At 73.7% G+C, this 55,219-nt stretch carries 58 protein-coding genes (2 of these 58 only partly in view); 31 read left to right on the forward strand and 27 right to left on the reverse strand.

Translation table 11 applies throughout. The features are described 5' to 3' along the window. From HC251_RS15910 to HC251_RS15930, 5 genes are all read left to right on the forward strand, one after another. A protein-coding gene (locus HC251_RS15910; protein ID WP_219941575.1) for an ABC transporter substrate-binding protein crosses the window boundary here: on the forward strand, positions 1-206 show its 3' portion. Its footprint begins 832 nt before the window's first position; only the last 206 of its 1,038 coding nucleotides appear in the window; its start codon lies beyond the left edge, outside the window; the stop codon is at positions 204-206. Between the two features lie 4 nt (positions 207-210). Continuing rightward, complete coding sequence (locus tag HC251_RS15915; protein ID WP_219941576.1) at positions 211-1,317, forward strand: iron ABC transporter permease; 1,107 nt, start codon at positions 211-213, stop codon at positions 1,315-1,317. Beyond that, entirely contained in the window at positions 1,314-2,411 is a 1,098-nt protein-coding gene (locus HC251_RS15920; protein WP_219941577.1) for an iron chelate uptake ABC transporter family permease subunit, read from the forward strand. The genes HC251_RS15915 and HC251_RS15920 overlap by 4 nt, the downstream gene beginning before the upstream one ends. After that, positions 2,408-3,334, forward strand: coding sequence for an ABC transporter ATP-binding protein (locus HC251_RS15925; RefSeq protein WP_219941578.1), 927 nt, complete (start codon positions 2,408-2,410; stop codon positions 3,332-3,334). The genes HC251_RS15920 and HC251_RS15925 overlap by 4 nt, the downstream gene beginning before the upstream one ends. A gap of 154 nt (positions 3,335-3,488) precedes the next feature. Further along, entirely contained in the window at positions 3,489-4,127 is a 639-nt protein-coding gene (locus HC251_RS15930) for a hypothetical protein (RefSeq protein WP_219941579.1), read from the forward strand. Positions 4,128-4,167: 40 nt separating this feature from the next. Here HC251_RS15930 and HC251_RS15935 read toward each other — a convergent pair whose 3' ends face one another. From HC251_RS15935 to HC251_RS15945, 3 genes are read right to left on the reverse strand one after another with little or no spacing between them, the layout of a single operon-like run. After that, on the reverse strand, positions 4,168-4,578 hold the full coding sequence (locus tag HC251_RS15935; RefSeq protein ID WP_219941580.1) for a hypothetical protein: 411 nt from the start codon (positions 4,576-4,578) through the stop codon (positions 4,168-4,170). Further along, positions 4,575-5,366: an SDR family oxidoreductase gene (locus tag HC251_RS15940; RefSeq protein WP_219941581.1), complete on the reverse strand. Its 792-nt coding sequence runs from the start codon at positions 5,364-5,366 to the stop codon at positions 4,575-4,577. Before HC251_RS15940 ends, HC251_RS15935 begins: the two co-directional genes overlap by 4 nt. Continuing rightward, the gene (locus HC251_RS15945) at positions 5,363-6,604 is read right to left on the reverse strand and encodes an acyl-CoA dehydrogenase family protein (RefSeq protein WP_219941582.1); all 1,242 of its coding nucleotides are present in this window, start codon (positions 6,602-6,604) and stop codon (positions 5,363-5,365) included. Before HC251_RS15945 ends, HC251_RS15940 begins: the two co-directional genes overlap by 4 nt. Before the next feature lie 136 nt (positions 6,605-6,740). On the opposite strand from HC251_RS15945, the gene HC251_RS15950 reads away from it, so the two are divergent. Together HC251_RS15950 and HC251_RS15955 are read left to right on the forward strand one after the other, a co-directional pair. Continuing rightward, positions 6,741-8,114 carry a cystathionine beta-synthase gene (locus tag HC251_RS15950; protein WP_219941583.1) on the forward strand — a complete coding sequence of 458 codons (1,374 nt, stop codon included), beginning with the start codon at positions 6,741-6,743 and terminating at the stop codon, positions 8,112-8,114. An 86-nt stretch (positions 8,115-8,200) separates the two neighbouring features. Then, positions 8,201-9,361, forward strand: coding sequence for a cystathionine gamma-synthase (locus tag HC251_RS15955; protein WP_219945731.1), 1,161 nt, complete (start codon positions 8,201-8,203; stop codon positions 9,359-9,361). On the opposite strand, the gene HC251_RS15960 is transcribed toward HC251_RS15955, so the two are convergent. The 3 genes from HC251_RS15960 to HC251_RS15970 are packed head-to-tail and all read right to left on the reverse strand — an operon-like array spanning position 9,358 to position 11,805. Beyond that, on the reverse strand, positions 9,358-10,068 hold the full coding sequence (locus HC251_RS15960) for a hypothetical protein (protein WP_219941584.1): 711 nt from the start codon (positions 10,066-10,068) through the stop codon (positions 9,358-9,360). The genes HC251_RS15955 and HC251_RS15960 overlap by 4 nt on opposite strands. Then, a complete protein-coding gene (locus tag HC251_RS15965; protein WP_219941585.1) occupies positions 10,058-11,248 on the reverse strand; it encodes a M91 family zinc metallopeptidase in 1,191 nt (396 codons plus the stop codon). The genes HC251_RS15960 and HC251_RS15965 overlap by 11 nt, the downstream gene beginning before the upstream one ends. Beyond that, positions 11,245-11,805, reverse strand: coding sequence for a hypothetical protein (locus HC251_RS15970; RefSeq protein ID WP_219941586.1), 561 nt, complete (start codon positions 11,803-11,805; stop codon positions 11,245-11,247). Before HC251_RS15970 ends, HC251_RS15965 begins: the two co-directional genes overlap by 4 nt. 148 nt (positions 11,806-11,953) lie before the next feature. Between HC251_RS15970 and HC251_RS15975 the strand changes: the two genes are divergently transcribed. Beyond that, a complete protein-coding gene (locus tag HC251_RS15975; RefSeq protein WP_219941587.1) occupies positions 11,954-12,307 on the forward strand; it encodes a hypothetical protein in 354 nt (117 codons plus the stop codon). 1 nt (position 12,308) lies between these two features. Here the strand turns inward: HC251_RS15975 and HC251_RS15980 are convergent, their stop codons facing one another. The 4 genes from HC251_RS15980 to HC251_RS15995 are packed head-to-tail and all read right to left on the reverse strand — an operon-like array spanning position 12,309 to position 19,729. Continuing rightward, on the reverse strand, positions 12,309-15,821 hold the full coding sequence (locus HC251_RS15980) for a DEAD/DEAH box helicase family protein (RefSeq protein WP_219941588.1): 3,513 nt from the start codon (positions 15,819-15,821) through the stop codon (positions 12,309-12,311). Between the two features lie 42 nt (positions 15,822-15,863). Beyond that, positions 15,864-16,790 carry a hypothetical protein gene (locus HC251_RS15985; RefSeq protein WP_219941589.1) on the reverse strand — a complete coding sequence of 309 codons (927 nt, stop codon included), beginning with the start codon at positions 16,788-16,790 and terminating at the stop codon, positions 15,864-15,866. A 42-nt stretch (positions 16,791-16,832) separates the two neighbouring features. After that, positions 16,833-17,924, reverse strand: coding sequence for an HNH endonuclease signature motif containing protein (locus tag HC251_RS15990; RefSeq protein WP_219941590.1), 1,092 nt, complete (start codon positions 17,922-17,924; stop codon positions 16,833-16,835). Next, the gene (locus tag HC251_RS15995) at positions 17,921-19,729 is read right to left on the reverse strand and encodes a class I SAM-dependent DNA methyltransferase (RefSeq protein ID WP_219941591.1); all 1,809 of its coding nucleotides are present in this window, start codon (positions 19,727-19,729) and stop codon (positions 17,921-17,923) included. The genes HC251_RS15990 and HC251_RS15995 overlap by 4 nt, the downstream gene beginning before the upstream one ends. Before the next feature lie 71 nt (positions 19,730-19,800). Between HC251_RS15995 and HC251_RS16000 the strand changes: the two genes are divergently transcribed. From HC251_RS16000 to HC251_RS16025, 6 genes are read left to right on the forward strand one after another with little or no spacing between them, the layout of a single operon-like run. Continuing rightward, positions 19,801-20,487, forward strand: coding sequence for a hypothetical protein (locus HC251_RS16000; protein ID WP_219941592.1), 687 nt, complete (start codon positions 19,801-19,803; stop codon positions 20,485-20,487). 10 nt (positions 20,488-20,497) lie between these two features. After that, complete coding sequence (locus HC251_RS16005) at positions 20,498-21,238, forward strand: EcsC family protein (RefSeq protein WP_219941593.1); 741 nt, start codon at positions 20,498-20,500, stop codon at positions 21,236-21,238. A gap of 38 nt (positions 21,239-21,276) precedes the next feature. Beyond that, positions 21,277-21,696: a DUF3237 family protein gene (locus HC251_RS16010; protein WP_219941594.1), complete on the forward strand. Its 420-nt coding sequence runs from the start codon at positions 21,277-21,279 to the stop codon at positions 21,694-21,696. Further along, positions 21,696-22,166: an SRPBCC family protein gene (locus tag HC251_RS16015; protein WP_219941595.1), complete on the forward strand. Its 471-nt coding sequence runs from the start codon at positions 21,696-21,698 to the stop codon at positions 22,164-22,166. The genes HC251_RS16010 and HC251_RS16015 overlap by 1 nt, the downstream gene beginning before the upstream one ends. A gap of 42 nt (positions 22,167-22,208) precedes the next feature. Then, positions 22,209-23,066, forward strand: coding sequence for a hypothetical protein (locus HC251_RS16020; RefSeq protein ID WP_219941596.1), 858 nt, complete (start codon positions 22,209-22,211; stop codon positions 23,064-23,066). Then, positions 23,063-23,599, forward strand: a complete 537-nt coding sequence (locus tag HC251_RS16025; protein WP_219941597.1) for a GNAT family N-acetyltransferase — start codon at positions 23,063-23,065, stop codon at positions 23,597-23,599. The genes HC251_RS16020 and HC251_RS16025 overlap by 4 nt, the downstream gene beginning before the upstream one ends. Before the next feature lie 3 nt (positions 23,600-23,602). Here HC251_RS16025 and HC251_RS16030 read toward each other — a convergent pair whose 3' ends face one another. The 3 genes from HC251_RS16030 to HC251_RS16040 are packed head-to-tail and all read right to left on the reverse strand — an operon-like array spanning position 23,603 to position 26,189. Then, complete coding sequence (locus HC251_RS16030) at positions 23,603-25,135, reverse strand: SDR family NAD(P)-dependent oxidoreductase (protein WP_219941598.1); 1,533 nt, start codon at positions 25,133-25,135, stop codon at positions 23,603-23,605. Between the two features lie 29 nt (positions 25,136-25,164). Beyond that, complete coding sequence (locus tag HC251_RS16035) at positions 25,165-25,692, reverse strand: GNAT family N-acetyltransferase (protein WP_219941599.1); 528 nt, start codon at positions 25,690-25,692, stop codon at positions 25,165-25,167. Beyond that, on the reverse strand, positions 25,689-26,189 hold the full coding sequence (locus HC251_RS16040; protein ID WP_219941600.1) for a helix-turn-helix domain-containing protein: 501 nt from the start codon (positions 26,187-26,189) through the stop codon (positions 25,689-25,691). Before HC251_RS16040 ends, HC251_RS16035 begins: the two co-directional genes overlap by 4 nt. 84 nt (positions 26,190-26,273) lie before the next feature. Between HC251_RS16040 and gmd the strand changes: the two genes are divergently transcribed. After that, complete coding sequence (gene gmd / locus HC251_RS16045; RefSeq protein WP_219941601.1) at positions 26,274-27,251, forward strand: GDP-mannose 4,6-dehydratase; 978 nt, start codon at positions 26,274-26,276, stop codon at positions 27,249-27,251. A 39-nt stretch (positions 27,252-27,290) separates the two neighbouring features. On the opposite strand, the gene HC251_RS16050 is transcribed toward gmd, so the two are convergent. Both HC251_RS16050 and HC251_RS16055 read right to left on the reverse strand, forming a co-directional pair. After that, positions 27,291-28,166, reverse strand: coding sequence for a crotonase/enoyl-CoA hydratase family protein (locus HC251_RS16050; RefSeq protein WP_219941602.1), 876 nt, complete (start codon positions 28,164-28,166; stop codon positions 27,291-27,293). A gap of 65 nt (positions 28,167-28,231) precedes the next feature. Beyond that, positions 28,232-29,452 carry a class I SAM-dependent methyltransferase gene (locus tag HC251_RS16055; RefSeq protein ID WP_219941603.1) on the reverse strand — a complete coding sequence of 407 codons (1,221 nt, stop codon included), beginning with the start codon at positions 29,450-29,452 and terminating at the stop codon, positions 28,232-28,234. 53 nt (positions 29,453-29,505) lie between these two features. On the opposite strand from HC251_RS16055, the gene cofD reads away from it, so the two are divergent. After that, positions 29,506-30,462 carry a 2-phospho-L-lactate transferase gene (gene cofD / locus HC251_RS16060; RefSeq protein ID WP_219941604.1) on the forward strand — a complete coding sequence of 319 codons (957 nt, stop codon included), beginning with the start codon at positions 29,506-29,508 and terminating at the stop codon, positions 30,460-30,462. Next, positions 30,459-31,184, forward strand: coding sequence for a coenzyme F420-0:L-glutamate ligase (gene cofE / locus HC251_RS16065; protein WP_219941605.1), 726 nt, complete (start codon positions 30,459-30,461; stop codon positions 31,182-31,184). The genes cofD and cofE overlap by 4 nt, the downstream gene beginning before the upstream one ends. A gap of 29 nt (positions 31,185-31,213) precedes the next feature. On the opposite strand, the gene HC251_RS16070 is transcribed toward cofE, so the two are convergent. Together HC251_RS16070 and HC251_RS16075 are read right to left on the reverse strand one after the other, a co-directional pair. Further along, positions 31,214-31,654, reverse strand: coding sequence for a hypothetical protein (locus tag HC251_RS16070; RefSeq protein ID WP_219941606.1), 441 nt, complete (start codon positions 31,652-31,654; stop codon positions 31,214-31,216). A 56-nt stretch (positions 31,655-31,710) separates the two neighbouring features. Further along, entirely contained in the window at positions 31,711-32,562 is an 852-nt protein-coding gene (locus HC251_RS16075) for a phenylalanine 4-monooxygenase (protein WP_219941607.1), read from the reverse strand. 121 nt (positions 32,563-32,683) lie between these two features. Here HC251_RS16075 and HC251_RS16080 point away from each other — a divergent pair, with 121 nt between their 5' ends. Next, positions 32,684-33,142 carry an Lrp/AsnC family transcriptional regulator gene (locus HC251_RS16080; RefSeq protein ID WP_219941608.1) on the forward strand — a complete coding sequence of 153 codons (459 nt, stop codon included), beginning with the start codon at positions 32,684-32,686 and terminating at the stop codon, positions 33,140-33,142. 23 nt (positions 33,143-33,165) lie between these two features. Here HC251_RS16080 and HC251_RS16085 read toward each other — a convergent pair whose 3' ends face one another. From HC251_RS16085 to hppD, 6 genes are all read right to left on the reverse strand, one after another. Further along, entirely contained in the window at positions 33,166-33,831 is a 666-nt protein-coding gene (locus HC251_RS16085) for a response regulator transcription factor (RefSeq protein WP_219941609.1), read from the reverse strand. Further along, the gene (locus HC251_RS16090) at positions 33,824-35,230 is read right to left on the reverse strand and encodes a sensor histidine kinase (protein ID WP_219941610.1); all 1,407 of its coding nucleotides are present in this window, start codon (positions 35,228-35,230) and stop codon (positions 33,824-33,826) included. Before HC251_RS16090 ends, HC251_RS16085 begins: the two co-directional genes overlap by 8 nt. An 83-nt stretch (positions 35,231-35,313) precedes the next feature. Beyond that, positions 35,314-35,946, reverse strand: a complete 633-nt coding sequence (locus HC251_RS16095) for a hypothetical protein (protein WP_219941611.1) — start codon at positions 35,944-35,946, stop codon at positions 35,314-35,316. A gap of 67 nt (positions 35,947-36,013) precedes the next feature. After that, the gene (locus HC251_RS16100; RefSeq protein ID WP_219941612.1) at positions 36,014-36,943 is read right to left on the reverse strand and encodes a fumarylacetoacetate hydrolase family protein; all 930 of its coding nucleotides are present in this window, start codon (positions 36,941-36,943) and stop codon (positions 36,014-36,016) included. Then, complete coding sequence (locus HC251_RS16105; protein ID WP_219941613.1) at positions 36,913-38,052, reverse strand: homogentisate 1,2-dioxygenase; 1,140 nt, start codon at positions 38,050-38,052, stop codon at positions 36,913-36,915. The genes HC251_RS16100 and HC251_RS16105 overlap by 31 nt, the downstream gene beginning before the upstream one ends. Positions 38,053-38,054: 2 nt before the next feature. Further along, positions 38,055-39,176, reverse strand: a complete 1,122-nt coding sequence (hppD, locus tag HC251_RS16110) for a 4-hydroxyphenylpyruvate dioxygenase (RefSeq protein ID WP_219941614.1) — start codon at positions 39,174-39,176, stop codon at positions 38,055-38,057. 98 nt (positions 39,177-39,274) lie between these two features. Between hppD and HC251_RS16115 the strand changes: the two genes are divergently transcribed. From HC251_RS16115 to HC251_RS16150, 8 genes are all read left to right on the forward strand, one after another. Beyond that, positions 39,275-39,751, forward strand: coding sequence for an Lrp/AsnC family transcriptional regulator (locus HC251_RS16115; protein WP_219941615.1), 477 nt, complete (start codon positions 39,275-39,277; stop codon positions 39,749-39,751). Between the two features lie 191 nt (positions 39,752-39,942). After that, a complete protein-coding gene (sufC, locus tag HC251_RS16120; RefSeq protein WP_219941616.1) occupies positions 39,943-40,728 on the forward strand; it encodes a Fe-S cluster assembly ATPase SufC in 786 nt (261 codons plus the stop codon). Continuing rightward, positions 40,725-42,062, forward strand: a complete 1,338-nt coding sequence (locus tag HC251_RS16125) for a SufS family cysteine desulfurase (RefSeq protein WP_219941617.1) — start codon at positions 40,725-40,727, stop codon at positions 42,060-42,062. Before sufC (HC251_RS16120) ends, HC251_RS16125 begins: the two co-directional genes overlap by 4 nt. Before the next feature lie 52 nt (positions 42,063-42,114). Next, positions 42,115-42,612, forward strand: coding sequence for a Fe-S cluster assembly sulfur transfer protein SufU (sufU, locus tag HC251_RS16130; RefSeq protein ID WP_219941618.1), 498 nt, complete (start codon positions 42,115-42,117; stop codon positions 42,610-42,612). A 209-nt stretch (positions 42,613-42,821) separates the two neighbouring features. Beyond that, on the forward strand, positions 42,822-43,565 hold the full coding sequence (locus HC251_RS16135; RefSeq protein ID WP_219941619.1) for an HAD family phosphatase: 744 nt from the start codon (positions 42,822-42,824) through the stop codon (positions 43,563-43,565). A gap of 26 nt (positions 43,566-43,591) precedes the next feature. Beyond that, positions 43,592-44,242: a GNAT family N-acetyltransferase gene (locus HC251_RS16140; protein WP_219941620.1), complete on the forward strand. Its 651-nt coding sequence runs from the start codon at positions 43,592-43,594 to the stop codon at positions 44,240-44,242. A gap of 87 nt (positions 44,243-44,329) precedes the next feature. After that, a complete protein-coding gene (locus tag HC251_RS16145; protein WP_219941621.1) occupies positions 44,330-46,798 on the forward strand; it encodes a glycoside hydrolase family 65 protein in 2,469 nt (822 codons plus the stop codon). Between the two features lie 51 nt (positions 46,799-46,849). Next, the gene (locus tag HC251_RS16150; protein WP_219941622.1) at positions 46,850-46,999 is read left to right on the forward strand and encodes a hypothetical protein; all 150 of its coding nucleotides are present in this window, start codon (positions 46,850-46,852) and stop codon (positions 46,997-46,999) included. A gap of 60 nt (positions 47,000-47,059) precedes the next feature. Here the strand turns inward: HC251_RS16150 and HC251_RS16155 are convergent, their stop codons facing one another. Continuing rightward, the gene (locus HC251_RS16155; protein WP_219941623.1) at positions 47,060-47,317 is read right to left on the reverse strand and encodes a 4a-hydroxytetrahydrobiopterin dehydratase; all 258 of its coding nucleotides are present in this window, start codon (positions 47,315-47,317) and stop codon (positions 47,060-47,062) included. Between the two features lie 71 nt (positions 47,318-47,388). Here HC251_RS16155 and HC251_RS26055 point away from each other — a divergent pair, with 71 nt between their 5' ends. From HC251_RS26055 to HC251_RS16180, 5 genes are read left to right on the forward strand one after another with little or no spacing between them, the layout of a single operon-like run. Beyond that, complete coding sequence (locus HC251_RS26055) at positions 47,389-49,485, forward strand: ATP-binding protein (RefSeq protein WP_219941624.1); 2,097 nt, start codon at positions 47,389-47,391, stop codon at positions 49,483-49,485. Then, positions 49,482-49,874, forward strand: a complete 393-nt coding sequence (locus tag HC251_RS16165; RefSeq protein WP_219941625.1) for a response regulator — start codon at positions 49,482-49,484, stop codon at positions 49,872-49,874. Before HC251_RS26055 ends, HC251_RS16165 begins: the two co-directional genes overlap by 4 nt. Further along, positions 49,871-50,245: a response regulator transcription factor gene (locus HC251_RS16170; protein WP_219941626.1), complete on the forward strand. Its 375-nt coding sequence runs from the start codon at positions 49,871-49,873 to the stop codon at positions 50,243-50,245. The genes HC251_RS16165 and HC251_RS16170 overlap by 4 nt, the downstream gene beginning before the upstream one ends. Next, entirely contained in the window at positions 50,242-51,321 is a 1,080-nt protein-coding gene (locus HC251_RS16175; RefSeq protein ID WP_219941627.1) for a HEAT repeat domain-containing protein, read from the forward strand. The genes HC251_RS16170 and HC251_RS16175 overlap by 4 nt, the downstream gene beginning before the upstream one ends. After that, complete coding sequence (locus tag HC251_RS16180) at positions 51,318-52,775, forward strand: glycosyltransferase family 2 protein (protein WP_219941628.1); 1,458 nt, start codon at positions 51,318-51,320, stop codon at positions 52,773-52,775. Before HC251_RS16175 ends, HC251_RS16180 begins: the two co-directional genes overlap by 4 nt. Before the next feature lie 24 nt (positions 52,776-52,799). Here HC251_RS16180 and sufC (HC251_RS16185) read toward each other — a convergent pair whose 3' ends face one another. The 3 genes in view from sufC (HC251_RS16185) to HC251_RS16195 are tightly spaced (each overlapping or abutting the next) and all read right to left on the reverse strand, a layout consistent with a single transcriptional unit that may run on beyond the window. Beyond that, positions 52,800-53,645, reverse strand: coding sequence for a Fe-S cluster assembly ATPase SufC (gene sufC, locus HC251_RS16185; protein ID WP_219941629.1), 846 nt, complete (start codon positions 53,643-53,645; stop codon positions 52,800-52,802). Then, positions 53,645-53,959 carry a non-heme iron oxygenase ferredoxin subunit gene (locus tag HC251_RS16190; protein ID WP_255566445.1) on the reverse strand — a complete coding sequence of 105 codons (315 nt, stop codon included), beginning with the start codon at positions 53,957-53,959 and terminating at the stop codon, positions 53,645-53,647. Before HC251_RS16190 ends, sufC (HC251_RS16185) begins: the two co-directional genes overlap by 1 nt. Next, positions 53,956-55,219: the 3' portion of a SufD family Fe-S cluster assembly protein gene (locus tag HC251_RS16195; protein WP_219941630.1), read on the reverse strand. The gene runs 29 nt beyond the window's last position; only the last 1,264 of its 1,293 coding nucleotides appear in the window; the start codon falls outside the window, past its right edge; it ends in the stop codon at positions 53,956-53,958. Before HC251_RS16195 ends, HC251_RS16190 begins: the two co-directional genes overlap by 4 nt.

A 55,219-nucleotide genomic window follows, 5' to 3' on the forward strand; every position in this document is an offset into this window, starting at 1 on the left:
CCGACGTCCTCCTCGCCGACTCCCGCGTCGGCTCGGTCGACCAGATCGTCGAGCAGATCCCCGAGGCGGCCCGCTCGATCCCGCCCATCGAGGCCGACCAGGTCGCCCGGTGGGAGGTCACCCTCGCCCCCGGCTACGCCAACCTGGCCCGGATCCTCACCGACCTCACCGAGGTGGTCGAGGCCGCCGACCCCGACGTCGTCTGAAGCCGTGACGTCACCCACCCTCGCCAAGCCGGCGGTCGTGGTCGCCCGCGACCCCGAGGCCCCCGCCGCCGTCCGACCGCCGCGGCGCGGGCTGCTGCGGGGCGGGTGGTCCCGCTCGCTCGGCCTGGCGGTGGCGCTCGCCGTCCTGGTGCTGGCCGTCGGCTGCTCGCTGGCGCTCGGCGCCCGCCCCGTCCCGTTCGGGCGGGTGTGGGACGCGCTCGTCGCCGCCCGACCCACCGACCCCGACGCGGCGCGCGACTGGTCGGTGGTGCGCAGCCTCCGCGGCCCCCGGACCATCCTCGGGCTCCTCGTGGGCGCCGCGCTGGGCATGACCGGGACCCTCATCCAGGGGCTCACCCGCAACCCGCTGGCCGACCCCGGCATCCTCGGCGTGCAGGCCGGTGCCTCGCTGGCGGTCGTCGTCGGCATCAACACGGTCAGCATCGAGGGCGCCATGGGCTACGTGTGGTTCGGCTTCGCCGGCGCCGCCGTGGCCGGCGCGGTCGTCTACGCCCTGGGCTCGCTGGGGCGGGGCGGGGCCTCGCCGGTGAAGCTGGCCCTCGCGGGGGCGGCGATGAGCGCCCTGCTGCTCGCCCTCACCCAGGCCGTCCTGCTGTCGAACCAGGCGACGCTCAACGAGTACCGGTTCTGGGCGGTGGGCTCGCTGGCCGGGCGGGAGAGCGACGTGGTCAGGGCCGTCGCCCCGTTCATCGTCGTCGGCATCCTCTTCGGCCTCAGCCGGGGTCGGTCGCTCAACGGCCTGGCGCTCGGCGACGACCTGGCCCGCGGGCTGGGCCTGAGCCTGGTCTGGGCCCGCATCAGCACCGCCCTGGCCATCATCGTGCTGTGCGGGGCGGCGGTGGCCGGGGCCGGGCCCATCGTCTTCGTCGGCCTCGTCATCCCCCACGTGGCCCGGTCCATCTGCGGGCCCGACTACCGCTGGATCCTGGCCTGGTCGCTGGTGCTCGCCCCCACCCTCCTGCTCGGCGCCGACACCCTGGGTCGGCTCATCGCCCGACCCGGCGAGGTCCAGGTCGGCATCATGACGGCGGTCATCGGGACCCCGGGCTTCATCGCCATCATCCGCCGCAAGGACCTGGCCGGCCTGTGATCGCCACCCCCGCCCCGCAGGAGACCGGCGCCGTCCGCCTGCCCCCCGACATGCGCCCCCGGGGGGCCCTGTGCATCCGGCTGGGTCCGGTCTCGGCCCGGGTCGACCTGCGGGCCGTGGCCATCTCCCTGGGCGCCGGGGCCCTCGCCTTCCTCGTCCTGTGCTGGTCGGTCTCGGTGGGCGACTACCCCATCGCCCTCTCCGAGGTGATCCGCACCCTGGCCGGCCAGGGCGTCGACCCCGAGCGGCTGGTCATCCACGAGCTGCGCCTCCCCCGCGCCACGCTGGCCGCGTCGGTCGGCGCCGCCTTCGGCCTCTCCGGCGCCATCTTCCAGCGCATCACCGGCAACCCCCTCGCCAGCCCCGACCTCATCGGGGTCAACAGCGGGGCGGCGGCCAGCGCCGTCGCCGTCATCGTCGTGTTCGCCGGATCCCCCACCCAGGTCGCCGCCGGGTCGCTCGTGGGCGCCGGCCTGGCCGCCCTCGCCGTCTACCTGCTGGCGTGGAAGGCCGGCGTGTCCACCTACCGGCTGATCCTGATCGGCATCGCCGTCGGCGCCTTCATGAGCGCGGTCACGTCGTGGCTGCTCACCAAGGCCGACATCTACGACGCCGCCCGGGCCGCCCTGTGGCTCGCCGGCGACGTCAGCGGGGCCGGCTGGGACGACGTCCAGCCCCTCTGGACGGCGCTGGCCGTCCTCACCCCGGCGGCGCTGGTCCTCGCCCGCCAGCTGCGGATGCTCGAGCTGGGCGACGACGCCGCCCGCGCCCTCGGCGCCCGCGTCGAGCGGGTGCGCGGCCTCCTGCTCCTCGTCGGCGTGGGCCTCGCCGCCGTCGCCGTCTCGGCCAGCGGGCCGATCGTGTTCGTCGCCCTGGCCGCCCCCCACATCGCCCGCCGCCTCACCGGCGGCCGCACCGTCGGCCTCCTCCCGGCGGCGGTCCTCGGGGCCCTCCTGCTGGGGCTCTCCGACCTGGCCGCCAAGCGGATCATCGCCCCCTCGGAGCTCCCCGTGGGCATCGTCACCGCCATCCTCGGCGCGCCGTACCTCCTCGTCCTGCTGGCCCTGTCCAACCGCATCGGGAGGGGCGCATGACCCGTCACCTGGGCCACTCGGCCGGCGCCTCGCCGGCCGCCGCCCCAGGCCGCTCGACCGGCGCGCCGGGCGGGCCTCCCGACCCCCGGGCCGCCGCCCACGTCCACGCCTCGACCCTGGCCCCGCCGCCCGAGACGTCCGCGGGCGACCTGCGGGCGGCCGGCGTCGCCCTGTCCTACGGCGGCCGGATCGTCGTCCCCGGCATCGACGTGTCGATCCCGACCGGGCAGATCACCGTGATCGTGGGGGCCAACGCCTGCGGCAAGTCGACCCTCCTGCGCGGCCTGGGCCGGCTGCTCAAGCCGGTCGCCGGGTCCGTCCTGCTCGACGGGCACGACATCCACTCGCTCCCGACCCGCGAGGTCGCCACCCGCGTCGGCCTGCTGCCCCAGACACCCACCGCGCCCGACGGCATCACCGTCTCGGACCTCGTCGGGCGGGGCCGCTTCCCCCACCAGCGCTGGTACCGCCAGTGGTCCCCGGAGGACGGGGCCGCGGTGGCCCGCGCCCTCGCCGTGACCGGCACCGCCGACCTGGCCGACCGGGCCGTCGACGAGCTGTCGGGCGGCCAGCGCCAGCGAGTGTGGATCGCCATGACCCTCGCCCAGGGCACGCCGCTGCTCCTGCTCGACGAGCCGACCACCTACCTCGACCTGGCCCACCAGGTCGAGGTGCTCGACCTCCTGGCCGACCTGAACGAGGACGAGGGCCGCACGGTCGTCCTCGTCCTCCACGACCTCAACCTGGCCGCCCGCTACGCCCACCACCTGATCGCCATGGCCGACGGGGCGATCGTGGCCGAGGGGCCACCCTCGGAGGTGGTGACGGCCGATCTCGTCGAGCGGGTCTTCGGCCTGGCCTGCCGGATCGTCCCCGACCCGCTGACCGGCACGCCGCTGGTCCTCCCCCGCCCGCGCCGCTGACCCGTGGGCCCGCGGTCCGGCGACGGAGCGGGCCGGGCCCATCGCCTCGCGCGCGTCGCTCACGTCGGAGGATTGCGCGGGGACTGCTCATGTGCCCGATCGCGCCCGGCCCCACAGTGGGCGCCACGACGCACGACGCACGAAGGGGCGAGCCATGGGGCTGTTCGACTCCATCAGGGGGTTCACAGGAGGGGTCGACAGCGACCTGGTCAGCCGGGGGATCCCGGCGCGGGGGTTGATCGTCGGGGTCGACGTCAACGGGGCCGGGGTGGCCTTCGGGCCCGACCAGTACCGGGTGTGCGACCTCGCCGTGCAGGTCTTCATGGACGGGGGCCAGCCCTACGTGACCCGGTGCCGCCAGCGGGTGCACGAGGTGGTCCTGCCCCAGCTGGGCGGGGGCGTGGCCGTGGCCGTCCGCGTCGACCCCCAGGACGGCAGCCGCATCGCCGTCGTGTTCGGCGAGGACCCGCCGGTGGTCACCATGGGCCCGTCGCCCGACGGCGGCGCCGCCGCCATCCTCGCCACCGGCACACCGGCCGAGGCCGTCGTCGTGGCCAACGCGCCCCTGGGGGTCCGCAACCACGAGGGCCACGACGTGCACGTGTTCACCCTCACGGTGATCCCGATGGACGGCCAGCCCTACCAGGTCCAGGTCGGCAACCCGTTCCCCGCCGCCGCCCTGCCCCTGGTGTTCCCCGGGGCCAAGGTCCCCGTCAAGGTCGGCGCCGCCGGCCCCCACGACGTGGCCATCGACTGGGTCGCGGCCCAGGGTCCCGACCTCACCAAGCAGTAGCGCTCACGGATCGCCTCCGAGGCGATCCGTGCAGCAGCGATCAGGCCAGCCAGCGGGAGAGGGCGTCGACGGTGAGGAGAGGGTCGGCGACGCCGTCGGCCTCGACCCGGATGCGGATCGTGGTCTGGACCCCGCCCCGGGCCTCGTCGGCGGCGGTGATCTCGCCCACGGCCCGGACCCGGGTCCCGGGGGCGACGGGCGCCTCGGCGAAGCGGACCTCTCCGGTCCCGACGTTGAGCCCGGCGCTCACCCCGGTCACCTCGACCATCTCGGGCATGAACAGGTTCGTCATCGACAGCAGCAGCCACGGCGGGGGCGCCCCGGGGCAGGCGGCGGCGAAGGCGTCCAGCCGGTCCCGGGTGATCTCCACCCACGCGGTCGGGCCCAGGGCGGTGCCGGCCGCGGCCCGCACCGCGTCGAGGCCGTCGAGCACCACGGTCGACCCGCTCACGGGTGCTGGCTCGACACGGCCACGACCTCACCGGTCATGTACGACGAGTAGCCGCTGGCGAGGAACACGATGACGTTGGCCACCTCCCACGGCTCGGCGGCCCGGCCCATGGCCTCGCGCTGGGTGAGCTCGGCCAGCAGGTCGTCGCTCGTCACCTTGGCGAGGAACGGGTGCATGGCCAGGCTGGGCGCCACCGCGTTGACCCGGACCCCGAAGGCGGCGGCCTCGACGGCGGCGCAGCGGGTCAGGGCCATGACCCCGGCCTTGGCCGCGGCGTAGTGGGCCTGGCCCTCCTGGGCCCGCCACCCCAGGACCGAGGCGTTGTTGACGATCACGCCGCCCCGCCCCCGGTCGCGCTGGTGCCGGAGGACGGCGCGGGTCACCCGGAAGGTCCCGGTGAGGGTCACGTCGAGGACCACCGACCACTGCTCGTCGGTCATGTCGACCAGGTTGGCGGTCCCACCCAGGCCGGCGTTGTTGACCAGGACGTCGATCCCGTCCAGCTCGGCCGCGGCCGCGGCGACGAGGGCATCGACCTCGTCCTGCACGGTCACGTTGCACAGCGCCGTCGCCGGCCGGGTCCCCGTCTCGGCCTCGAGCCGGTCGGCCGTCTCCCCCAGCCGCCGCTCGTGGAGGTCGGAGATCAGCACGCGAGCCCCCTCCTCCAGGGCGCGGCGGGCCACGGCGGACCCGATCCCGGTGCCGGCGGCGGCGGTGACGACGACCCCCTTGTCCGCGAGCAACCCATGAGCAGGCTCGTAGGGGGGAGCTGAGGTCAGGTCGGTCACGGGTCCTCCTGGCGGGGTTCGCGGGGCAGCCCGAGCCCGCGCTCGCCGATGATGGTGCGCTGGATCTGGTTCGAGCCGCCGTAGATCGTGTCCGAGCGGGTGAAGAGGAACAGCCGCTGGGCGTCGGTCAGCTCGTCGCCGGCCGGCGAGGCGCCAGCCGAGTGGCCAGACGGCTCGGCACCCGCGCGCTCGGCGGCCGCGGGGTCGCCGACGAGGCCCCAGGCCCCGGCGGCGTCCACGGCCAGCTCGCCGAGGGCCCGGTGCCAGGACGCCCAGTAGAGCTTGGTGATGAGGGCCTCGCGGGGCGTGTCGGCCGAGGTCGACAGGACCCGGAGGGTGTTCCACCGCATGATCTCGAGCCCGGCGTGGAGCCGCACGACCCGCTGCCGCACGACGGGATCGTCGAGCCGGCCCGACGACCGCAGCCCCTGGACCACGGCGTCGAGCTCGTTGCGGAAGGCCAGCTGCTGGCCGAGGGTCGACGCCCCCCGCTCGAAGGCGAGCAGGCCCATGGCCACCCCCCAGCCCTGGTCGACGCCGCCGATGAGGTCGGCGTCGGTGGCCCGGGCGCCGTCGAAGAACACCTCGTTGAACTCCGCCGTGCCCGTGACCTGGCGGATGGGCCGGATCTCGATGCCGGGCTGGTCCATGGGCACCATGAAGAAGGAGATCCCCCGGTGCTTGGGGGCCTGCCGGTCGGTGCGGGCGAGCACGAAGCACCACTGGGCCCACTGGGCGAGCGAGGTCCAGACCTTCTGCCCGTGGAGGACCCAGCCGTCGCCGTCGCGCTCGGCCCGGGTCGAGATGTTGGCCAGGTCGCTGCCGGCGTCGGGCTCGGAGTAGCCCTGGCACCACAGCTCGGTGCCGGCCCTGATCCCCGGGAGGAAGCGGGCCCGCTGCTCGTCGGTGCCGAAGTGGATGACGGTCGGGCCGACCAGGCCCTCGCCGATGTGCCCGAGCCGCCCCGGGCCCTGGGCCCGGGCGTACTCCTCGTACCAGATCACCTGCTGGTGGAGGCTCAGGTCCCGGCCGCCGTCGGCCGCCGGCCAGCCCACGCCGACCCAGCCGTGGGCGCCGAGGTGCTGCTCCCACGCCAGGCGTTCGTCGAACAGCGAGTGCTCGTCGCCCGGCCCGCCGCGGCCCCGGACCACGGCGAACTCACCGTCCAGCGCCTCGGTCAGCCAGGCTCGGGCCTCGGCCCGGAAGGCCTCGTCGTCGGCGCTGAAGTGCAGGTCCATGACGGCGGCGAGCGTATCTGACGCCCCGTCAGGTACCGGAACCGTCGTTCGGGTCACGGGCCGATCGGCCGGCCCGGCTCGTCCGGGGGCGAGCCGCCCGTGAGCAGGTCGGGCGCCGGGCTGGCACGCTGAGGCCATGCGCTACGCGGAGTCCGTGATCGACCTCATCGGGGGGACGCCACTGGTGCGGCTGCGGAAGGTGGTGCCGTCCGCCGGCCCCACCGTCCTGGCCAAGGTGGAGTACCTGAACCCCGGTGGATCGGTGAAGGACCGCATCGCCGTCCGGATGATCGACGCCGCCGAGGCCGACGGGTCGCTCCAGCCCGGCGGCACCATCGTCGAACCGACGAGCGGCAACACCGGTGTCGGCCTGGCCATCGTGGCCCAGCAGCGGGGCTACCGCTGCACGTTCGTCTGCCCCGACAAGGTGTCGGGCGACAAGATCGACGTGCTGCGCGCCTACGGCGCCGAGGTGGTGGTCTGTCCCACCGCGGTCGCCCCCGAGCACCCCGACTCCTACTACTCGGTGTCGGACCGGCTCGTCCGGGAGATCCCCCTGGCGTGGAAGCCCGACCAGTACTCGAACCCCAACAACCCGGCCTCGCACACCGCGACCACCGGGCCCGAGATCTGGGCCGACACCGAGGGTCGGGTGACCCACTTCGTGACCGGCATCGGGACGGGCGGCACCATCACCGGCACCGGCCGCTACCTCAAGGAGGTGAGCGATGGGCGGGTGCAGGTCATCGGCGCCGACCCCGAGGGCTCGGTGTACTCCGGGGGCAGCGGCCGGCCCTACCTCGTGGAGGGGGTGGGCGAGGACTTCTGGCCCTCCGCCTACGACCCGAGCGTGCCCGACCGCGTCATCGCCGTCAGCGACCGCGACAGCTTCACCATGACCCGGCGCCTCGCCCGCGAGGAGGGCCTCCTGGTCGGGGGGTCGTGCGGCATGGCCGTGGTGGCCGCGGCCCGGGTGGCGGCGGAGGCCGACGACGACGCCGTGGTGGTGGTGCTGCTGCCCGACGGCGGTCGGGGCTACCTGTCGAAGATCTTCGACGACGGGTGGATGGCCGACTACGGCTTCCTCGACACGAGCCACGGGGAGCCGACCGTCGGCGAGGTGTTCCGGAGCAAGGTCGGGGACCGGCCCGAGCTGGTGCACGTCCACCCGCACGAGACCGTCGGCTCGGCCATCGCCTACCTGCGCGAGTTCAGCGTGTCGCAGATGCCGGTGGTGCGGGCCGAGCCGCCGGTGAAGGCGGCCGAGGTGGCGGGCACGATCGACGAGAAGGATCTGCTCGACCTGCTGGTGAGCGGGGCCGCCACCGTCGACGACAGCATCGAGGACCACATGTCGCCGGTGCTGCCGCTGATCGGCTCGGGCGAGCCCCTCTCGGCGCTGCTCGAGGAGCTGCACAAGGCCGACGCCGTCCTCGTCGTCACCGACGGCACGCCCCGCGGGATCCTCTCCCGCCAGGACGTCCTCGGCTTCATGGCCACCAGCCGATGAGCGAGCGCAGCGAGCGACCAGGCGGCATGAGCGAGCGCAGCGAGCGACCAGGCGGCATGAGCGAGCGCAACGAGCGACCCGAGAGCATGGGCACGAGCGGCGACTGGTCGTTCGAGACCCTCGCCATCCACGCCGGCCAGGAGCCCGACCCCACCACCGGAGCCGTCGCCGTCCCCATCCACCAGACCTCGACCTACGCCCAGGACGGGGTGGGCGGGCTGCGGGGTGGCTACGAGTACTCGCGGTCGGCCAACCCCACCCGCACGGCCCTCGAGACCTGCCTCGCCGCCCTCGAGCGCGGGGCCGTCGGGCTGGCCTTCGCCTCCGGCCTCGCCGCCGAGGACACGCTGCTGCGGACGGTGTGCGCACCCGGCGACCACGTGGTGGTGCCCAGCGACGCCTACGGGGGGACCTACCGCCTGTTCGCCCAGGTGCTCGAGCGGTGGGGCGTCCAACACACCTCGGTCGACCTCACGGACCTCGACTCCGTGGCCGCCGCGTGCCGCTCCGACAAGGGCCCGACCCGCGTGGTGTGGTGCGAGACGCCGACCAACCCGCTGCTCGGCCTGGCCGATATCGCCGCCCTGGCCGAGGTCGCCCACGAGGCCGGGGCGCTCCTGGTCGTCGACAACACCTTCGCCTCGCCGTACCTCCAGCAGCCCCTCGTCCTCGGCGCCGACGTGGCCGCCCACTCGACCACCAAGTACCTCGGCGGCCACTCCGACGTCGTGGGCGGGGCCCTCGTCGCGGCCGACGCCGAGCTGGGCGAGCGGCTGCGCTACCACCAGAACGCCCTCGGCTCGGTGCCCGGGCCCTTCGACTCGTGGCTCGTCCTGCGGGGGGCCAAGACGCTCGCCGTGCGCATGGACCGGCACTGCGACAACGCCGCCGCCGTCGCCGCCTGGTTGGCCGAGCGCGCCGACGTCGCCGCGGTCCTCTACCCCGGCCTCGCCGACCACCCCGGTCACGAGGTGGCCGCCCGCCAGATGCGCCGGCCCGGTGGCATGGTGAGCGTGCGCCTGGCGGGCGGCGAGGAGGCCGCCCTGCGGATGTGCGAGCGGGCCCGGGTCTTCACCCTCGCCGAGTCGCTGGGCGGGGTCGAGAGCCTGATCGAGCACCCGGCCCGCATGACCCACGCGTCGGTGGCGGGCACCGCCCTCGAGGTGCCGGCGGACCTGGTGCGCCTGTCGGTGGGCATCGAGGCGGTCGACGACCTCCTCGCCGACCTGGACCAGGCCCTGGGCTAGCGACGGGGCACCACGTCGGTGCACACGGCGGGCGGCCCGTCGAGGCCGCGGAGGTTGCGCCAGCCGTCGGTGACGTTGACCAGGACGCAGACCCGGACGCGGGGCGCGACGCGCACGTCGCCCTCGTTCGCCACCTCGGCGTCGTCAGAACGCCGTTCGGGCCACGGCGTCACCGTCGCCCGACCGGTGACGGTGCCCCCCGGGGCGACCTCGATCGTGAAGCGTCCGCCGTGGACCTCGGCGTTCACCAGCGAGGGGGACGGGTCCTGGGCCGGGGGCCCCGGCGGCGGCGGCGGAGGGCGAGGTGGACGGGTGGTGCCGTCGTAGACCTCCGGGGGCGATCCCGCCGAGGTCGGTTCCGTCCGGCGGGCGGCGCCGACCGTGAGGACGATGCCTCCGCCCGGCGCCCACGCCCTGAGGGCGGGGACGTCCCACGCGCCCTCGCGTGCCGGCACGCTGACCCGCACCCCGGGGCGGGTCTCGTTGGTCAGCTCGAGGGCGATCCACACCGGGTCGCCGGGGCGGACGTGGACCACGGCGGACAGCTTCAGCCCCGGCACGGCGGGCGGGGGGAGCGGCGGCAGGTCCCAGCGAGGACGGTGCACGGCCCCAGCCACACCGACCGTCGCCAGCGCCACCAGCACGACGGTCAGGGGCATCCACGCCGGGTGCGACCGGCGCTCGGGCACCAGCAGCTCAGTAGGCATCGCGGCGCGGTACGCCCAGCTCGTCGCGGAGCGTGTTCTCATCCAGCCCGGTCCCGCGTCCCTCCTCGCCCGCCGGCACGTCGGGCGTGGTCGGGTCGTGGTCGTGGTCGACCGGGAGCCCGACGGTCACCCGCTCGGTGTTGAGGACCCATCCGTCGCCGGCGTCGACCTCGCCGTCGTCGTCCAGGTCGAGCTCGTCGTCGGACAGGTCACCGTCGCCGTCGTCGTCGAGCACCTCGAGCAGCTCGCCGTGGTCGACCTGCCCGTCCCGGTCCCGGTCGAGGACGACGAGGCGGCCGTCGACCGTCACCTCGGTGGGGATCTGCTCGGCGTCCTCGCCCAGGTAGGCGCCGTCGACCTCGATGCCGTGGGCGTCGTCGTAGGCGTGGACCAGCTCGTGGTGGAGGGCGACGAGCGGGGAGTACGAGAGGACGCGGCCCGGGTCGGCACCGAACCCGGCCTCGTCGTCACCCAGGCGGTAGAGCACCAGGTCGATGTCGCCGTCGAAGGCGTCGGTGGGCATGCCGGCGTCGATCGCCGGGTCGGGGTGGTGCGACGCCACCGTGACGGCGACCCCCCGCAGCCCCTCGAGGAGGCGGGCCCCGGCGACCGTCGAGGCCAGGGTGACGAGGTCGGACAGGATGCGCTGGTAGACGGGGCCCGACGGGGGCTCGACGGTGATGTCGGCCAGCAGCGTGAGGTCGACGGGAGCCTCCCGGACCTCGTCGGTGCGTCCCGCGTCGGCGACCACGTCACCGGGTTCGACGTGGAGGTCGTCGGCGCCGGCGCCGCCGTGCACGTGGTCGGCGCCGGGGCCGGCGTACACCACGTCGGCGCCCAGGCCACCGTCGACCACGTCGTCGTCCATGCCGCCGGAGAGGACGTCGGCGCCGGCGCCGCCGCGGAGGGTGTCGGCGCCGAAGCCGCCGTCGACGTGGTCGCGCCCGTCCCCACCGGCCAGGAGGTCGTCGCCGTCCTCGCCGTGGAGGAGGTCGTCACCGCCACCACCCTCGACCCAGTCGTCGCCGCCGTGACCGTCGACCACGTCGTCTCCCTCGCCGCCGTGGGCCCGGTCGTCGCCGGCGCCGCCCTCGATGCGGTCGTCGCCCTCGCCGCCGAGGAGCCGGTCGTCGCCGGCGCCGCCCCGGACGGTGTCGTTGCCCCGGCCGCCGCGGATCACGGCGGCACCCCGGTGACCACGAGCAGGTCGTCGCCGGCCCCGCCGTCGACCGCGAACCCGTCGCCGGTGGGGGGCGTCACGAACGGCACGTCGCCGACGGTGTCGTTCCCCGTCCCGGTCCGCACCAGCACCTCTCCGCTGGTGCCGGTGAAGCGGTAGCTGCGACCGTTGACGACGACCACCAGCCCGTCGGGGCCGTCGAGGACCCACACCCGGTCGTCGCCGGAGCCGGTGTCGACGACGAGCCGGCCGTCCCGCACCAGGGCCTCGACCTCCGGAGGGGCCCAGCGACCCGGCCCCACGGCCAGCACGCTGTCGTCGAGGGTGAGGGTGCCGCCGGACCCGCCGTCGGCGGCGGCGAAGGCCCGGCTGACCCCGTCGAGCCAGGTCGCCAGCCGCTCCCAGCGACGGCCCAGGAAGGTGAGGTCGAGATCGACCTCGGGGACGTCGGCCAGGAACGTCGAGCGCCCCGCCGAGGCCCGGAAGGCGTCGAGCGCGGCGCGCAGCTCGCCCGCCGCCGCCGCCAGCCGCCCGGTGCCCTCCCCGGCCGCGTCCACGTACCCGTCCAGGTGGCTCGGATCCGCGGACGTCGTCGGCATCGCCGGCGTTCGTTCCCCGCCAGCGACTGCCGGAAACACACGATGTCTGAGTGCATCTCAAGACCTTCCGTGCATCTCCAGGGGCGGGATGGGGTACGAGACCGCCATGGACCCCGCCGGACCGCGACCCCCCGACATCGCCTTCGACCACGCCGCTGCCCAGGCGGCGATCCTCGCCCTCGACCGGGCCCAGGCCGTCGCCGCCGACACCTCGTCGGCCCGGGCGACGGCCGCCCGCCGGGCGAGCGCCGAGTTCCGGGGCGCCTACGCCGACGACTTCACCGCCGCCGACACCGACCTCGGCGCCGCCACCCTCGATGCCGTCATCGCCCTCACCTCCCTCCGCCAGGCGATCGCCGGCGCCATGGCGGCGGCGCGGACCGCCCAGGACACCCGCGCCGCCGAGCAGCGGTCCTGGGACGCCGCCCACCGCCCCGGCCTCCCCCGCCGCGTCGCCTGAGTCAGGGTCGGGGCCACCGGATCCCGACGTAGCGATCGATCTCAGCCGAGTCGGTGACGGCCCGGGTCGCGTTGCCGAGGCGCACGAAGAGGGTTCGCACGCCCTTCACGTCCTGGAAGACCGGGAACCCGGCGGGCTCGACGTGGACCCGCGCCACGTCGCGGTCGTCGACCTGGTGGAGGGCCACGGAGACCAGGCTCGTCGCCGCCTCGCCGAAGGCGCTGATGAGGAGCTGGGTGAGGTGCAGCTGGAACACGTCGGTATCCGAGTGGTCGGGCCGGTCGAACGTGGCGTAGTCGTGCTGGAGCCCGACCACCTCGCCGTGGTCGTCGACGCCGATGAGCAGGACGCCTCCGTGGGGACTGTTGAGGAAGGCGCCGACGGTCTTGATCGACGCCTGCTCGAGCGCCCGGTTCTTGGCGTGGGCCTTCAGGTCCCACCGGAGCGTCGACTTCAGCTCGAGCGTCTCCGACTCGTCCCGGCCAAGCAGCTGCGAGATGGGGGCCGACGAGTCGTGCAGGACGCGTGCCCGCTTCTGGAGCCACGGCCGGAGCTGCGCCTTAGCCGCGTCAGCCAGATCTGGCTCATCGAGCAGCCGGATGAGGAGGGCTTCGTTTCCCTTCATGTGGTCGGCCACGAACTCCGACCACCGGTCCTCCACCACCGATGCGAACTGCCCCTCGTCGTTGGCGACGGCCTGGGCCTGGAGCAAGGGATCCTCGACCATCCTCGCTCCCAGGCCTTCCACCAACAGCCGGTCGGCCTCGGAGATCTGGCCGCCGAACGCCTCGTTGAACCGGGCGATGACCGCCGACAGGGGCTCGAAGCCCGGGAGGTAGCGCGACCCGCCGCCGTCCTCGGGGAAGGCGACCAGGGGCTCGGCGTCGCCGGTGAGCTCGATCTCCTCTCGACCCTTCTCGGCCACGCGGAGGTGGGTGAGGGCGACATCGAGGTCGAGCGCCACTCCGGCGCGGGCCGGGAGGCGAAGGGCGAGCAGCCGGCAGTAGCGGTAGCGCTTCTCCAGATCGGTGTTGGCCAGGGGCACGATCTGGGTGACGAACGTGTAGAGCGACACGAACCGGTCGAGGGCGGCGCGGAAGGCCTCCTGGTCGTCGTCGTCGAGGTCGCGGAACCGGGCGAGCGCCGGGTCGAGGTGCGCGTAGAGCGCCTCGTGGGCGCCACTGCGGGCGCGGTCGACCGGCGGGAGGCGGTACCAGGCCGCGGCCAGGGCGTCGACGTCCACGTCGCGGATCACGTCGTAGCGGTCCAGGTCGACGCGGGCGTCGAAGAGGGCGTTCGGGTCGGTCGGGAGGGCGCTCGACGCGTCGTAGAACGGCTCGAACGCCCGCTTGATGGCCTCGGCGTCGTTGACGAAGTCGAGGACGAAGGTGCTGTCCTTCCCAGCCGTCGTCCGGTTGAGGCGGGAGAGCGTCTGCACCGCATTGACGCCCTTCAGCGGCTTGTCGACGAACATGGTGTGGAGGAGAGGCTGGTCGAAGCCGGTCTGGAACTTCTCGGCGACGACCAGGATCTGGTGCTCGTCGGTGGCGAAGCGGCGGGCCGTCTCGCTCTCGGGGAAGCCGTTGAGCCCGGCCTCGCTGACCGTCGACGCCGTGTCGGGGTCGTCCAGCGTGCCGCTGAAGGCGACGAGCGTGGACACGTCGGTGATGCCGTGGGAGGCGACGTAGGCCCGGATGGCTCGGTACATGTGGAGGGCGTGGGGTCGCGTTCGGCAGACGACCATGGCCTTGGCCCGCCCGCCGATCATCGGCGCGGTGTGCTGCCGGAAGTGCTCGACCACGATGCGGGCCTTCTGGGCGGACACCTCGTCGTGCAGCGAGACGTAGGCGGCGATCTTGGCGGCCGCCTTCTTCTTGTCGACCTCGGGGTCTCCCAGGCCTGCGTTCTCGATCCGGTAGTAGGTGGCGTAGGTCGTGTAGCTGCGTAGGACGTCGAGGATGAAGCCCTCCTCGATGGCCTGGCGCATCGAGTACACGTGCGTGGCGCGGCGGATCGAGGTGCCCTCGGGGGACGAGCCGAACATCTCCAACGTGCGAGCCTTGGGCGTCGCGGTGAAGGCGAAGAGCGAGAGGTTCGCCTGCGGGCCGCGCGCCGCGACCGCGGCGGCGAGGGCGGCGGCCACCTGGTCCTGCCCGTCGGGGGGCTCGTCGGCCTCGGCCTCGACCTCGGCCACCGGGGTCGCGGAACCACCGGTCAGGACAGCCGTCATCGCGGTGGCGCTGTCGCCGCCCTGGGAGGAGTGGGCCTCGTCGATCAGCACGGCGAAGCGGCGCCCGGTCAGGTCGCCGACCTTGTCGACGACGAAGGGGAACTTCTGGAGGGTGGTGACGACGATCTTGGCCTCAGCCCCGCTGAGCGCCTCGGCCAGCTGGTTGGAGTCGGTGTCGATGCGGGCCACGACGCCGTGAGTGCGCTCGAACTGGTAGATCGTGTCCTGGAGCTGGCGGTCGAGCACCGTGCGATCGGTGATCACGACGACCTTGTCGAAGATCTTGTCGTCGTCGCCGTCGTGGAGGTTGGCCAGGCGATGGGCAAGCCAGGCGATGGTGTTCGACTTGCCCGAGCCAGCCGAGTGCTGGACGAGGTAGCGATGACCCGCACCGTGCTCGCGGGCGTGGGCGGTGAGCGCCCGCACCGCGTGCCACTGGTGGAACCGGGGGAAGATCACCTTGCCGTCGCGCCGGGCGGCTCGCCCCTTGCGGCCCGGCTCGGACTGGGCCTCGTGGACGAAGCGGGCGAGGAGGTCGAGCCACGGATCCCTTCGCCACACCTCCTGCCAGAGGTAGGCGGTGGCGTAGCCGTCCCGGCTCGGGTTGCCCGCTCCCCCCGGCTCCCCGGGCCCGGCCGAGCCCTGGTTGAACGGGAGGAAGACGGTTTGGCGGCCGGCGAGGCGCGTCGCCATCTTCACCTGGTCGGGGTCCACGGCGAAGTGGACGACGCAGCGGCGCAGGACGACGTCGGTGCCGTCGCGCTCGCCGTACTGGCGGATGGCGTGATCGATGCTCTGGCCGGTGAGCGGGTTCTTGAGCTCGGCGGTGGCGACGGGCAGCCCGTTCACGAACAGCGTCAGGTCGACCGACTGGCCGGGGTGGCTCGGCAGGTGGAGCTGGCGGACGACCGTCAGCCGGTTGGCTGCGTATAGCTCGTCGAGGGTCGGGTTCAGCCCTGACGAGGGGCGCATGTACGCCAGGCGGATCTGGACGCCGAGATCCTCGACCCCGTGCCGCAGGACCTCGAGGGTGCCGCGCTCGTCGAGCTGGGCCGCCAGTCGGGCCAGGAAGCGGCGCTGCGCCTCGTCGGCCCCGCCGTGCAGCCCGATCAGCCGGTTCCACTCGGGGATCTGGGTCTGCCCGATGAACTCGAACAGCGTCGCCGTGTCGATGCCGAGGACCGGGTCGACGTACGAGGCGGCGCCCGACTGGTACCCGCCGTGGTCGACCAGCCAGGCCTCGATGGCCTCCTCGAACGCCTCCTCCGAGTGCATCCCTGGCATCGCCGCTCCCCTGCTCGCCGAACGGCCGATGCTAGGCGTGAGCTAGGAGCAGCGGCAGCCGCCGTTGACGTTGATGGCGACGCCGCATGAGGCGCAGGTCGTGGTGGGCGCCTTCCCGGCAACCCAGAGCGGCTTGGCGAACGACTCCGGCGCCGGGCGGCTCATGCGCGGTTTCACCGCCGGGGTTCTGGGGCTCGCCCTCTTTGCTACGGGCCGGGTCGACGGAGCGTTCGAGGCTCGCACCTGATGCGCGTAGGCCTCCTGCACCCGCTTCACCTGGGCGACATCCCACCCGAGGTTCTGGGCGAGGTGCCCTCGGGACCCCTTCCCGCGGACGACCATGAGGACTTGCTCGGTGCTCATGCCGAGCCGCCGGGCAGTGTTGGCCGCTCTCGCCTGCACCCGCCCGGTCACGACCCCTTCAGGCTGCTGTCCGCTGACGCCGCTTGGACCCTCCGGCTGCAGCGAAGCGATGGGTGAGCGAGGAGGTCGGCCCGGCTTCGCCGGAGCGGCCGTTGGCGCACTGCCAGCGATCCGTTGGAGGTCGTGCTTCGACATCGACGCCACATGGTTGAGGCTGGGGACGACGGGCACGACTATTCCGCCGGGTCGCTTCCTGGCCGCTCGGTTGCGCTTCCGCCTCGCCAGCTCGTCGCGAGCCTGCGTCGCGGTCACCGGCGGCGGGGTGCGCTTCCTCTTGGCCTTTCCCTTCGCGGAGGTGGGGCTGATCGGTGGACGGCCACCGGCCGGGTCGAAGTCGACCGTCAGCCCTTCGTCCATCATCGAGGCGGGGTCGGCGAAGGGCCGCGAGATCAGCTCGTGGCGAGTCTCCCATCGCGGCGGCGGGATGTAGCCGTCGTCCCGGTCGTACGGGTGCGGGGCGGTGAGCATGTACTCGCCCAGGTCATGGCCGTGGTCGACCATCTCACCCCAGCCGCCGTCCCACCCGACGTCCTTCTCTTCCCCCACTGCGTCCTCCCCAGGTCGCGTCGTCAGTGGGTTCGTCGGCAGTCAACGAGACGAGATGAGCTCTTTGATGCGCCGACGAGCGAGGGCGTGGAGGGGGTCGGTCTCGACGGGCCGACGGTGGGGGCGGGCGGGGGTGATGCGACATCGTCGGCCGGCGGCGTCGGGTGGACGCTCGACCCGGACCTGACCGTCGGGGGTGAGGATCAGGGTGAACCCGCCCTCGTGCACCTTGTGGTGGTGGTAGCGGCACAGCGGGACCAGGTTGCCCATGTCGGTCCGGCCGCGATCGTTCGACGGATCGGGGTCGTACTCGGTGACGTGGTGGGCCTCGGTCCAGTCGGTGGGGGCCTCGCAGCCGGGGAAGGCGCAGTGCCTCGCGTGGCGGAACCGGAGTGCTCGGCGTTGGGCCCGGTTGGCGAGCCTGATGTCCTTGCCGGCGTCGAGGACCTCGCCGTCGGCGGCGATGACCAGCCGGTGCACGTCGGCCCCGCAGAGGAGGCGGTGGAGGGAGGCGGGGGCGAGCGGGGTGCCGTCGATGAGCTCGCAGATGCGGGTGCGGAGGTCCTCGTCGTCGTCGATGGGAAGGCCTTGGAGGGTTCGCTCGTCGCAGATGACCTCGACCGACGGGCGGGGGGCGCCGTGCTTGGTGCCGGGGCGGCCCTTGCGGGCGAAGATCTGGACCACGGCGTACCCTCGCCGCTCGGCCGGGCTCATCCCGTCGACGGCGGAGAAGGTGCCGACCCGGAACAGCTCGTCGACCTCGGCGTCGATGGCGGAGCGGACGATGGTGCCGTCCTCGGCGCAGAGCTCGGCATCGAGGACCCACCGGCCCTCGAAGGTCTGCGACATGTCGACCCGGGCCCGGGGCGCCTCGCCGGGCTCGGGTCCGTCGGGATCGATCCAGCCGATGTGGAGCCGGGCCTGTTGCTGCCAGGCCCGCAGGAACCGGCCGGCGCCGTCGACGCGCAGGCGGGCGACCTCGGAGACCAGGTAGGCCTCGTGCTCGGCGAACACCTCGGCCAGCTCCGGGGTGCACACGTCGACAAGGTGGACGACCTTGGCCCGGCCCAGGCGCCCGGACCGGAAGGCAGCCTCCACGACCGGCATCGACTGCAGCGCCTGAGACATGGTCACGTCGGACGCTCGGTCACGTCGGGCTCGTAGGTGACCGGCACGTCGGGCAGGGGGACGTTCTCGGCGTCGCGCAGGTCGGGGTCGGGCTGCACCACGCCCCTCGCTCCCGTCACCATGGGGGCGTCGGGGTCACGCACGGCGAGGGCGTCGAGCAGCGCCTTCTCCAGCGGCTTGCCCTTGGCGCCGGCGACAGCGAGGAGATCGGCCACCACCGGCGCCACCTCGGCCAGGGACGACCACGCCGAGCCCACCCGCTCCGTGACGGCGGCGAGGAGGGCGCCCCGGGCGTCGTCGTCGAGCTTGGCCACGGGCTTGGCCGCCTCGACGGCTGCCGCGGTCTCGGGCGTGACCTCCCAGCGGAGGCGGAGCGGGCGCTCGACGGTGATGCGCTGGAAGCCGAACGCCGTGTTCGGGAAGACCTTCACCCGCTCGTCGTCGCGCAGCTCGTCGTGGGCGCCGTCGGCGTAGAGCCGGGTGATCTCGGCGATCTGCTCGTCGCTCACCTGCTTGCGCTTGTCGCCCAGGCTCTTGCGCATCTTGACCCACTTGTCGCGGGCGTCGACGAGCATGACCTTGCCCCGGCGAGCGGGCGCCTTCCGGTTGGTGACGACCCAGAAGTAGGTCGAGATGCCGGTGTTGTAGAAGAGCTGGTCCGGCAGGGCGACCACCGCCTCGAGCCAGTCGTGCTCGATGATCCAGCGGCGGATCTCGGACTCCCCCGAGCCGGCGGCGCCGGTGAACAGCGGGCTGCCGTTGAAGACGATCGCCAGCCGGCTGCCGCCGTCGGCGACGGGCTTCATCTTGGCGATCATGTGCTGGAGGAACATCAGCGAGCCGTCGTTGATGCGGGGCAGGCCCGCCCCGAACCGGCCGTCGAAGCCGAGCGTCTCGTGCTCGTCGCGCACCGCCTTCTCGACCTTCTTCCACTCCACCCCGAACGGGGGGTTGGCGAGCATGTAGTGGAAGGTCTCGCCGGCGAGGTGGTCCTCGCTGAAGCTGTTGCCGAGGTGGATGTTGGCGGCGTTCTCGCCCTTCAGCAGCATGTCGCTGCGGCAGGTGGCGTAGGACTCGGGGTTGAGCTCCTGGCCGAAGGTCCGCAGCGTCGCCTTCTCGTTGGCGTCGTGCAACCAGTCGGTGGCGACGGTGAGCATGCCGCCCGTGCCGCACGCCGGGTCGTAGAGGTCGCGGACCACCGCCCCCTGGCTCGACAGCGCCTCGGCGTCCTCGCTGAAGAGGAGGGCGACCATCAGGCGGATCACCTCGCGCGGCGTGAAGTGCTCGCCCGCTGTCTCGTTCGACTGCTCCGAGAAGCGGCGGATCAGCTCCTCGTACACGTAGCCCATCTCCTCGTTGGAGACGGCGTCGGGATGGAGGTCGACCGAGGCGAAGCGCGACAGCACCTGGTAGAGCAGCCCGGCCTTGGCCAGCCGCTCGACCTGGGCGGGGAACCCGAAGTGGTCGAAGGTCTCGGTGACGGTCGGCGAGAACGACCGGATGTACTGCTGGAGGTTCAGCTCCAGGTCGTCCGGGGCGTCGAGCAGCCGGTGGATCGTGAAGCGGCTGTGGTTCCACACGCCCCTCACGCCGGTGATGGCGGACAGCTTGGCGTCGAGCGACGCGTCTCCGCCGGTGTGGGCCTCGTAGGTGTCGTGGACCCGGTCCTTGGTCGGGGCGAGGACGCAGTCGAGCCGCCGAAGGGTGACCAGCGGGAGGACGACCCGCCCGTACTCCGACTGCTTGTAGTCACCCCGCAGGAGGTCGGCCACCGACCACACGAAGGCGACCTTCTCGCTGAACCGCTCCACTCGTCTCCTCCGCCCAGCCGTGCGCCGGCCTCGCAGGCTAGGACACCCGCCGACACCCCTAGCCTGCCGCCATGGGGATCCGGGACAGGGCCATGGCGGCGACGGTGCTCAAGGCCATCGACCGGGCGGTCGAGACCCGGTGGGATGCGGCCCTGAGCCGGGCGGCGGCGGCGACCGGAGACCGAGACGAGCGGGTCGCCCGGGTGACCGACTCCCTCAGCACCGAGCTGGCCGCGGTCGGCGCGGCCACGGGAGGGGTCGCCGCCCTGCCCGGGGTCGGCACGATCGCCTCGCTGGCCGCATCGACCGCCGACGTGGCGTGGACCACGACCCGGGCCTGCGACATCGTGATGGCGATCGGCGCCGTGCACGGCCACACCGACGCCCCGGCCGTGGTGCGCAAGGCATGGGTCGTCGCCGTGCTCGGCTACGGCGCCGAAGCGGCGCCCGAGCTGGCGCGGATCCTCGGCTCGCAGGAGGCGGCCGCCCAAGACCGGGCCCGAGGGAGGCTCTCGGGCGGGTCCCTCGCCGCCCTGAACCAGGGCTTCGGGCGGGCGCTCATCAGCAAGTGGGCTCTGCGGAGGCTGGCCGCCAGCGTGGGCAAGGCGCTCCCCTTCGGGATCGGCGCCGTGTTCGGCGGCGTGGCCAACCGGGCCAGCGCCCGCGCCATCGCCCGCCATGCCGATGGCCTCTTCCGCCAGGTCGGGGACCCGGCCCCCGCCGCCCCGCCCACCTCCGAGCCCACCCCGCAGCCGTAGCCTCGACGCCGTGAGCGACCTCCCCGCATCCAGCGAGGGTCACGGCAAGGGGTGGCGCGACCGCCTCACGCCCGACGAGATCACCCGCACCGTCATCGACGCCGTCCACACCGGCGCCGAGTCCCGGTGGGAGCCGGCCCAGCGGCGGGCCGCGGCGCTGTTCGGCGTGACCCACGAGCAGAAGCTCATCGCCGTCCGCAAGCACTTCCAGAAGGAGGTGGTCGGGCTGGGCACCGCGACCGGTGCGGTGGCTGCCCTGCCCGGGGCGGGCACGGCCACGGCGCTCGCCACCGGCGTGGCCGACATCGGGTGGGTCACGGTGCGCAACGCCGACCTGATCCTCACCGTGGCCGCCATCCACGGCCACACCGAGGCCGAGGTCGAGGAGCGCACGGCGTGGATCCTCGCGGTCCTCGTCTTCGGCGACGACGCCGCCGCCAGCTTCGACCAGCTGGCCCGGGAGCTGGGCAAGAAGGCCGCCTCGGTCGCCACCTCGGCGACGATGAAGAAGATGAACAAGGCCATGGCCAAGAAGGTGTTCAAGAGCTACGGCACCAAGAAGGGCGCGCTGGCGCTGGGCAAGGCCCTGCCGTTCGGGGTGGGGGCCGTCTTCGGGGCCACGTCCAGCTACCGCGGCCTGAAGGCGCTGATCCGCGACGCCGACCTCTTCTTCCGCCAGATCCCCCGCGCCGACGCCACCCCGACGCTGGCGACGACGGTCGACCTGGCCAAGGGCGACGACGAAGCCTGACCAGCGGGGCCGCCGACGCGCCGGTACGGTCGCCGGCCATGACCATCGAGCTGGTTCCCCTCTGCGACGTCGACATCACCCTCTCGGACCAGGTGCTGGTGGGCGAGGGCCCGTCGGGGCTCCGGGTGGTCGCCGAGGTCGGCGGCATCGTCGTCGAGGGCGACCGCCTCCGGGGCGGGGGCAGAGGCACGTCCGGCGCCGACTGGGTGACGATCGTGGGCGGGATCGCCACCGTCGACGTCCGCTTCACGATCGAGACCCACGACGGGGCCGTCGTCTACGTCACCTACACCGGACGCAGCGACTTCCGCGAGGGGCCGGGTGCCCACCCGATCTACGCCGCCCCGAAGTTCGAGACGGGCGACGAGCGCTACGCCTGGCTCAACCTGGTCCAAGCGGTGTCCAAGGGCACCCTCGACGGGGACCACGTCCGCTACGAGATCGCCGAGGTCCGCTGATGGCGCCGATCAGCATGTCCTGCTCCCGCACCTACCCGGTCCCCCTCGAGGACGCCTTCCGCGGCGGCTTCACGACCCCGCTCACCGAGGTGTTCGACCGTCGCTACGGGCCGATCCCGCCCATCGTCGAGGTCGACCAGGGTGACGACTGGGGCACGCCGGGCGCGACCCGGACCATCACGACGTCGGACGGCGGGACGATGGAGGAGCGCCTCCTGACCGTCGACGCGCCCCACTCGTTCTCCTACGAGCTCACCGTGGCCGGCGGGCCGCTCAAGCCCCTCATCGCCCGGATCGAGGGGACCTGGCGGTTCGAGACCGTCGGCACCGGCTCGCGCATCACGTGGGCCTGGGTCCTGCACCCGACCTCGGGGGCGGCGGCCGTCCCCCTGCGCGCCTTCCCCCGGATCTGGCGGGGCTACGCCCGTCGTGCCCTCGACCGCATCGAGGAGCTGATCCTCGCCTCCTGAGCGAACGGGCGAGCGGGAGGTGCCGGGCATATGGTCCTCGCCATGGTCGACGCCCCCACCGCCCGGCACCTGTACCAGAGGCTCGAGCCGCTGCACGGCTTCATCTACTTCTCCTCGGAGGCGGCCGAGGAGTACGCCACCCTCGGGCTCACCGGCCAGGACGGCTACTTCGCCTCCCGCGCCGCCGCGATGGGGGCGGTCGGTCCCGAGGTGGTCATCGCCACCTTCTTCAACTTCCAGCCCCACCTGGTGCGCAACGCCCTCCCGGCGGCGTGGGACATCACCACGCCGGCCGAGGTCCTGGCCGCCCGGCTCCGGGGGGCGGACGCCACCCTGCGCCGGGTCATCGGCGAGGCCGAGGGCGTGTCGATCGACGACGCCGAGCTGGCCGAGGCCGCCGCCCTGGCCCGCACCGCGGCCGAGGCCTGCCGCCACGAGGGGCGGCCCCTCTACGCCGCCCACGCCGCCCTGCCCTGGCCGGTGGAGCCGCACCTCCAGCTGTTCCACGCCGTCACCCTCCTGCGCGAGCACCGGGGCGACGGCCACGTCGCCGCCCTGACCCTGGAGAACCTCGACAACGGCGACGTCCTGGTCACCCATGCCGCCAGCGACGACTTCGGCCTCCCCGACTGGATCCTCCAGCGCACCCGCGGCTTCTCCGACGAGGAGTGGGCCGCGGCCAAGGACCGGGTGCGGGCCCGTGGCCTCATCGACGACGAGGACCGCCTCACCGCCGAGGGCAAGGAGCTGCGCCAGCGCATCGAGGACCGCACCGACGCCGCCGCCCTCCCGCCGTGGCAGGCGCTGGGCGACGAGGGCTGCGCCCGGCTCCTCGAGGTCGCCCGCCCCTACGGCCGAGCCGTGCTCAAGAGCGGCATCTTCGGCGGCCCCCCGGGGTGAGCCCCGAGGTCCTCGTCGGACGGACGGCCGAGATCGACGACGCCCTGCTGCGCCAGACGCGAACCCTGATGGACCGGGCCTTCGATGACTTCACCGACCATGACTGGGTCCACGGCCTGGGCGGCCACCACGTGCTCGTCGTCGAGGAGGGCATGGTCGTCGCCCACGCAGCGGTCGTCCGCCGCACCCTGTGGGTCGGCGACGACGCCGTCGCAGCCGGATACGTCGAGTCGGTGGCGACCGACCCCGACGTCCAGGGGCGCGGGCACGGCTCGACCGCCATGGCGCGGATCGACGAGCTGGTCCGGCGGCACCACGAGCTCGGCGCCCTGGCGACGAGCCGGCACGGGTTCTACGAGCGGCTCGGCTGGGAGCGGTGGCGGGGCCTGACCTTCGTGCGAGGAGCCGACGGCACGGCCCATCGCACCGCCGCCGAGGACGGCGCCATCATGGTGCTCCGCAGCGAGGCGAGCGCCGACATGGATCTGACCGTGGCGCTCACCTGCGAGGAGCGCCCGGGCGACGATTGGTGAGCGCTACCAGTCTGTCGGGCGGTAGTCCTTGAGGAACCGGCCCCAGACGTGGGTGCCGGTGTTGTGGCCGTCGATCACCGGGTCGACGATCCGGGCGGCGCCGTCGACGATGTCGAGCGGTGGGTGGAAGCCGTGCTCGGCCCGCTTGCGCGCCGCCACGTCGGCCGGGTCCTCGTCGCTCACCCAGCCGGTGTCGACGCTGTTCATGTGGATGCCGTCACCCAGGTAGTCGGCGGCCGAGGTCCGGGTCATCATGTTCAAGGCGGCCTTGGCCATGTTGGTGTGCGGGTGACGGGTGGTCTTGAAGCGGCGGTAGAACTGGCCCTCCACCGCGCTCACGTTGACGATGTGCTTCTCGGCTCCCGGCGTCGCCGCCATCAGCGGCCGGAGCCGGGCGTTGAGCACGAACGGGGCGACGGCGTTGACGAGCTGGGTCTCGAGCAGCTCGACCGTCGACACCTCGTGGAGCAGCAGCCGCCAGGAGTTCCGGTCGCGGAGGTCGACCTGCTGGAGGTCCTGGTCGAGGTGGCCCTCGGGGAACAGGCGGCTGTCGTCCTCGCGGTCCTCGGGCAGCAGGATGGCCTGCGAGAGCTCGGCCGCCGCCAGGCCCAGCGCCGGCTCGGGGGCGGCGTCCACGATGTCGACGCCCCGCACGCCGTCGTGCCCGCCGAGCAGGGCCCGGGCCTCGGCCGGCATGTCGAGCGCTGACGCCTGCTCGCGCTCCATCATGTGGCGGTAGAAGGCAGGCGGCCGCCGCACCGTCTGGCAGGCGTTGTTGACGATCACGTCGAGCCGGTCGTGGGTGGAGACCAGGTGGCGGCACAGCTCCTCGACGCTCGGGGTGTGGCGCAGGTCGAGCCCGATGATCTCGAGCCGGTCCGCCCAGTCGGACGCATCGGCCTCGCCCGCGTAGCGGAGGGCGGCGTCGCGGGGGAACCGGGTGGTCACCACGAGCGTGGCCCCGGCGCGCAGGAGCTTGATCCCGGCCTGGTAGCCGATCTTGACCCGCCCCCCGGTGAGCAGGGCGACCCGGCCCCGGAGGTCGGCCGTCTCGGTCCGCTTGGCGAAGTTGAACGCCGCGCACGGCGGGCACAGCTGGTCGTAGAAGTGGTGGACTTCGGTGTAGCGCTGCTTGCACACGTAGCAGTGGTGCCGCTCGTCGGTGTCGGTCCGATCCCGGTCGGCGACGTGCTCGTCCTCGCCCGCCGCGACCAGGTCGGCGTCGAGCCCCTCGGGCGGGAAGACGTTGGGGGTGGTGAACACGGGCTTGGCCCGCAGCGACCGGATCCCGGTGCGGTCGAGCTCCTCGGCGTCGCGCCGCAGCTTGTCGGCCTTCTCCTGCCGGCGCCGGGCCTTGATCCGCTGCCGGCGCTGGTCGACGTCGGGCGAGAAGACGTCGCCGGCGGCGGCGAGGAGGCGCCGCCGCTCGTCGTCGTCGAGCAGCCCGAGCGGCTCCCGGTCCGCGACCAGGGCCTCGAGCACCGCCAGGGCGTCGCGGAGCCGGGCCGCGTCGATGGCGTCGGGGGCGGGCGTCACCGATCCAGGTTGGCAGCCGGACCCGTCCGTCAGAGAACGGCGACCATGAAGACCTCGTCGCGGGTGTCGTCGGGGGCGAGCCGCACGGCTCCAGGGTGCGTGCCGACGACGCGGTACCCGAAGCGCTCGTAGAACGGCTCCAGACCCTCGCCGCCCCGGACGCTCAGGTGGAGGTGCTCCAGGCCGAGGTCCCGACCGAGCCGGTGGAGACCCTCGACCAGAGCGCGGCCGCCCCCGGCGCCCTGGTGGTCGGGGTGGACCATCAGCCGCAGGACGGTCCGCCAGTGGGCGAAGAGGTCGACGCCCCGGGCCACGAGCAGGCCCATGCCCACCGCCTCACCGCTCCCGTCCCGCAGCACCCCGAGGGCGTCGCGCCCGGAGGCCACGTGCTGGAGGGCGGTGTCCAGGGTCGCCGCCACCTGGTCTACCGGCGCCGGCGCCGCGAAGCCGACGCTCCCGCCGGCGTTCGTCACCTCGACCCAGACCCGCAGGAGCTGGGCGCGGAGGTTGGGGTCGGCCGCCTGCGACGCTGGCACCACCGCGAAGGTGGGGCTCACCCGGGCGGGTCGCCGGCGAGGTGGCGCCGGGCGGCGTCGAGGGCGGCGGCTTCGGCCGGGTCGACGACCGTCGCCGCCAGCTTGGCCAACGTCGTCCGCCACCGCTGCCGCACGGCGTCGGCCGTGCGCCCGTCGGCGACGGCGTCGGGGCCCTCGATCCACGCCAGGTCGAGCTCCATCAGCGCCAGCTGGTGCTCGACCTCGGTGTGACGGGCGACGACCAGGGGCAGGCGGTCGGCCTTGGCCGCCGGGTACTCGGTGCCACCCACCAGGTCGTGGGGCTCCAGGTGGAACACGCCGGCCAGCAGGGCGACGGTGCGGGCGTCGGGGGAGCTGATGCCGACCTCCAGGTGCGAGACCGCCACCCGCGAGACGCCCAGCCGGTCGGCGAGCTGCTGCTGGGTCCACCCCCGCTGGGCGCGCAGCGAGGCGATGCGTCCGGCCAGCGTGGCCGACCCGGCGGGCGCGGGCGGCCAGATCGGTTCCCACGTCGGCACCCGACCAGGGTGCCACCTGGGCCGCCCCGATGTGCCAACCCAGTTGGCAGACAGGCCCGGGGCAATCGTCCAGACTCGGCCCCCATGACCAAGCGCGCGCTCATCACCGGCATCACCGGCCAGGACGGCTCCCACCTGGCCGAGCTCCTGCTCGACAAGGGCTACGAGGTGATCGGCATGGTCCGGCGCAGCTCGACGGTCAACTTCGAGCGGATCGCTCACATCCAGGACCGCATCACCTTCGTCCCCGGCGACCTCCTCGACGAGGTGTCGATGATCAGCATCCTCCAGGAGCACCAGCCCGAGGAGGTGTACAACCTCGCCGCCCAGTCGTTCGTCCAGACCAGCTTCGGCCAGCCCGTCCTGACCGGCGAGGTCACCGGCCTCGGCGTGACCCGCATCCTCGACGCCGTGCGCATCGCCGACCCGTCGATCCGGTTCTACCAGGCGTCCTCGTCGGAGATGTTCGGCAAGGTGGTCGAGGTCCCGCAGTCGGAGAGCACGCCGTTCTACCCCCGCTCCCCCTACGGCGTGGCCAAGCTCTACGGCCACTGGATCACGGTGAACTACCGCGAGTCCTACGACCTCCACGCCTCCAGCGGCATCCTCTTCAACCACGAGGGTCCCCGCCGCGGCCTGGAGTTCGTCACCCGCAAGATCAGCCACACCGCGGCCAAGATCAAGCTGGGCCTGGCCGACGAGCTGCGCCTGGGGAACCTCGACGCCCAGCGCGACTGGGGCTTCGCCGGGGACTACGTCGAGGCCATGTGGCTGATGCTCCAGCAGGACAGCCCCGACGACTACGTCGTGGCGACCGGCGAGACCCACCCGGTCCGGGAGTTCTGCGAGCTGGCCTTCGGCCACCTCGACCTCGACTGGGAGCAGTACGTCAAGGTCGACGAGCGCTTCTACCGCCCGGCCGAGGTCGACCTGCTCATCGGCACCCCGGCCAAGGCCAAGGAGAAGCTGGGCTGGGAGCCCAAGACCTCGTTCCCGGACCTGGTGACGATGATGGTCGACGCCGACATGGACCTCCTCAGCGGCAAGCTCGACAAGCTGTAGCCGGCTGAGGCACGGATCACCTCCGAGGCGATCCGTGCGTCAGCCCTGGTCGTAGACCGGTTCGTCCCACCAGGGGTACACGGCGGGCATGTCGGTCGAGGGCTTCATCGTCCACTCCGCCGGGCGCTTCTCCAGGAACGCCATGACGCCCTCGGTGGCGTCGGGCGCCCGGCCCAGCTCGTAGATCGCCTGCGAGTCGACCCGGTGCGCGGCCATGGGGTGGCCCTCGCCCAGCATCCGCCACAGCAGCGCCCGGCTGACGGCGGCCGACACCGGCGCCGTGCCCTGCGCCATCTCCTCGGCCAGCGCCCGGGCCACGGTCAGGACCTCGTCGGCGGGGTGGACGCTGCGCACCAGACCACCGGCGAGGGCCTCGTCGGCCCGGAACACCCGGGCGGTCAGCGTCCACTCCAGCGCCTGCTGGATGCCCACGGCCCGGGGCAGGAACCAGCTGGCCGCCCCGTCGGGGGCGATGCCGCGGCCGGCGAACACGAAGCCCACCTTGGCGTGGTCGGCCAGGATGCGGACGTCCATGGGCAGGGTCATGGAGATCCCGACCCCCACCGCCGAGCCGTTGATGGCGGCGATGACCGGCTTGGTCGAGCGGAAGATCCGCAGCACCAGCAGCCCGCCGCCGTCGCGGGGCGCGGCGCCGGAGTCCCGGGTCGAGACGCCCTGGGCCCCGGCGTCGAATGTCTCGCCGCCCATGCTCAGGTCGGCGCCGGCGCAGAAGGCCCGCCCCCGGCCGGTGACGATCACGACCCGGACGTCGTCGTCGGCGTCGGTGCGGTCGAAGGCCTCCAGCAGCTCGCCGAGCATGGTGGTGGTGAAGGCGTTGAGGTGGTCGGGGCGGTCGAGGGTGATGATCGCCGTCGACCCCTCCACCTCGTAGCTGATCTCGGTGAAGTCGGTCACCCGCCCAAACTAGACCGACCGGTCAAGAGAGGGCCACGGATAGTGCCTGGCACCATCCGTGACGGTCACCCCGGTTCGTCGAGGGTGAAGCTCAGGAGGCGGGGGTCGTCCTCGCCGTGCCAGCCGGGCGAGAACACCCGGTCGGACTGGAGCTCGACGATCTGGCCCGGACGGCCGGCCAGCTCGAGGGTCGCCCGGCCCCGGCTCTCGGTGAGGGTGACCGAGCCCGCCACCTTGCCCCCGGCCACGACCCGGACCCGCTGCACCTGGCCGGGGTCGAGGCCGATGGTCGCGACCGCGATCTCGTGGGGCCCGGGGCCGTCGAGGCGCACCAGCACCCGCGGCCCGGCCCACCGGTACGCGGTCCCGTCCTCGCGGGTCTCGCGGTGCGAGACGCCCTCGACCACGGTCCAGCCCGTCCGGAAGGACTCGACGGTCCGCACCGGCAGGTCCACCCGCTCGAGCCCGGCGGCCGTCGGGGACGCCACGAAGATGTTGATGTTGTCGGCCCGGGTCAGCTCCCAGAGCATGGGGCTCAGACCGTCGACGCTCTGCGGGACCAGCCCGTTCACCGGCCGGAGGAACGCCACGTAGGGCAGACCGGCCAGCTCCAGCATGTCGAGCAGCTGGGCCCGGGTGTAGGGCCGCTCGATGGTGTCGTAGGTCTGCATGATCTCGATGTTCTGCAGGTCCCACTCCGACCCCTTGGGCGGGGCGGCGGCCTCGATCACGGCCACGATCCCGTCGTCGGCCAGGTCGGCCAGGGTGTTGCGCAAGGCGGCGACCGGGTTGAAGAAGTGGTGCAGCGTCGACTCGAACAGGGCCAGTCGGGCCTTGCGGTCGAGGCCCAGCGGGGAGGCCTCGATGTCGTGCTCGCGCAGGTCGTAGGCGAACCCCTTCTCCACGTACGGCGGGTAGGGGTCGTTCTGCATGCGGGTCTCGGCCACCTCGAGCAGCTCGGCCGAGATGTCGAGGCCGATCACCTCGTGGCCCAGTCGGGCCAGCCACTGCACCGTCCAGCCCGGGCCGCAGCCGACGTCGATCACCACGTCCCCGGGCGCCAGGTCGGCGGTCTGGACGACGTCGAGGAACTGGAACACGTCGACCCAGAACGGGGCGTAGTCGGGCCCGCCGACGAAGGGCTTGATGAGGTGGTACCGCTCGGCGGTGGGCCCGCCCGACCGCACGATCTCCCGCAGGTAGGTGACGGCGCCCTGCTTCCAGTCGACGCCCTCGCGCAGATCGGCGTTGAGCTCGGCGAGGAGGTCCTCTTCGGTGCGGGCCATCGCCGGAGACTACCGACGGGCCGGGCCGCGCTCGATGCCGGGACGGTGCCGATATGGTCCGCCGGGTGATCTGCGTCCTGGCCGGCGGTGTCGGCGCCGCCCGGCTGCTGGCGGGCCTGGTGCGGGTCGTGCCGCCCGCCGAGATCACCGTCGTCGGCAACGTGGGCGACGACCTCGTCCTCCACGGGCTCCACATCTCGCCCGACCTCGACACGATCACCTACACCCTCGCCGACCAGGTCGACCCCGACCGGGGCTGGGGCCTCCGCGACGAGACGTGGCAGGCGATGGACATGGTCGGCCGGTACGGCGGGGTGGCCTGGTTCAACCTGGGCGACCGCGACCTCGGCACGCACCTCTACCGCACGCACCGCCTGTCCGAAGGGGCGACCCTCAGCGAGGTGACGGCCGAGGTCGTCGCCGCCTGGGAGCTCGGCTTCCGCCTGCTGCCCGTCACCGACGACCCCATCCGGACCCGGGTCACGGTGGTCGACCCCGACGCCGAGCGCGAGGTCGGGTTCCAGGAGTGGTTCGTGCAGCGCCGCCACGACGTCGCCGTGCGCGCCCTGCGGTTCGCCGGCGTCGAGGAGGCCAGCCCCGCCCCCGGGGTCCTCGAGGCGATCCTCGAGGCCGACGCCGTGGTCGTCGCCCCCTCGAACCCGCTGGTGTCCATCGGCCCGCTCCTGGCCGTCGCCGGCGTCGAGGACGCCGTCCGCTCCGTCCGGGACAAGGTGGTCGCCGTCTCCCCCATCGTCGCCGGGGCCGCCCTCAAGGGCCCGGCCGACCAGCTGATGACCGACCTGGGCCACGAGGCGACGGTCGTCGGGGTCGCCCGCCTCTACGCCGACCTGGCCGGCACCCTCGTGATCGACGAGGCCGACGCCGCCCTCGTCGGCGCCGTCGAGGCCGAGGGGATGCGCGCCCTCGCCACCCCGACGGTCATGTCGACCCCGGACGTGGCGGCCGAGCTCGGGCGGACGCTCCTCGGTGCCGTGGACGTGGCGCCGTGAGCTCGCCCCGCCGGCTCGAGGTGTGGGGCGTGACCGGCATCGGCGAGGTCACCCGGGCCGCGGACCTGGCCGGGATGATCGCCGACGCCGTCGCCGGCCAGGGCGACGAGCTGCGCGACCGCGACGTCGTCGTCGTCACCCAGAAGGTCGTGTCCAAGGCCGAGGGCAAGATGGTCGAGGTCGACGTCTCCGACCCCCGAGCCCACCGGGCGGTCGTCGAGGCCGAGTCGGTGCGGGTGCTCCGCCGCCGGGGCGACCTGTCGATCGTCGAGACCAAGCACGGCTTCGTCTGCGCCAACGCCGGCGTCGACCTGTCGAACGTCGAGGCCGGGTGGGCGGCGCTGCTGCCCGACGACTCCGACCGCTCCGCCCGCCGCATCCGCGACGGCCTGCGGGCCCGCACCGGCGCCGACGTCGGCGTGGTCGTCTCCGACACCTTCGGCCGGGCCTGGCGGCGGGGGCTCACCGACGTGGCCATCGGCTGCGCCGGCATCGCCGCCCTGGTCGACCTGCGGGGGTCGACGGACTCGCTCGGGCGGGAGCTCCACGCCACCGAGGTCGCCCTCGTCGACGAGCTGGCCGGGGCCGCCGAGCTGGTCATGGGCAAGGCCGACGGCGTCCCCGCCGCCGTGGTCCGGGGCGGCCCCGACTGGTGGTTCCGCCCCCGCACCAGCGTCCGGGAGGAGCTGGTCCGACCCCCCCATGAGGACCTCTTCCGGTAGCGACGGACGGGGCCTGACCCCATCCGTCGTCAGCGACCGGGTGGGGGGCGGAGGCGGTCGGCCAGGCGACGGGCCGCGTGGCCGACGGTGCGACCGGTGCGCTCGAGGGCGGCCTCGAGGGCGTCGAGCGGGGTGGGCCGGTGCGGTGGCGCGGTGGCGGGCTCGCCGGGGACGGAGCCGGCGTGCATCCAGTCGGCCACCGGACCCGACGGCGCCGGCGGCGGGACCAGCACCAGCGGCGGGGCGACGGGTTCGGACGCCGCCCGCGCCAGGGCGTCGGCCAGGGCCCCGATGAGAGCCGGGACCTCGGCGTTCTCCAGCCGGACGGTCCCCGTGCACTGCTCGTCGTCCCACAGGCTGAGCGTCACGACGCCCTGGCGCGGGTGCGGGGTGAGGCGCAGCGTCCGGCTGCGGCGGTCCGCGTCACCGAACCAGCTCCGCTCTCGCGTGACGACGCTCGCCGCTCCCACCCCAGCACCCTCCCACCGCACCCACGACCCGGGAAGGGGTACCCACCCCCGGCCGCTCAGCCCCCGGCGAGGAGGCGGTGGTGGGCGTCGTCGTCCCAGCCGGCGAAGAAGGTGGCGAGCACCTCGTGGGCGTGGGCGAAGGAGTCCGCCGCGAACAGCACCGGCTGGTACTGGGTGATGTCGTAGTCGAGGGTCGCCATGGCCGCCACGTCGAGGGGCCGGACCTCGGCCGAGCGGAAGGCCTGCACCTCGCCGTAGGACGACAGCAGCCCGGCGCCGTAGGCCCGCAGCTCGCCGTCCTCCCACGCCACCCCGAACTCGAGGCTGAACCAGAACACCCGGCTGAAGGCCTCGAGGGCGGCGTCGGTCTCGCACCGGAGCGACGCCTGGCCGGCCAGCTCGTAGAGGCCGGCGAAGCGGGGCTCGGCCAGGGCGTTGGCGTGCCCGATCAGCTCGTGCACCACGTCGGGCTCGGGTGTGTAGAAGGGGACCGAGTGGTGGCGGATGTACTGGGTGGAGCAGAAGCGTCGCTCGGCCAGGGCGCCGTAGAAGGTCCGGGTGGGGACCAGGCCGGGCACGGGGGTGATCGACCAGCCCGTGAGCTCGGTCAGGCGCTCGGACACGGGCCCGAGCTGGGGCACCACGTCGGTCGGGAGGGCGAGGGCGGCGACGCCGGACCGGTACGCCTCGACGGCCAGGGTCTCGTGGAGCACGCCCAGCTCGGAGGAGACGGTCCGCCACACGGCGTCCTCCTCGGGGGCGTAGGCCACGGTGGGGATGGGGGCGCCGGGCACGTGGGCCTCGCCCACGGCGGCGATCGCCGCCCGGCGCTGGCGGTAGGCCACGTCGCTGACGCCCGGGTGGTCGTCGGGCAGGGCGAGGAGGCCGGCGGCGGTGGGGGCCTGCATGGGGTCCAGTGTCCTCCTCCCGTCGACGGTCGTCCACGAAGGGCGCCGCCGGCCGGACGGAACGACTCGAGAACGGCACCAGGAGTACGATCCGTCTCGCCACGACCCCGGGAGGCGACACGTGACCGGACAGCCACTCGACGACATCGACCGCCGGATCGTGACCCTCCTCCAAGACGACGGGCGGATGGCGGTCAACGAGCTGGCCCGCCGGGCCGGGATCGGGCGGGCGACGGCCTACGCCCGGCTCGAGGGGCTCCGGGCCCGAGGTGTCATCACCGGGTTCCGGGCCGAGGTCGACCCCGCCGCGGCCGGCAACGGGCTGGCCGCCTACGTCTTCGTCGACGTCGAGCAGCAGCGCTGGACCCAGGCCCGGGCTGCCCTCGTGGAGCTGCCCGGGCTGGTGCACCTCAGCCTGACGAGCGGCGCCCACGACGCCGTGCTGCTCGTCCGCTGCCCCGACATCGACACCCTGCGCGACGTGGTGCTGGTGCGCCTCCACGAGATCCCCGAGGTCCGCTCGGCCCAGACCCTCTTCGTCCTCGACGAGGAGCGCCTCCCACCCCTCCCCCCGGCCTGACCGCCGCCGGTCGGGACGGTCCGCTACGGGGCGAGGTAGGCGAGGACGGCCAGGACCCGGCGGTGGTCGTCGGGCGAGGGCGGGAGGTCGAGCTTGGTGAAGATGCCGGCGACGTGCTTCTCCACGGCACGGGGCGAGATCGTCAGCCCGCTGGCGATGGCGGCGTTGGAACGCCCCTCGGCCATGAGGGCCAGCACCTCCCGCTCGCGCGGGGTCAGGGCGTCGATGGGCTCGCTGCGGCGGCTGGCCCGGAACAGGCGGGTGACGACCTCGGGATCCAGGGCGGTGCCGCCCTCGGCCACCCGCCCCAGGGCGTCGAGGAACTCGCGGACGTGGCCGACCCGCTCCTTGAGCAGGTAGCCCACGCCGGTCGCCCCGCCGGTGAGCAGCTCGGAGGCGTAGCGGGTCTCGACGTACTGCGAGAAGACGAGCAGGCCGACGTCGGGGTCGTGCCGGCGGATCGCCAGCGCCGCCCGCAGGCCCTCGTCGGTGTGGGTGGGCGGCATGCGGACGTCGACGATGGCGACGTCGGGCGGATCATCGGCCACGGCCCGGACGAGGAGGTCGCCGTCGCCGACGGCGGCGGTGACGACGTGCCCGCGATCGGTCAGCAGCTGCACGAGCCCCTCGCGCAGGACACCCGAGTCCTCGGCCACGGCGACCCGCAACGACCGGGAGGCGTCAGCCATGGTGCGCCCGCCGCAGGGGGATCTCGACGGTGACGGCGGTGGGACCGCCGAGCGGGCTGCGGACGTCGAGGCGGCCGTCGACCGGGGCCAGGCGGTCCGCCAGCCCGGACAGCCCCGACCCGGGGGCCGCCGCCGCCCCGCCGTGGCCGTCGTCGGTGATGCGCAGGCGGAGGTCGTCGTCCACGACCGCCAGGTCGACCACGGCCCGCCGGGCGCCGCTGTGGCGGGCCACGTTGGCCATCAGCTCGGCGGCACAGAAGTAGGCGATCGACTCGATGTCGGCCGGGAACCGGGGAGCGTCGTCGGGGAGGCGCAGCTCCACGGTGGCGGCGCTGGTGGCGGCCAGATCCGTGAGCGCCGGGCCCAGGCCGACGTCGAGCACCGGGGGGTGGATGCCCCGGGCCAGGTCCCGCAGCTCGCCGATGGCGGTCATGGAGTTGGCGTGGGCGGCGTCGACCAGGCGGCGGACCCGCTCCCGGTCGATCGGGGCGTCGGGGTCGTCGAGGTCCTCCTGCACCTGCCCGAGGCTCATGGCCACGGCCGCCATGCGGGCCTGGGCCCCGTCGTGGAGGTCGCGCTCGATGCGCCGGAGCCGCTCGTCGGCCCCGACCACGGCCTGGGCCCGGGTGTCGGCCAGGTGGGCGACCTCGACGTCGCGGGCCGAGCGGCTCAGCAGCCAGCGGGCGAGCGCCCGGTCGAAGGCCACCAGCACCCGGATCAGCCAGGGCGAGGCCAGCAGCATCGCCATGCCGGCGATGGACACCAGCAGAGCGCGGGGCAGGGTGTCGGCGTACCACTCGCCGAGCTGGATCCCGGAGCGCCGGACACGGCCCTCGGCGTCGACGTTCTCGGGGTCGAAGGCGGCCCACAGCACGGGGTAGGTGACGCAGACGACCGACGTCGCCACCCAGACCCCGACGGCGTACCCCCCGATGATCACCACCGGCGTCTTGAGGACGTTGTAGGCGAGTGCCCGCCACCCGACGGTGTCGGTCAGCATCGAGCCGATGAAGGGGAAGAAGCCCTTCCGGCCCCGGAACGCCGACGGCGCCGGGATCGACTCGCCCAGCAGGCCGTGGGCCACGGCCCGCTGGGCTCGGCCGAAGAGCCGCCCGCCGAGGACGGCGACCCCGATCAGCGGCAGCCCGACGACCGTGATGGCGAGCAGGGCGCCGGCGTAGAGCAGGACCGCCACGTAGACGAAGCCGACGGCACCGAGCAGGTAGCTCGCCACCAGGTAGCCCGCCTCTCGGCGGGTGCGCGGGGCGGCGATCTCGGTGACGGCGCGCCAGGCGGGGTGCCGCGGCGTCGACGGGGGTGCGGCGGCGCCGGGCTCGGCGGCCGGCGCGGCGTCGGCGGGGGCGCCCGACGCCATCACGGCGGTGGGATCGGTGGTCATGGCCGCATCATCCGCGCCCGATCGTGCCCGACCCAGCGTGGGGCCACCCGGCATGGGGTTCGGCCCACCCCACCCACCGCGGGTCAGAGCCCGAAGCGGCGACGCTCGGCGTCGGTGAAGGGCTCGGTCAGGAACGCGAGGAACTCGGGCCGGCTGCGCCGCAGCCCCGCCTCCAGGGCGTGGAGCTCCTCCCCCGCCGCCACCAGCTCGAGGCCCCGGTGGCTCCGGACCGGGCCGAGGGCGCGGAACATGATCCCGTAGTCCTCGCGGAACAGCTCCAAGGTGAGCGGGTCGACGAGGGTGGCCAGGCTGAGCGCCTCCTGGCGGCGGGCGAAGCAGTACACCGAGCGGTACAGCAGCTCGGTGACGCCCTTGCCCGTGTGCTCGGGCAGCACCGAGATGGCGGGCGCCTCGCAGATGGGTGCGGCGAGGCGCTCCTCGGGGTCGACGAGGTCGGCGATGGCCAGCTCCTCGAGGTTCCCCAGCGTCACGTGCACGCACCCCAGGGCGGTGCCCTCGGCGTCGGTCGCCACGTGGAAGGTGGTGCGCATCGGCGCCCGCCCCTGGGGCTGGTGCACCGGACCGGGGTCCTTCACGCCCGCCGCCGCCAGCATCTCGGCGTAGATCTCGGCGGCCCGGTCGACCAGCGGGTGCCCGTGGACGACCTGCACGCGGATCGCCGGCACCTCGGCTGGGGCCTCGCCCGCTCCGCTCACCCTGGTTCTCCTGCTGCGTCGAGTTCGATCCCCGGAGCCGCCCAACCTACCGGCGGCGCGGCGCCGGTCACCCGGCCACGGTGTTGCGGAGCGTGCCCAGCCCCTCGACCTCGAGCTCGACGACCGCACCCGGCGTGAGCCAGGGCTCGGCCTCGGGGCCGTGGGAGAGCGACAGCTCGAGGATGCAACCGGTCCCCACGGTGCCGGATCCGACGACGTCGCCGGGCAGGAGCCGGGTGCCCCGGGCGGCGTGGGCGAGCAGGTCCCCCCAGGGGTGGTGGATGTCCTCGAGCCGGCCCCGGCTCCGCTCCCGGCCGTCGACGCGGGCGACCATGGCCGCCCGGGGCCGGCCCGAGGCGACGTCGGGCAGCTCGTCCGGCGTGACCAGCCACGGCCCGAGCGAGGTGGCGAAGTCCTTCCCCTTGGCCGGGCCCAGGCCCTGGCGCATCTCGCGGGCCTGGAGGTCGCGGGCCGACCAGTCGTTCATCACGCAGAACCCGGCCACGGCGTCGAGCCAGCCGTCGGCGTCGAGGTCGGCGACCTCCCGCCCCACGACCACGGCGACCTCGAGCTCGTAGTCGAGCTGGGTGCAGCCGGGCGGTGCGGCCACGGTGGCCCCGGGCCCGACGATCGACGCCGGGTTGGAGAAGTAGAAGACCGGCAGCTCGTACCAGTCGGGGTCCATGTCCAGACCCCGGCCCCGGCGGGCGGTGGCCACGTGGGCCTCGAAGGCGTAGAAGTCCCGCACCGACGGGGGGCGGCCGACGGGGGCGAGCAGGGTGGCGTCGGCGAGGCGTACCGGGTCGGCCGTCGGCGGTGGGGCCGACCGCGCCGTGGCTGCGGCGACGAGGGCGTCCTGGGCCCCGCCCACCGCGACGTCGGCGCCCTCGGTCGCGAACGGGACGAGGGCATCGCCGTCGACGGTGGCGGCGACCACGGCCCCGTCGACCTCGGCCCGGACGAACCTCACGGCCGCGGTGCCGTGCCCTCGACCCATGACGCCACGTAGGCGTCGACCTCCATGGACGCCGCCTCGGGGCCGGGGTGCAGGGGCTGGCGGGCGTCGACCATCACCGCCACCTCGTCGGCCATGCGGGGCGCGGAGCCGTTCCCCGCCGCCGCCTCGGCGTCTCGCTCGCGGGCCTGGGGCTGGGGGCCGTGGTGCAGCCCGGTGGGGTGGAACGTCACGAAGCCCTCGCCGATGCCGGCCCGGCTGAAGAACTGGCCCCGGTGGTAGAAGATCACCTCGTCGTAGTCCACGTTGCGGTGGAAGAACGGCAGCCGCAGGGCCTCGGGGTCGGTCTCCATGGGCCGGGGGGCGAAGGTGCACACGACGAACCCGTCGGCCACCCACGTCGTGTGGGCCGACGGCGGCAGGTGGTACCGGGGCGAGACCACGGGCCGGATGGCGTCGACCGGCAGGCGCATCGGCGCCAGGTCGCCCTTCCACCCCACCACGTCGCAGGGGTGGAACGGGTAGGTGATCCGGGTGTCGTGGCCGTCGCGCTTGACCACGACGACGAACTCGCCCTCCTCGTCGATGGCCTCGGGCTCGGGCACCTCGACGACGGCCGGGTCGAAGAGGGCGTGGCGGCCGAGCAGGCCCCGGTCGGGGAGCTGGTAGCGCGAGCGGATCGCCTCGATGCCCAGGAGGTGCGTCGGGGCCGCGGGCTCGAAGCGGAACGTCGTCCCCCGCGGGACCACCAGGTAGTCGCCCGGGGCGTAGGCGAGCGGCCCGTACTCGGTGCGGAGGGTCCCCGTGCCCTGGTGGACGAACCAGCACAGGTCGCCGTCGGCGTCGCGCAGGAACTCGGGACGACCGGTCTCGATGCGCTGGACGCCGATGGCGACCTGGTCGTTGCCGACGATGAGGGTCGGCCAGAGGGCGTCGTCGGTGGGTGGGAGCGCCCCGGTGTCGTAGGCCCGGTGGACCGCGGGCCCCTCCACGCCGGTCCAGCCCGTCGGCGCGTGCAGCCGGTACAGGTGGGAGGCCGGGCCGTAGAAGCCCTCGCGACCGTGCTCCTCCTCGACCGTGCCCGGCGGCAGCCCGACGTGGGCCTGGCGGCTCGTCGTCCCCCGCTCCCACTGCGGCGGCATGTTGGTCATGGTCAGAGGTTGCCCCGCTTGGCCTGGTCGCGCTCGATGGCCTCGAAGAGGGCCTTGAAGTTGCCCTCGCCGAAGCCCCGGGCGCCCTCCCGCTGGATCACCTCGAAGAACACCGTGGGGCGGTCGGTGATGGTCTCGGTGAAGATCTGGAGCAGGTGGCCGTGCTCGTCGCGGTCGACGAGGATGCCGAGGGAGGCCAGGTCGTCCCACGGGAGGTCGAGGTCGGGCATGCGCTGCTTGGCGTCGTCGTAGTACTCGGGCGGGACCTGCATGCAGCGGACGCCGCGAGCGTCGAGGGCCCGCACGGTCGTCACGATGTCGTCGGTGGCCAGGGCGATGTGCTGGACGCCGGGGCTGCGGTAGAAGTCGAGGTACTCCTCGATCTGGCTCTTCTTGCGCCCGTCGGCCGGCTCGTTGATCGGCATCACGACCGAGTCGCCGTTCCAGACGACGGTCGACATGAGCGCCGAGTACTCCGTCGAGATCTGGTCGTCGTCGAAGTGGACCATCTGCTCGAAGCCGAAGACGCGGGAGTAGAAGTCGACCCAGCGGCCCAGGCTCCCCTTCTCGACGTTGCCGACGACGTGGTCGAGCCGGGTGAGCCCGACGGTCGGCCCGGGGACGACGTGCAGGTCCGTGGCCGTGAACCACGGCGCGAACGGGCCGTCGTAGCGGCTCCGGTCGAGCAGCGTGTGCACCGTGTCGCCGTAGGTGGTGACGGCGGCGTGACGGATCGTGCCGTGGTCGTCGTGGTCGTCGGCCGGCTCGCGCAGGCTGGTCGCGCCCCGGGCCACGGCGGCGGCGTGGGCCGCGTCGACGTCGTCGACCAGGAAGGCGACGTCGCGGATCCCGTCGCCGTGGAGGCGCACGTGCTCGGCGATGGGCGACTCGGGGTCGAGGGCGCCCGAGACCAGCATCTGCACGCTGCCCTGCACCAGGAGGTACGAGACCCGGTCGCGGCGGCCGGTCTCGGGTCCGGCGTAGGCCACCGGCGTGAAGCCGAAGGCGGCGGCCAGGAACCCGGCGAAGGTCCGGGCGTTGCCCACCCACCACTCGAGGTGGTCGACGCCCCCCAGCTTCGGCGGGGCGGCGGTCGGGGCGGGCGCGGGAGGGGCGGGGGCCATGCCCGCAGGAGACCGTGTCCGAGCGGATGCGTCAACAGATCGCGTCAATGCTGGTCAAGATGACTAGCGAAAGCCGCCAAATGGTGTACATTGTGCCCATGACGATCGACGGGCTGGATGCACACCTGATCCGGGCGCTGGCCGCCACCCCGCGGGCCGGGATCATGGAGCTGGCGCGCCAGCTCGGCGTGGCGAGGGGCACAGTACAAGCCCGGCTGGACAAGCTGCAGACCCGTGGCGTCATCACCGGGTTCGACCCCGACCTCGACCTCGGCGCCCTCGGCTACGAGGTGCTGGCCTTCGTCACCCTCGACATCGCCCAGGGCCGCCTCGACGACGTCACGACCCACCTGGGCGAGATCCCCGAGGTCATCGAGGCCCACACCATGACGGGGCCCGGCGACCTCCACTGCCGGCTGGTGGCCCGCAGCAACCAGCACCTCCAGGAGGTCATCAACCGCATCCTCGAGGTCAGCGGCATCGAGCGCACCGCCACCCACATCGCCCTCACCGAGCAGGTCCCCTTCCGCGTCCTCCCCCTCGTCGACCAGCTCGGCGACGGCGGCCCGAGCTGACGCCGCCGCCGCCATCGCCACGGAAGGTGCCAGGCACCTTCCGTGTCACCCGCACGTTCTGACACCGCCAGGCGACACCGATGGCCGCTGGCTGTGTCAGAACGCTGACCGGCGCCGGCGGCGGCCCCCACAGCAGGGGTTTGCACTACGTGGGTAGTGCGAACCTGGGGGCGTCTCGTAGCCTGGGGCCCATGCCTTCCGACGCGGCCGATGGAACCACGCCCGTCCTCGAGATCATCGACCTGCGGGCGGCGCCGGCCGAGGGCGGGGACGACATCTTGAAGGGGCTCAGCCTCACCATCGGTCCGGGCGAGGTCCACGCCGTCATGGGGCCCAACGGCTCGGGCAAGTCGACCCTCGCCAGCGTCCTGCTCGGGAGCCCCGAGTACCGGGTCACCGGGGGCACCGTGAAGTACCTGGGCGACGACATCGCCGACTGGGGCCCGGCCGACCGCGGGGCGGCGGGCATGTTCCTCGCCTTCCAGTACCCGCAGACCATCCCGGGCGTGTCGGTGCTCAACTTCCTGCGCCAGGCGCTGTCGGCGCGCAAGGGCATCGATCTGTCGATGCTCGAGCTGCGCCTGTCGATCATGGAGTGGATGGAGCGGCTGGGGATCGACCCGGCCTTCGCCGACCGCCACCTGAACGACGGCTTCTCCGGCGGGGAGAAGAAGCGCAACGAGGTTCTCCAGATGGCCATCCTCGAGCCCGAGCTGGCCGTGCTCGACGAGACCGACTCCGGCCTCGACATCGACGCCCTCCGCACGGTGGCCCGTGGGGTGGAGGAGGTCCGGGCCGACCGGCCCCACCTCGGCATCCTCCTCATCACGCACTACCAGCGCCTCCTCGAGGAGGTGCGGCCCGACACGGTCCACCTGCTGGTCGACGGGCGGGTCGCCGAGAGCGGCGGCCCCGAGCTCGCCCTCCGGCTGGAGGCCGAGGGCTACGCCGAGTTCACCGGGGCGGCCCAGCCATGACCGACCTGCCGACGCACCTCGACGCCACCGACCTCACGCCGACGGCCATCGACGAGGCCGCCGCCCACCCCGACGTGGCCCCGCTGGCGCGGGCCGCCGGCGACGTCCTCGACGTGGCCGCCATCCGCCGGGACTTCCCGATCCTCGACCAGGAGGTCAACGGCAAGCGCCTGGTCTTCCTCGACTCGGCGGCCTCGGCCCAGAAGCCCCGGGCGGTGATCGAGGCCATGGCCACCTTCGCCGAGCACGACTACGCCAACATCCACCGCGGCGTCTACGCCCTGGCCGAGCGGGCCACCGCCCGCTACGAAGGCGCCCGGGCCGCGGTCGCCCGCTTCATCGGCGCCCCCAGCGCCGCCGAGGTGATCTTCACCAAGAACGCCACCGAGGGGCTCAACCTCGTCGCCCAGTCGTGGGGCCGGGCCAACCTGGGCCCGGGCGACGCCGTCGTGCTCACCCAGATGGAGCACCACGCCAACATCGTCCCGTGGTTCCAGCTCCAGGCCGAGAAGGGCTTCGAGATCCGGTGGATCCCGGTCGGCGCCGACCACATGCTCGACCTGAGCGACCTCGACCGGCTGCTCGACGGGGCCAAGCTCGTCGGCCTGACAGCGATGTCCAACGTGCTCGGCACCCTCACCCCGGTGCGCCAGATCGCCGACGCGGCCCACGCCGCCGGGGCCCTCGTGTGCGTCGACGCCTGCCAGTACGTCCCCCACCTGCCCACCGACGTGGTCGCCATGGGCGCCGACTTCGTCGCCTTCAGCGGCCACAAGATGGTCGGCCCCACCGGCATCGGCGTGCTGTGGGGCCGGTCCGAGCTGCTCGAGGCCATGCCGCCGTTCATGGGCGGCGGCGGGATGATCCTCAACGTCGACCTCGAGGGCTTCACCCCCGATGCCCCGCCGGCCCGGTTCGAGGCGGGCACGCCGCCGATCATCGAGGCCGTCGGCCTCCACGCCGCCATCGACTACCTCGACGGCCTGGGCATGGACGCGGTGCGGGCCCACGAGGTCAGCATGACGGCCTACGCCCTGCGGGCCCTGACCGAGCGGGTGGGCGACCGCCTCACGATCCACGGGCCGTCCGAGCCCGCCCAGCGGGGCGGGGTGCTGTCCCTCGCCATCGACGAGGTCCACCCCCACGACCTGGCCCAGGTCATGGACGAGCACGCCGTGTGCGTCCGCCCCGGGCACCACTGCGCCAAGCCCCTGATGAAGGTGCTCGGCTGCGGGGCCACCGCCCGGGCCTCGTTCTACGTGTACAACGACACCGACGACGTCGACGCCTTGGCCGACGCCCTCGCCGACGCGGCAGACTTCTTCGCCCCGTAGGCCCTGTCGGCCTTCCCCGCCCTCCCTCACCCCTGATCCACGCGGAGCCCCCATGCCCGGACTCGAAGACCTCTACCGCGAGATCATCCTCGACCACTACCGCAGCCCCCGGAACCGGGGCGAGCTGCCCACGCCCCCGGCCACCAAGACCGAGGGCTTCAACCCGCTCTGCGGCGACGAGATCGTCGTCTACGTCGACGTGGTCGACGGGGCCGTGGCCGACATCCGCATCGCCGGCCAGGGGTGCTCGATCAGCCAGTCGTCGGCCTCGATGATGTCCTCGGCGGTGAAGGGCAAGACCCTGGCCGAGGTCGAGGACCTCACCAAGGCGTTCAAGGCCATGATGTCCATCCACGAGTCGAGCCTGGGCGGCGAGGCCACCGCCGGCGAGGCCGGGGCCGACGGCGACGCCGTCGAGGCGCCCGAGGGCGTGAAGCTGGGCGACCTCGAGGCCCTCCAGGGCGTGGTCAAGTTCCCCGTGCGCATCAAGTGCGCGACCTTGTCGTGGAACACCCTGGCCCAGGCCATCGACGAGGCCGAAGCCAGGTAGCGGGCCCTCGCCTGGGCTTCGCCGTCGTCGCGGACCGGCCCTTCCCGCCGAAGCGGCTTCGCCGCCGGCTCGGGCTGGCGCCGACTGAACCTGCCTCCGGGGCTGCCGCCAGGCCGGACCGGGCCGACATCGCTCCGAGGAGGCACCTGCGGACCCGCACCGGACGGCTGGCGCAGGGCATCCTCAGGCGGCCGTGCCATGATCGCCCGGTGAAGACCCCCGCTGTCATCGACACCGCCGCCGTGGGCGCAGTCCTGTTCGACATGGACGGGGTCCTCACCGACACCGCCTCGGTCCACTTCGCGGCGTGGGCCCGCCTGTTCGACTCCGCCCTGCCGGTGCTGGCGCCCGACGTCGAGCACGCGCCGTTCTCGGCCGACGACTACCGCCGGCTGGTCGACGGGCGGGCCCGGATCGACGGCGTGGAGGCCCTCCTGGCCGACCGAGGCGTGTCGGTCCCCCGGGGCGAGATCGACGACCCGCCGGGGACCGAGACGGCCTGGGCCCTCGCCAACCGCAAGAACGAGTTCTTCCACGAGGCCATCTCCACCGGGGGCGTGGCCACCTTCGCCTCGTCGATCACCGTGCTCGACGCCGTGCGCGACGCCGGTGTGCGGACCGCGGTGGTGACCGCCAGCCGCAACCGGGCCGACATCCTGGCCGCGGCCGGGCTGTCCGACGCCTTCGACGCCGCCGTCGACGGGATCGACATCGAGGACCAGGGTCTCGCCGGCAAGCCCGCCCCCGACACGTTCCTCGAGGCGGCCCGGCGGCTCGACGTCGAGCCCGCCCGGGCCGTGGTCATCGAGGACGCCGTCTCCGGCGTCGCCGCCGGGAAGGCCGGCGCCTTCGGCCTCGTCGTCGGCGTGGCCCGCCACGACGACCCCGAGGAGCTCCTCGCCGCCGGCGCCCACGTCGTGGTGACGGACCTGGCGGAACTCACGGTCCTCTGATCGGCGCCGCCTGCGAGGGTGGGGCCATGATCGACATCCCGGAGCCCGGCCCCCCGTGGCCGGAGGAGGTCCTGGCCCGACGGCACGTGCTCCCGACGAAGCCGGACCCCGGCGTCGTGCGCACCGAGCGCCTGGAGATCCGGCCCTACGTGCCGGCCGACGCCCCCGAGCTGCACGCCATCTCGAACGGCGAGCCCGTGACCCGGATGGGTCGGCCCGTCGAGGCCTACGACGCCGAGCGGATCGTGTGGCGGTTCATGCCCTGGGGCCCCTTCGCCGAGGCCGACGAGCTGCGGGCCGGTCACGACCACCTCGCCCAGCAGCCCGACTCGCGGACGCTGACGGTCGTCGACGCCGCGACCGGCGCCCTCGTCGGGTGCGTGTCCCTCATCGCCAACCGCCCCCTCGACCTCAGCATCGAGATCGGCGCCGTCTGGTACACGCCGGCGGTCCAGGGGCTCGGGGTGAACCGGGAGGTCACCCTGGGCCTGGGCGAGGTCCTCTTCGGCCTCGGGTACCAGCGCTACGAGTGGAAGTGCGACGCCCGGAACCTCCGGTCCCGCCACGCCGCCGAGCGCATGGGCTTCGCCTACGAGGGCACCTTCGCCGCCCACAAGGTGATCAAGGGTCGCCGGCGCGACACCGCGTGGTTCGCCCTCGTCCCCGCCGACGGCTGACGACCCGTCAGGCGTGAAACCGGCGCCGGCCCCACGTGCGACGATGCGGGGATGCACCTCCGGCGAGCACCCCAGGACGGTCGGTAGGTGGGCGGCGACGGCACGCACCTGAACGACCCGGGCCTCATCTCGCGCACGGGGTGGGCCTTCACCTTCGAGGGGATCCACCCCGAGGTCGAGGGTCGACGGGAGGCCCTCTGCACCCTCGGCAACGGCTACATGGGCACCCGCGGCGCCGCCGCCGAGGCCGTGGCCGACGGCGTCCACTACCCCGGCACCTACGTGGCCGGCGTGTACAACCGGCTGACCACCGAGATGGCCGGCGCCCGCATCGAGCACGAGAGCCTGGTCAACCTGCCCAACTGGCTGCCCCTCACCTACCGGGGCGGCCCGAGCAGCCCGGCCGATGGCCGACCGGCGCCGTGGTTCGGCGCCGGCGCCGGCGACGTGCTCGAGATGCGCCAGACGCTCGACATGAAGAAGGGCACGCTGGTGCGCCACCTCCGGGTGCGCGACGAGGCGGGGCGGACCACCCAGATCGACGAGCGCCGCATCGTCTCCATGGACGACCCGCACATCGCCGCCATCGAGCAGGTCATCACCCCGCTCGACTGGTCGGGCCGGCTCGAGGTGCGGTCGTCGCTCGACGGCCGGGTCTCCAACACCAACGTCGTCGAGGACCGGCTGCTGGCCAACCAGCACCTCGCCCCCGTCGACATCGGGTGGAGCGAGGGCGGCATCGACTGGCTCGAGGTCGACACCTCGTGGTCGCACGTGCGCACCGCCCTCGCCGCCCGCACCCACATGGAGGCCGACGGCAAGGTCCAGGTCCGCTTCGAGACCTCGAGCACCCCCGAGCTGGTCAGCCGGGTGCTGAGCTGCCAGGCGGTCGAGGGCCGGCCGGTGAAGGTCGAGAAGGTCGTGGCCGTCTACAACGGTCGCGACAACGCGGTCGGCCGCCCGCTCGAGTCGGCCCGGCAGGCGCTGGTCGGCGTGGGGACCTTCGACACCCTGCTCTACATGCACGAGCTGGCCTGGAAGCACCTGTGGGAGCGGTGCGAGATCGACGTGGTCGACGACTCCGGCGACGAGTCGGTCATCGCCGCCGTGCGGCTCCACGCCTTCCACGTCATGCAGTCGGCCGCCCCGCACGTCCGCGACCTCGACGCCAGCGTCACCGCCCGCGGCCTCCACGGCGAGGGCTACCGCGGCCACATCTTCTGGGACGAGCTCTTCGTCTTCCCGTTCCTCAACTTCCGGTTCCCCGACACCACCCGGGCCCTGCTCCGCTACCGGGCCCACCGGCTCCCAGCCGCCCGCCGCCAGGCCCGGGAGCTGGGCCAGCTCGGGGCCCGCTTCCCGTGGCAGTCGGGCGCCGACGGGACCGAGCAGACCCCGTCGCAGCTGTGGAACCCCCGCAGCGGGCGCTGGATGCCGGACAACTCCCGACGCCAGCACCACGTCGGGTTGGCCGTGGTCTGGAACGTCTGGCAGTACCACCAGGCCACCGGCGACTACCGCTTCCTCCTCGAGAACGGGACCGAGCTGCTGGTCGAGCAGGCCCGGTTCTGGACGGGCATGGCGACCCAGGACACCGACGACGGCCGCTACCACATCCGGGGCGTGATGGGCCCCGACGAGTACCACGACGGCTACCCGGGATCGCACGACGGCATCGACGACAACGCCTACACCAACGTCCTGGTGAGCTGGCTGCTCCAGCGGGTGCTGGAGGTCCGCCGGGGCTTCAAGGGCCACCAGGCCGAGGTCCAGCTGTGGGAGCGCCTGGGCGTCACCCAGGCCGAGGCCGACCACTGGGACGACGTGTCGCGCCACCTCCACGTGCCGTTCCACGACGGGATCATCAGCCAGTTCGCGGGGTGGGAGGACCTCGACGAGATCGACTGGGACGACTACCGGGCCCGCTACGGGAACATCGGGCGCCTCGACCTGATCCTCGAGGCCGAGGGCGACACGACCAACCGGTACAAGCTGGCCAAGCAGGCCGACGTGCTGATGCTCTTCTACCTGATGTCACCCGACGAGCTGTACGGCCAGCTGGCCGGGATGGGCTACGAGCTCGGCGACGACATGGTCGACCGGACGATCGAGTACTACATCGAGCGCACGGCCCACGGCTCCACCCTCAGCCGGATCGTCTACGCCTGGGTGACGGCTCGGGTCGACCCCGACCGGAGCTGGGAGCTGTTCCGCGAGGCCCTGGCTGCCGACATCGACGACACCCAGGGCGGCACCACCCCCGAGGGCATCCACCTCGGGGCCATGGCCGGCAGCCTCGACCTCCTCCAGCGCTGCTACAGCGGTCTGGAGCTGCGGGGCGAGCAGGTGTGGTTCGACCCGCACCTGCCGCCGGCGCTGGAGAACCTGGCGTTCGACATCGTGCACCACGACCGGACCCTCAGCATCGAGCTCGACCACGACACCCTGCGGGTCGAGGTCGAGCCGGGCCCGGCCGTCCCGGTCCAGATCGGGGCCCCGGGCGGGGTGTGGGAGCTGCGCCCGGGCGAGGTCCTCGAGGTCGCCCTCAAGCCCTGAGCGTCCCCGGGGGCTACGGTCCGGAGCGTGCGAGTCCGGCGGACATGCCCGTTGCTGTCCGCGGCGGCCCTGGTCTCGGGAGCGCTGGCCCTCGTCCCGATCACCGCCGGCGGCCAGACGGCCCCCTGCGAAGAGCCCTACTCGCCGGTCGCGCACGCCGTGGTCTACCCCGTCGAGGCCGAGGCCACCTTCACGGGTTGAACCGCCCCTTCTGCCGATCCCCATCCACCGTGACGGTGGACGAGGGTCGACGGAAGGGGGCTAGAGGAGGGCGTTGATCGCCTCGGCCAGGGCGACGTCGCGCTCGGTGAGGCCGCCGGCGTCGTGGCTCACCAGGTCGATGGTGACGGTGTTCCACGAATTCGACCAGTCGGGGTGGTGGTCCGCCTTCTCGGCGGCGAGGGCCACCCGGGTCATGAAGGCGAAGGCCTCGGAGAAGTCGGCGAAGCGCAGCTCGCGGTGGAGCCGGCCGTCGACCTCCTCCCAGCCCTCCGGTGCGGTCGCGGCGGGGTCGCTCATGATCACCAGTCTGCCCCGGACGATGTCCGACGATCCCTCATCACCGGCACCCGGCCGACCGATGAGGGAGGGTGGAGCGCGCGGATCCCACGCCGGCGGGCGAGCGGCGACGAGCACCCCGGCCCGACCGGCCCAACACGGTGGCGTCCCGGCTGCGCCTCCCGATCACCGTCTTCATCCTCGCCGCCGTCTTCGTCACCGCCGCCGGGGGCGTGTCGCTGGTCGTGGCCGACCGCACCCTCGACGAGATGGTCGACGAGATCGACCCGGTGAGGATCGCCACCCGCGACAGCCTCGATGCCATCCTCGACGCCGACGACCAGTTCCGCGGCTACCGCCTGACCTGGGACGAGAGCTACCTGCCGGCGTACCGCGCAGCGCGGGACCGCTACCCGGCGGCCCAGTCCCGGGTCGAGGGGCTGACCGACGACGCCGTCATCGAGGCGGCCCTCGACGACCAGGAGCAGCTCTTCGCGCAGTGGGTCGCCTTCGCCGACCGGGTCGAGCGCGTCGGCTCCACCGATCAGGAGGCGGCCGAGCGGCTGGTGCGCACCGGTCGCGGACGGTCGCTGATCGACCAGATCCGCACCGCCAACGACCGCGCCGCCGAGCGGCTCGACGAGCTGGACGGACAGGTGGCGGCCCGGAGCCGGCGGACCACCGTCCTGGTCGGCCTGCTCGCCCTCGTCGTCCTCGTCCTCGCCGGCGCCGTGGGAATCGTGGCCACGCGCCGGGCGCGGCGATCGGTCGTCGAGCCGCTGGAGCGCCTGCACGCCACCATCGCCCGCCACCGCGGCGGCGATCGGTCGGCCCGGGCCGACATCGACGGGGCCGTGGAGGTGCGGGTCGTCTCGGCCGCCTTCAACCGCCTCGCCGCCGCCGACGCCGAGCTCAGCGCCCGCCAGGAGGCGCTGCTCGCGCAGGAGCGCAGGGTGCGCCAACTCGGCCGGGAGATCCGGGCGACGCTCGACCCGCAGGCGGTGGTCCGCCTCACGGCCGATGCGCTGGGGCCGGCCACGGGCGCCGACCGGGTCGTGATCCGCCCCGTGGCCGACAACGCCCTCGGCGCCGCCGAGACCACGTGGACGCGCGACGCGGTCACCGCAGCCTCGGGTGACACCGCCCTCGACCCCCATCCCGAGTTGCTGGCGCACGTCTACGACGAGCTCGCAGCCGGGCGCACGATCCTGCTGGAGGACACCTACGACCACCCCACCCTCGCCCCGGAGGCGCTGGCCGTGTTCACCGACGACGGGTGGGGTTCGATCGCCCTCGTCCCGGTCGTCGAGGAGGGCGAGGTCCAGTCGCTGATCGCCCTCGAGGTCCGGGAGCGCTCCCATCGCTGGCCCCCCGACGCCATCCGCCTGGCCGAGGCCGTCGCCACCGAGATGGCCCTGGCCCGTCGCACCGCCCGCCTCTTCGCCCAGGAGCGATCGATGGTCGAGCGCCTCCGGGAGGTCGACCAGGCCAAGTCCGACTTCGTGTCCACCGTGAGCCACGAGCTCCGCACGCCGCTCACCAGCATCCGGGGCTACGTGGAGATGCTCCGCGACGGCGACGCCGGAGCCCTCGACGCCCCCCAGGACCGGATGCTCGCCATCGTCGAGCGCAACACCGACCGCCTGCTCGCCCTGATCGAGGACCTGCTGACCCTGTCCCGCATCGAGTCGGGAGCATTCCGCACCACCGTGGCCGACGTCGACCTGGCCGACCTCCTCCGCTCCTGCGCCGAGGCCGTCGACGTGCAGGCCGCAGCAGCCGAGGTGGCCCTCGACGTGAGCGTCGACGCCGACCTGCCGGGCCTGCGCGGCGACGCCCACCAGCTGGAGAGGCTGATCCTGAACCTGCTCACCAACGCCATCAAGTTCTCCGAGCCGGGCTCGTCGGTGGCCCTGCGCGCCGCCCGGGTCGACGACGCCGCCCGCATCGAGGTCGAGGACCACGGGATGGGCATCCCCGAGGCCGAGCAGGACCGGCTGTTCTCCCGGTTCTTCCGCAGCTCCACCGCCCAGGAGCGGGCCGTGCCCGGCACCGGACTCGGGCTCGTCATCGCCAAGACCGCGGTCGACAACCACGGGGGCACGATCGACGTGGCCTCGACGCCGGGCCAGGGCACGACCTTCACCGTCGTGCTCCCCGGCGTGCCCCGTCTGGCGGTGGCCCGATGAGCGTCCGCCAGGTCCTGATCGTGGAGGACGACGAGGACATCGCCGCCCTCCTGGCCCTCCGCGTGACCCGCCAGGGGCACGGGGCCACCATCGCCCGCACCGGCGCCGAGGCCCTGGACCGGGCCCGGGCCGCCGCCCCCGACCTCATCCTGCTCGACCTGGGCCTGCCCGACATCCACGGCTGGGAGGTGCTCGAGCGGCTCCGCGACGACGAGCGCCTCGCCTCCGTGCCCGTCCTGGTGGTCTCGATCAGCGACGCCGGCGTCTCGACCGAGCACGCCGTGCAGGGCCACATCACCAAGCCCTTCGGAGCCGCGGACCTCGACCGCCAGGTCGCCGACGCCCTCTGTGCCCCCCCTCCCATCACCCGCAGGAAGGCCCGACCATGAGCACCGTGCTCGTCGCCGACGACGATGCCGACATCCGCGAGCTGGTGACCTTCAAGCTCGAGCAGGAGGGCCACGAGGTCCACGCCGTGGCCGACGGCGAGGCCGCGCTGCGCGCCGTCCTCGACGTCTCCCCCGACATCGTCCTGCTCGACGTGATGATGCCGCGCCGCACGGGGCTCGAGGTCTGCGAGGCCCTGCGGGCCGCACCCGAGACGGCCGGGCTGCCCGTCATCCTCCTCACCGCCAAGGCCCAGGAGGCCGACCTGGAGCGGGGCTTCACCAGCGGTGCCGACGACTACATCGTCAAGCCCTTCAGCCCCCGCGAGCTGGCGACCCGGGTCCGGGCCCAGCTGGCGCGCGCCCGCGGATGACGCTCCACGAGGTCCTGGTGGTCACGGCGGTGGCCGTGCTGGGGGCCAACATCGGCCTGCTCCTGATCTCGGCCGGCCACCACGTTGTCGCCACCGTCCGCACCCGCCACCGCGACGCCGTCCGCGCCGAGCTCCGCCCGCTCCTCATCCGCCTCGTGACCGACGAGGAGGCGACGCTGCCGCCCGTGCCCCGCCGTCGGACGGCCGCCCTGGAGGTGCTCGCCGTCGACCTGCTCGGCAAGGTCCGGGGCGAGGCCCGCGACGCCCTGCTCGCCGTCCTCGACCAGGCCGGCGCCCCGCAGCAGGCCGTCCGCCGCCTCCGGCGTCCGGGCCCGGTGGGGCGGTCGGCGGCGGCCGAGCTCCTCGGCCGGGCCGGGCGGGCCGAGCACCTCCCCGCCCTCGTCGCGCGGCTCGACGACCGCGACCCCGAGGTCCGCGCCGTCGCCTGCCGGGCCCTCGGACGGATCGGCGAGCCCTCGGCCGTCCCGCACCTCCTCGCCGCCCTCGACAGCCGCCGCCCCGTCCCCATGGGCATCGTCGGCAGCTCCCTCCTGCGCATCGGTCCGGTCGGCACGGGCCCCCTGCGCGACGCCCTCCAGGGCGGCCGGTCGTCGACGGCCGCCCGCGCCCTGGCCGTCGAGGTGCTGGGCCTGCACGGCGCCCTCGAGGCGGCCGGCGTCCTCGCCACCCGGCTCCAGGACCGGGACGAGGAGCTCGAGGTCCGCATCCGGGCGGCGCGGGCCCTCGGGCGCATCGGCTCGCCGCGCGGGACCGCGGCCCTGTCCGCCGTGGTCACCGACGACGAGCCCACCGGCCTGCGCGCCGTCGCCGCCCGCGCCCTCGGCGAGATCGGCGGGGACGACGCCGCCGCCGTCCTGCTGCCCCTGCTCGACGACCCCGCCCACGTGGTCGCGTCCAACGCCGCCACCGCCCTCCCCCGCTGCGGGGCGCGCGGGCGCGCCCTGCTCCTGCGTCGGGCCGGGGGCGAGGGCCGGGGCGCCGCCCTTGCCCGCGAGGCCCTCGCCTTGGCCGACCTGTGGGTCCACCGCACCGGCCCGGCCGAGGCGGTGTCGTGAGCGACGTCGCCCGCGCCGTCCTCGAGGGCTTCAGCTGGTTCGTGCTGGCGTACTTCCTGGTGCTCAACACCCTGTACCTGGTCCTGGTGCTGACCGCAGCCGGGGACGTGTTCCGCCACGTCCGGCGGCGGCCCTTCGCCGGCGACGACGACGCCTTCGCCAGCCCCCTCACCCCGCCTGTGTCGGTGGTGATGCCGGCCCACGACGAGGAGCCCGTCATCGTCGAGGCCGTGCACGCCATGCTCGCCCTGCGCTACCCGGAGTTCGAGGTGGTCGTGGTCGACGACGGCTCCAAGGACGGGACCTTCGCCCGCCTGGCCGAGGCCTTCGACCTGTGCGAGGTGCCCAAGGTCGTGCCCGAGCTGGTCCCGGTGCAGGGCAAGATCCTCTCGGTGTGGCTCTCCCGCCAGGGCCACCCGCTCACCGTGGTCCGCAAGGAGAGCGTGGGCAGCAAGGCCGACGCCAGCAACACGGGGATCAACGCCAGCCGGTACCCGCTGGCGTGCATGGTCGACGCCGACGCCGTGCTCGACGAGGACGCGCTGCTGACGGTCGTGAAGCCCTTCATCGACGACCCCCTGCGCATGGTGGCGACCGGCGGGTCGGTGCGGGCGGTCAACGGGTCGTCGGTCCACCGGGGCCGCATCGGCGAGACGCGGATGCCGTCGTCGTGGCTGGCCCGCATCCAGGTCGTCGAGTACCTGCGGGCGTTCCTCCTCGGGCGGTCCGGGTGGTCCCGCCTCCAGGGCCTGCTGATCATCTCCGGCGCCTTCGGGGTCTTCCGCCGGGACCTCGTCGTGGCGGTGGGCGGCTACCACGTCGGCGCCATCGGCGAGGACGCCGACCTGGTCGCCCGCATGCACCGCCACCTGCGCGACGAGGGGCGGGAGTACCGGATCCAGTTCGTGTCCGAGCCCGTCTGCTGGACCGAGGTGCCCGAGAGCCTGGCCGTGCTCGGTCGGCAGCGCCGACGCTGGTCGCGGGGCCTGGCCGAGGTCCTCTGGTCGCAGCGCCGGATGGTGGGCAACCCCCGCTACGGCCGGATCGGGACCGTCGTCATGCCCTACTACCTGCTGTTCGAGTGCCTGGGCCCGGTGCTCGAGCTGGCCGGGATCGTGTCGGTCGTGGTCGGGCTGGCCCTCGGGATCCTGGACGTGACCTTCGCCCTGCTGTTCCTGTCCGTGGCGCTGGGCTACGGGTTCCTGCTGTCGGTCGTGTCGATCGCCATCGAGGAGGTCGGGTACCGGCGCTACCGACGGGGCCGTGACCTGGGCATGGCCGTCGTGGCCGCCGTGGTCGAGAACGTCGGGTTCCGCCAGCTCCACGCCTGGTGGCGCCTCCAGGGCCTGTGGCAGGCGATCCGGGGCTCGGAGCACGCCTGGGGCACGATGACCCGGGCCGGGTTCGCCTCCGAGGAGGCCCCGGAGGCGAGGGAGAGCGAGCCGGTGGCCTAGCCCCCGGCCGCCGCCGCAGGCACCTCAGCCAGCAAAGGGGCCGGGGCCGAAGGGGTCCTCCACCACGGGCTCGGCGTCGGCGAAGGAGCCCTCGCCGAAGACGTCGATGCGTCGCGGGGCCGACGCCGCCATCTCGTCCTCGGGGCGGATCCAGGCCGCGTAGCCCTCGTCCTCGAGCCGGTCGGCCAGCTCGGGGCCGCCGCTGTCGCGGATCTCGCCCCGCACGAGGATGTGGACCCGGTCGGCCCGCAGCTCGGCCAGCACCCGGGTGTAGTGGGTGATGCAGAGGACGCCGAGCCCGGTCTCGGTCGCGGCCTCGACCCGCTGGGCGCAGGCGCGCAGGGCGTCGATGTCGAGGCCCGAGTCGAGCTCGTCGAGGATGGCGAAGCGGGGCTCGAGCACGCCCAGCTGGAGCGTCTCGTTCCGCTTCTTCTCGCCCCCCGACAGGTCGACGTTGAGCGGCCGCTCCAGGAACCTCTCGTCGAACCCGATGCGCTCGGCCTCGGCCGCCATGCGGGCACGCATGTCGTCGGTGTCACGGCCCGAGGCCGCGAACGCCGCCGACAGCGAGTCGACCAACGACACGCCCGGGACCTCGGTCGGGTACTGCATGATGAGGAAGAGGCCGGCCTGGACCCGCTCCCACGTGGGGAGGGCGAGCAGGTCGACGCCGTCGAGCGTGACCGTGCCGGCGGTGACCTCGTAGCCGGGCCGTCCCATCAGCACGTGGGACAGGGTCGACTTCCCGGCGCCGTTGGGGCCCATGACGGCGTGGACCTCGCCGGCGCGCACCGTCAGGTCGACGCCCTTGAGGATCTCGGTGCCGCCCACGGTGGCGCGCAGCCCCTCGATGATCAGCTCACCCGGCATCAGGGCACCTCCACGTAGACGGTGTCGTCCTCGACGGTGACCGGGAAGACCGGGATGGGCTTGGTGGCCGGGAGCGCCGAGGGCTCCCCGGTGACCAGGGAGAACACCGACCCGTGCTTCCAGCACTCGATGCCCTTGTCGGTGCACAGGACCTCGCCCTCGGAGAGCGAGATGCGCTGGTGGCTGCAGATGTCGCCCACGGCGTAGACCTCGCCGTCGCAGGCGACGACGGCGATCGGGTGACCGTCGACGACGACCCGGTGGGCCGTGCCCTCGGGGACGTCGGACAGGGAGCAGGCCCGCTCGCGGGTCACGACCCCACCTCCTCGCCGACCAGGACCTGGCGGTCGAGGCGGGCGTCGACGGCGGCGCGGATGGCGGTCAGCACCGAGGCCGGGGCCGGCATGCGGTCCAGGACGTCGCCGAAGAAGCCGGAGACGACGAGGCGCTCGGCCACGTGGGGCGGGACCCCCCGGCTCTCGAGGTAGAAGCGCTGGTCCTCGTCGATCGGCCCGACCGTCGAGGCGTGGCTGCAGTGCACGTCGTTGTTCTGGATCTCCAGGTTCGGCACCGACTCGGCCCACGCCTCCTCGCTCAGCTTGAGGTTGCGGTTGGTCTGGAAGGCGTTGGTGCCGCGGCCCTCGGGGCGCACGGTGATGAGACCGGTGTAGATCGACCGGCTGCGCCCGCCGACGGCGCCCTTGAAGAGCAGGTCCGAGGTGGTGTCGGGGGCCCGGTGGTCCTGGAAGGTGCGGAAGTCGAGGGTCTGGTCGCCCTCGCCGAAGTAGGCGGCGAGGAGGTCGCCGGAGGCCCCCCGGCCGTCGAGGCGGCAGTCGGTGCGGAGCCGGGTGTAGTCCCCGCCGAGGGCCACGGCGGCGGCGACCAGGCTGCCCTCCTGGGCGACCCGGGCGACGACGTTGGCCATCTGCCAGGTGCCCTCGGCGTGCTCCTGGGTGGTGGTGTACGCCAGGCGGGCCCGGGCGGCGACGTCCAGCTCCACCAGGGGGAGGACGAGGCGGTCACCGGCGAGCGAGGTCTGGTGCTCCACCACGCTGGCGGCCGCTCCCTCGGCGGCGACGACCAGGATGCGGGGCGCGCTCAGCGCGTCGGCGGTGGCGCCGACGGTGCGGATGAGGATCGGGGCGGCCACGTGGGCACCGCCGCGGACCCGGATGGTGACCGGCATCGGGGCCAGGGCGATCGACCACTCGGCCATGGCGTCGTGGGCCTCGCCCAGCACCGAGCCCAGGGCGGCGTCGTCGCCGGTGTCGACGGTGAGGGCCTCGTCGCGCACCTCGACGGCGCGGACCCAGCCGTCGACCACGGTGATCTCGGCCGACCACGGACCTTCGGCGTCGGGCAGGGCGGGTGGGGCCCCCGGGTCGTGGTCGGGGGCGGCGAGGACCGGGGCGTAGCGGCCGAGGTCGAGCTCGTCGATGCGGCTGTAGCGCCACTCCTCGGCGTCGGTGCTCGGCAGCCCGGCGGCCTCGGCCCGTCCGGCTGCGGCGGCCCGGGTGGCGGTGTCGCCGGGGAGGCGGGCCAGGTCGTCGGGCGTGGGGCTCAGGGGGATCTCC

This window comes from Iamia sp. SCSIO 61187 (assembly GCF_019443745.1).
In the GTDB taxonomy this organism is placed as follows: domain Bacteria; phylum Actinomycetota; class Acidimicrobiia; order Acidimicrobiales; family Iamiaceae; genus Iamia.

Excerpts from the sequence above, each read along its gene's own strand:
- HC251_RS15925 (WP_219941578.1), top strand. The coding sequence starts at position 2,408 with ATGACCCGTCACCTGGGCCACTCGGCCGGCGCCTCGCCGGCCGCCGCC.
- HC251_RS15930 (WP_219941579.1), top strand. The coding sequence starts at position 3,489 with ATGGGGCTGTTCGACTCCATCAGGGGGTTCACAGGAGGGGTCGACAGC.
- HC251_RS15945 (WP_219941582.1), bottom strand. The coding sequence starts at position 6,604 with ATGGACCTGCACTTCAGCGCCGACGACGAGGCCTTCCGGGCCGAGGCC.
- HC251_RS15950 (WP_219941583.1), top strand. The coding sequence starts at position 6,741 with ATGCGCTACGCGGAGTCCGTGATCGACCTCATCGGGGGGACGCCACTG.
- HC251_RS15955 (WP_219945731.1), top strand. The coding sequence starts at position 8,201 with ATGGGCACGAGCGGCGACTGGTCGTTCGAGACCCTCGCCATCCACGCC.
- HC251_RS15960 (WP_219941584.1), bottom strand. The coding sequence starts at position 10,068 with ATGCCTACTGAGCTGCTGGTGCCCGAGCGCCGGTCGCACCCGGCGTGG.
- HC251_RS15975 (WP_219941587.1), top strand. The coding sequence starts at position 11,954 with ATGGACCCCGCCGGACCGCGACCCCCCGACATCGCCTTCGACCACGCC.
- HC251_RS15980 (WP_219941588.1), bottom strand. The coding sequence starts at position 15,821 with ATGCCAGGGATGCACTCGGAGGAGGCGTTCGAGGAGGCCATCGAGGCC.
- HC251_RS16000 (WP_219941592.1), top strand. The coding sequence starts at position 19,801 with ATGGGGATCCGGGACAGGGCCATGGCGGCGACGGTGCTCAAGGCCATC.
- HC251_RS16010 (WP_219941594.1), top strand. The coding sequence starts at position 21,277 with ATGACCATCGAGCTGGTTCCCCTCTGCGACGTCGACATCACCCTCTCG.
- HC251_RS16015 (WP_219941595.1), top strand. The coding sequence starts at position 21,696 with ATGGCGCCGATCAGCATGTCCTGCTCCCGCACCTACCCGGTCCCCCTC.
- HC251_RS16020 (WP_219941596.1), top strand. The coding sequence starts at position 22,209 with ATGGTCGACGCCCCCACCGCCCGGCACCTGTACCAGAGGCTCGAGCCG.
- gmd (WP_219941601.1), top strand. The coding sequence starts at position 26,274 with ATGACCAAGCGCGCGCTCATCACCGGCATCACCGGCCAGGACGGCTCC.
- HC251_RS16055 (WP_219941603.1), bottom strand. The coding sequence starts at position 29,452 with ATGGCCCGCACCGAAGAGGACCTCCTCGCCGAGCTCAACGCCGATCTG.
- cofD (WP_219941604.1), top strand. The coding sequence starts at position 29,506 with ATGGTCCGCCGGGTGATCTGCGTCCTGGCCGGCGGTGTCGGCGCCGCC.
- HC251_RS16075 (WP_219941607.1), bottom strand. The coding sequence starts at position 32,562 with ATGCAGGCCCCCACCGCCGCCGGCCTCCTCGCCCTGCCCGACGACCAC.
- HC251_RS16085 (WP_219941609.1), bottom strand. The coding sequence starts at position 33,831 with ATGGCTGACGCCTCCCGGTCGTTGCGGGTCGCCGTGGCCGAGGACTCG.
- HC251_RS16090 (WP_219941610.1), bottom strand. The coding sequence starts at position 35,230 with ATGACCACCGATCCCACCGCCGTGATGGCGTCGGGCGCCCCCGCCGAC.
- HC251_RS16100 (WP_219941612.1), bottom strand. The coding sequence starts at position 36,943 with ATGGGTCGAGGGCACGGCACCGCGGCCGTGAGGTTCGTCCGGGCCGAG.
- HC251_RS16105 (WP_219941613.1), bottom strand. The coding sequence starts at position 38,052 with ATGACCAACATGCCGCCGCAGTGGGAGCGGGGGACGACGAGCCGCCAG.
- hppD (WP_219941614.1), bottom strand. The coding sequence starts at position 39,176 with ATGGCCCCCGCCCCTCCCGCGCCCGCCCCGACCGCCGCCCCGCCGAAG.
- HC251_RS16115 (WP_219941615.1), top strand. The coding sequence starts at position 39,275 with ATGACGATCGACGGGCTGGATGCACACCTGATCCGGGCGCTGGCCGCC.
- sufC (WP_219941616.1), top strand. The coding sequence starts at position 39,943 with ATGCCTTCCGACGCGGCCGATGGAACCACGCCCGTCCTCGAGATCATC.
- HC251_RS16125 (WP_219941617.1), top strand. The coding sequence starts at position 40,725 with ATGACCGACCTGCCGACGCACCTCGACGCCACCGACCTCACGCCGACG.
- sufU (WP_219941618.1), top strand. The coding sequence starts at position 42,115 with ATGCCCGGACTCGAAGACCTCTACCGCGAGATCATCCTCGACCACTAC.
- HC251_RS16140 (WP_219941620.1), top strand. The coding sequence starts at position 43,592 with ATGATCGACATCCCGGAGCCCGGCCCCCCGTGGCCGGAGGAGGTCCTG.
- HC251_RS16155 (WP_219941623.1), bottom strand. The coding sequence starts at position 47,317 with ATGAGCGACCCCGCCGCGACCGCACCGGAGGGCTGGGAGGAGGTCGAC.
- HC251_RS16165 (WP_219941625.1), top strand. The coding sequence starts at position 49,482 with ATGAGCGTCCGCCAGGTCCTGATCGTGGAGGACGACGAGGACATCGCC.
- HC251_RS16170 (WP_219941626.1), top strand. The coding sequence starts at position 49,871 with ATGAGCACCGTGCTCGTCGCCGACGACGATGCCGACATCCGCGAGCTG.
- HC251_RS16175 (WP_219941627.1), top strand. The coding sequence starts at position 50,242 with ATGACGCTCCACGAGGTCCTGGTGGTCACGGCGGTGGCCGTGCTGGGG.
- sufC (WP_219941629.1), bottom strand. The coding sequence starts at position 53,645 with ATGCCGGGTGAGCTGATCATCGAGGGGCTGCGCGCCACCGTGGGCGGC.